The sequence below is a fragment of the Serratia sp. CY33802 genome, assembly GCF_052169095.1.
Taxonomy (GTDB): Bacteria; Pseudomonadota; Gammaproteobacteria; order Enterobacterales; family Enterobacteriaceae; genus Serratia; species Serratia bockelmannii.
Genome location: NZ_JBJNLL010000003.1, coordinates 170,799 through 228,469 on the forward strand (window position 1 = coordinate 170,799; position 57,671 = coordinate 228,469).

A 57,671-nucleotide genomic window follows, 5' to 3' on the forward strand; every position below is an offset into this window, starting at 1 on the left:
CTCCCGGGTTTCCGCTTCGGCATGTTCCATCAGGTAGTCAACCAACCGCTGGCGGTAGGCTTCGCCGGCGGCGAGCAGCGCCGGCTCGTTGCAGGTAAAGGTGTTGTGCACGGCGAAATAAGGTTGCCAGTTCATGCCGCAATAGATCGCCGTAGCCTGCAGCGGCTGCGCCAGCGTAGCGAAGTTAGGAAAGTCGCCCAGCTCGAAGTGGTGCTCGTCGCCGCCGCTGGTCACTGCCCACAGGCAGTCTTTACCCACCAGCGCATTGCCGTCGTGGCCGTAGGCCCAGCCGTGCTCCAGCACTTTGTCGATCCACAGCTTCAACAGCGGCGGGAAGCTGTACCACTGCATCGGATGCTGCAGCACCACCAGGTCGGCGCGCTCCAGCGCCTGTTGCTCGGCGTTGATATCGATATTGAAATCGGGGTACAGCTCATACAGCGAGCGCACCTCTACCTCGGGGAGATCCCTCACCGCCTGCAGCAGGCGCTGATTGGCATGCGAATGCCGGGGATACGGGTGAGCATAAATTATCAGAATCATTGTTATCGTCGTTCCTTCGTTTCTTGCCAATACACCAAGCATATACCAATCACACAGAGTGACAGTTTGCCCACTGATTGATAGCGGAAATTTTTAACACCAGCCGACAAATTCGCTGAATAAAAAAAGGCGCTGCATCTGCAGCGCCCTGGCATAACGTTCTCGCGCGGTTACTTGCCGATACGCGCGTGCATTTCCTGCACCGAAGTCACCTGCTCGGTCGGATCCGCTTTCAGCGCCATCGCGGTGGCAAAGCCGCCGTTCAGCGTGGTGTCGTAGTGCACCTTGTACTGCAGGGCGCTGCGGCGAATCAGCTTGGAGTCCTCAATCGCCTGGCGGCCTGCCGTGGTGTTGACGATGTAGGTGTACTCGCCGTTCTTGATACGGTCTTGAATGTGCGGACGCCCTTCGTGCACCTTGTTGACCAGACGCGGGTTGATGCCCGCTTCGCCCAGCACCACCGCGGTGCCGTGGGTGGCATCCAACTCGAAGCCCTGCTTCAGCAGGCTGGCGGCCAAATCGACCACGCGGGCTTTATCGCCTTCGCGCACCGACAGCAGCGCGCGGCCCTGCTTCTTCATGCCCGAGTTGCTGCCCAGCATCGCTTTGGAGAAGGCTTCCGCGAAGGTGCGGCCTACGCCCATCACTTCCCCGGTAGAGCGCATTTCCGGCCCCAGAATCGGGTCGACGCCCGGGAATTTGTTGAACGGCAGCACCACTTCTTTCACCGAGTAGTACGGCGGGATAATTTCTTCGGTCACGCCCTGCTCAACCAGCGTTTTGCCCGCCATCACGCGCGCGGCCACTTTGGCCAGCGGCACGCCGGTCGCTTTGGACACGAACGGCACGGTACGCGCGGCGCGCGGGTTGACTTCAATCAGGTAGACTTCGTTGTCTTTCACCGCGAACTGTACGTTCATCAGACCGCGCACCTGCAGCTCGAACGCCAGTTTTTCCACCTGGCGACGCATCACGTCCTGAATTTCCTGGCTCAGGGTGTACGCCGGCAGTGAGCACGCGGAGTCGCCGGAGTGCACGCCCGCCTGCTCGATGTGCTCCATGATGCCGCCAATCAGCACGCGCTCGCCGTCGCAGATAGCATCGACGTCCACTTCCACCGCGTCGTCCAGGAAGCGGTCCAGCAACACCGGCGCATCGTTGGACACGCTGACCGCGGTCTGGAAATAACGGCGCAGGTCGGTTTCGTCATAGACGATTTCCATCGCCCGGCCGCCCAGCACGTAGGAAGGACGTACTACCAGCGGATAGCCGATGCCCGCCGCCTTCTCGACCGCCTGCTCGATGGCGGTAACGGTGGCGTTGGCCGGCTGCTTCAGGCCCAGGCGGTTGACCGCCTGCTGGAAGCGTTCGCGGTCTTCGGCACGGTCGATGGCGTCCGGGCTGGTGCCGATGATCGGCACGCCTGCGGCTTCCAGCTCACGCGCCAGCTTCAGCGGGGTCTGGCCGCCGTACTGTACGATAACGCCTTTTGGTTTCTCGATGCGCACGATTTCCAGCACGTCTTCCAGGGTCACCGGCTCAAAGTACAGGCGGTCCGAGGTGTCGTAGTCGGTGGAGACGGTTTCCGGGTTACAGTTGACCATGATGGTCTCGTAACCGTCTTCGCGCAGCGCCAGAGAGGCGTGCACGCAGCAGTAGTCGAACTCGATGCCTTGGCCGATACGGTTCGGCCCGCCGCCCAACACCATCACTTTCGGCCGGTCGTTGGTCGGGTTGGACTCGCACTCTTCTTCATAGGTGGAGTACATGTAGGCGGTGTCGGTGGCGAATTCCGCCGCGCAGGTATCCACGCGCTTGTACACCGGATGCAGACCGTGGCTGTGACGCAGCTTGCGAATTTCGCTCTCGGCGACACCGGCTAGCTTGGCCAGACGCGCATCGGCGAAGCCCTTGCGCTTCAACGTGCGCAGGAAGTCTTTGTCCAGGCCATTGATGCCCGCTTCGGCTACCTGCTCTTCCAGGCGCACCAGCTCTTCAATCTGCACCAGGAACCAGCGATCGACGTTGGTCAGGTTGAAGACGCCGTCGACCGACAGACCGGCGCGGAAGGCGTCGGCGATGTACCAGATGCGGTCGGAACCGGCGTCTTTCAGCTCGCGGCGGATTTTGGTCAGCGCTTCCGGATCGTCCAGGCTCACTTTCGGATCGAAGCCGGTGGCGCCCACTTCCAGACCGCGCAGCGCTTTCTGCAGCGACTCCTGCTGAGTGCGGCCGATGGCCATCACTTCGCCGACCGACTTCATCTGGGTAGTCAGGCGATCGTTGGCGCCGGCGAACTTCTCGAAGTTGAAGCGCGGGATCTTGGTCACGACGTAGTCGATGGACGGCTCGAACGACGCCGGAGTGCGGCCGCCGGTGATGTCGTTCATCAGCTCATCGAGGGTATAGCCCACCGCCAGTTTGGCGGCGATCTTGGCGATCGGGAAGCCGGTGGCTTTCGACGCCAGCGCCGAAGAGCGCGACACGCGCGGGTTCATCTCGATGACGATCAGGCGGCCGGTTTTCGGGTTAACCGAGAACTGCACGTTGGAGCCGCCGGTTTCAACGCCGATCTCACGCAGCACCGCCATCGAGGCGTTGCGCATGATTTGGTATTCCTTGTCGGTCAGGGTCTGGGCCGGCGCAACGGTGATCGAGTCGCCGGTGTGGATGCCCATGGCGTCGAAGTTTTCGATGGAGCAAACGATGATGCAGTTGTCGTTCTTATCACGCACCACTTCCATCTCGTACTCTTTCCAACCGATCAGCGATTCGTCGATCAGCAGCTCGTTGGTCGGCGACAGGTCCAGACCGCGTTCGCAGATCTCTTCAAACTCTTCGCGGTTGTAAGCGATGCCGCCGCCGGTGCCGCCCATGGTAAAGGAAGGACGGATAATGCACGGGAAGCCGACGTCAGCGGCTACCGCCAGCGCTTCTTCCATGGTGTGCGCGATGCCGGAACGCGCGGTATCCAAACCGATTTTCTTCATCGCCACGTCGAAACGGCGGCGGTCTTCGGCCTTGTCGATGGCATCGGCGGTCGCGCCGATCATGGTGACGCCGAACTCGGCCAGCACGCCCTGACGCTCCAGCTCCAGCGCGCAGTTCAGCGCCGTCTGGCCGCCCATGGTCGGCAGCACCGCATCCGGGCGCTCTTTTTCGATGATCTTGCGCACCACTTCCCAGTGGATCGGCTCAATGTAGGTCGCGTCGGCCATCTCCGGGTCGGTCATGATGGTCGCCGGGTTGGAGTTGACCAGAATGACGCGGTAGCCCTCTTCGCGCAGCGCTTTACACGCCTGGGCGCCCGAGTAGTCGAACTCACACGCCTGGCCGATAACGATCGGACCCGCGCCGAGGATCAGGATGCTTTTTATGTCTGTACGTTTTGGCATTTTTTACTGCTCCTGATTATTTGGCGTTAGAACGGTAAGTCTCAATCAGTTCGATAAAGTGATCGAACAGCGGCGCGGCGTCGTGCGGGCCTGGGCTGGCTTCCGGGTGCCCCTGGAAGCTGAACGCCGCCTTGTCGGTGCGGTGAATGCCCTGCACCGTGTGGTCGAACAGCGATTTGTGCGTCACGCGCAGATTCGCCGGCAGGTTGTTTTCATCTACCGCAAAGCCGTGGTTCTGCGCGGTGATCATCACGGTGTTGTTGTCCAGATCCTTCACCGGGTGGTTGCCGCCGTGGTGGCCGAGCTTCATCTTCATGGTTTTCGCCCCGCTGGCCAGCGCCAGCAGCTGGTGACCCAGACAGATGCCGAACACCGGAATGTCGGTTTCCAGGAACTGTTTGATGGCGGCGATGGCGTAGTCGCACGGCTCCGGGTCGCCCGGGCCGTTGGACAGGAAGATGCCGTCCGGATTCATTTTCAGCACTTCGTCGGCTGGGGTCTGCGCCGGCACCACGGTCAGGCGGCAGCCGCGATCCACCAGCATGCGCAAGATGTTGCGCTTGGCGCCGTAGTCGTAAGCCACCACGTGGAACGGCAGTTCCGCGGCGGTTTTGGCTTCCGGCAGATCGCCTTCAAGCGTCCAGCTGCCTTGCTGCCAGCTGTAGGCCTCTTGAGTGGTGACCTCTTTCGCCAAATCCATGCCCTTCAACCCCGGGAAGCCTTGCGCCTTGGCCAGGGCCAGCGCGGCGTCCGGCGAATCGGCGGCAACGATGCAGCCGTTCTGGGCGCCTTTTTCGCGCAGCAGGCGGGTCAATTTACGGGTATCGATATCGGCGATCGCCACGATGTTGTGACGCTTGAGGTAGTCGGACAGGCTTTCTTCACTGCGGTAGTTGCTGGCGATCAGCGGGAGGTCACGAATGACGAGGCCTTGGGCGTGTACTGCGGAGGATTCTTCGTCGGAAGCATTGGTGCCGACATTGCCGATATGAGGATAAGTAAGAGTAACGATCTGGCGGGAATAGGAAGGATCAGTGAGGATTTCTTGATAACCGGTCATCGACGTATTGAAGACCACTTCCCCCACTGCCGTTCCCTCTGCCCCGATGGCCCGACCGTGGAATTGGGTTCCGTCTTCCAGAACCAATAGCGCTGACTTTATCAAAACATCCTCCGAGGAATAATCAATCACAATATTTGCATATTAATTCAGATATCGCGATCTAAATCAATGCAAAAACCGTCCGCGAGGCCAATTTTTGGCAAATTGGGCGCATTTTAATGATGAGTGCCTGGCTTGTCTACCCAAACTGCCATTTTTTGTTTTATTTTTGCAGTTCTCGGCGCTCATGCGGCGTGAGCGGCGATAAAAACACAGAAAACCGGGGCTAGGAAACGGTTGCGGGGAAGAATGACGGAAAACGCGGCCAGAATGGGACGAAAAAGACGCTAAAAAAGCTGTAAGCGGAAAAAACGGAGGTAATCAGCAGGATAAACACACAAAAACAACCACTTCAATGACAAAGTAAACAAAACATAATATTTATCATGTTAAAAAAAAGGACAATAAAATTATTGCCCTATTATCATAGCATTATGATCAACACAACCACATCACGATGGTATTCAATTTAGTTATATCTGGTCCAAACTTAGCACATCGCGCATATCAAACAGGCCTTTATCCCGGTTATGCAACCAGGAAGCCGCGCGCACCGCGCCGCTGGCAAAAGTCATACGGCTGGAGGCCTTATGGGTGATTTCCACCCGTTCACCGATGTCGGCGAACATCGCGGTGTGCTCGCCGACGATGTCGCCGGCGCGAATGGTGGCAAAGCCGATGCTTTTCGGATCGCGTTCGCCGGTATGGCCTTCGCGCGCATAGACCGCACAGCTTTTCAGATCGCGCCCCAGCGCGCCGGCGATCGCTTCGCCCATGGCCAACGCCGTGCCCGACGGCGCATCCACTTTGTGGCGATGGTGCGCCTCAACGATTTCGATATCGGTATAGTCGCCCATCACCTGCGCGGCCTTCTCAAGCAGTTTCAGCACCAGGTTGACGCCGACGCTGAAGTTGGCGGCGAACACGATGCCGATATGTTGCGCCGCATCGCGGATCGCCTGCTTGCCGGCGTCATCAAAGCCGGTGGTACCAATCACCATCGCCTTATGGTGCGCCACGCAAAATTCCAGGTAGCCCAGGGTGCTTTCAGGGCGGGTGAAGTCGATCAGAATGTCGAACTCGCTCGCCACGTTATCCAGACTGTCGCTCACCTTGACGCCCAGCGCGCCGATGCCCGCCAGCTCGCCGGCGTCGACGCCGATCAGGCTTGAACCCGGGCGCGACAGCGCCGCTCCCAACACCACGCCTTCCGCCTGCTGCACCGCCTGGATCAACTGACGGCCCATCCGGCCGCCGGCGCCCGCAATCGCAATGCGGATTTGTGAATCACTCATGCTTGCTCTCTTCTTGTTTTGACGCCTATCCCATTAGGCTATCGATTCAGGGTAACCGTCCCACTTCAGCGTCGCCAGAGGATTCATTTCATAATTAGAAAATTATGATATTCCCCCGCTTTCATCAGCGGCGCTGTCGTGAGATTAACATTCAACCGATTTGGCGGCCTGCGACGATTGTACATAATCATGCAGTTTCCATGGCAAGAAAATGCAGAAAAAAGGCGCCGAAAACGGCGCCTGGGGAAAGGAACACTGCGAGGTCAGGCGGTAATGGCGGCCACTTCGTTGGCGATCGCCGTGAGCGCATCGTGGCGGGCATAGTCCTCACGCACCAGCGCTGCGCGTTGCCGATAGATCGGCTGCTGCAGAATACGCGACGCCGCCGCCAGGATCTGTTCTGCGCTCGGCGTGCTGGTGTGCAGACTGATGCCGCAGCCGGCGGCCACCACGCGCGCGGCCGCCTCCAGCTTGTCCTCGCCGGTGCCGGCGACAATCAGCGGCACGCCGCTGTCCAGCGCATAGTTGATCGAGCCGTAACCGCCGTTGGTGATCAGCAGCGCCGCCTGCGGTAACCAGTGTTCGAAGGAGATGAACGCCCGCACTCGGGCGTTGTCCGGCAACGCGTCCATCAGCCCTTCGGTCGCTCGCCCGCCGGTGGTGGCCAACACCCGCACCGGCAGATGCGCCAGCGCCTGCAGCGTCGGCACGATCAGCTGATGCAGATCGACATTGGCCAGCGTGCCCTGAGACACGATCACCAGCGGCCGACGATCGTCCTCCTCCCACAACGCCTCTTCCGCGGCCGGTTGACCACCGCTGCGCAGCGGCCCGACGAAGCGCACACCGCTCGGCAGGTCGTCGCGCTCATATTCCAGCGCCGTGGTGGCCAACTGCAGGAAACGCTCGCAGCCGCCGATCAGCGCATCGGTAAACGGGCGATTCAGCGGCCGCCCGCCCGCTTGCACCAGCGCGGCATCAAAGCTTTGCTGCACCTCATCAAGCAACACCCGCGTCGCTTCATCCACCAATTGCTCGCGGGTCAGCGCCCGCGGCAGCAGCGCCGGCGGGATGCGCGGGCCATAGAAAATGGCGTCGCGCGAAGAATACGACAGCGGCGTGACGCCGATCCCGAAGACCGGCGGCCGTTCGGCGGACTGCAGCAGCGGCAGCACGCCGTAGAAGCAGTTCTCCACCATCAGCAGATCGGTCTTTTCGGCGGCGATGGCCGCACGCAGCTGACGATCCAACAGCGGGATCGGCGCGGCGAAGAAATCTTTCAGCGCCAGCGCCATCTGCGCATTGCCCGGCGGCAGCGCGGCGCGCTCGGGGAAATGCTCCTCCAGGTGGCGATAGTCGAAATCCACCTGCGCGTCGAACGGCACGAAGCTCGCCCCAGCCGCTTCGGCGCGTTCGCGGAACAGCGCGCCGGTCATCACCCGCACCTGATGCCCTTGGGCAACCAGGTGGCGAGCGATGGCCAACATCGGGTAGACGTGCCCCGGAGTGGCGACCGCCGCCATCAGTATCCTTGCCATAATGCTCCTTTACGCTTCTGCGTTGGCCGGCTTCAGCGCCAGATTGGCGCACACCGGGTTGCTCTGAATATGCACGCGCTGCAAATGACGCGCGGAACGGGCGGTAAAGCCCTCACGGCCGTGCAGCAGCGAGAAATTGTCCGCCACCACCACGTCGCCCTGTTGCCACTGATGGGCATAATAGTGACGCGGATCGTACAGGTGCTGCTGCAGAGTGTGATGGAACTGTTCCTGCTGTTGTTCCGGCACGCCGTGATATTCCAGCGCATGCTGGTTGAGGAATTTTTTCCCCTCCGTCGGCGGTTCATTGTAGCGCATGATCAAGCCCCTGCCGTTCGGGTGCTGCACCACCAACGGCGAACAGACTTCTCCGCCGTAATGCACCACCTGCTTGATGCGGTAGGTGATCGACACCGACAGCCACTGATCCAACAACGCTTCGTCCGCATTGGCCAGCAGCCGCGTGGTATCGACGAAGGTAGTGCACCCGCCTTCGTCCTGCGACGGCGCCGCCACGCAGTGGAACAGCTGGAACTCGGGGATGGTCGGCTTATACATACCATCCCAATGCAGCGGGACGTAGCTGCTGTCGAAAATATGATCCTTGGCGTCAGGATGTTCCTTCACGTCCAGCACCGCGCCGAACGGCCACATCATGATCTCGCCCCACTGCTCGGCGTAGCGCGTCAGAACCTCCCCATCGCTGAAACCGGAGTCGAATCCGCGCAGCACCAGCAAGTGGTGCTCCTGCGCCAGCGCTCGCAGCGCCGCCACCGGTAGCTCGCCGATCTTTTGCCCCGGATGCTGCGGCGTCAGGATCGCGCCGAACGGGGTATTCGGTTGGATATGGCAATTAAGCGGTTGGTTGTTCATCGGTATTCTCCTTGCATCGAATGTGCTGCTCACACGGCAACGTGCCGTCAAAAACGCGCCCGTCAGGATTTCGGGCGCAAAAGCATGCAGCGGCCTCAGGCCATCTGCGGTTGTTCGATCAGGTAATGGCTCGGCGTGCCGCGGATCTCTACCAGCTCGCCGTCCAGGCTCTGCGCGTCTTTACGTTTCATCAGCACGAACTGGCCGTTCACGTTGGCTGCCACGCCGTGCCACGGCGTCAGCCAGTCGTCTTTGGTCGGCATCATGTGGATACCCATTTTCAGACTGTCGACCGGCTGCGGGTGAATCGACAGACGGATCGCCGCCGGGAAGTGCTGCGCCAGCAGATTGCCCCAGGCCCAGCTGCGCTGGATCACGCCGCAAGCGCGCTGTTTGGCGTCTTTCTGCAGCGCGGCGTTGGAACCGCTGTAGCCCGGCAGTTGGCTGTCTTCATACAGGAAGCGCGTGATGGCGCGGTACAGCAAGAGGCCCTGTTCGTCCTGCATCAGTTGCTGTTTGATCGCCTCTTCCGATTCGGCATAGCCCTCCACCAACAATCGGCGCAGCAGATCATAATCATCGGTATGCTCCGCCAGGCCTTTGACATCGCCGAGGTTGAACACGCTCAGGTATGTCGCGCCCACTTCATGCAGCAGGCTTTCAATCTCGCGCTGATAGTGGTTGATCGCGTCGTCGCTGACGCGGATCAGATCGCCGAACACGTGACCGTCGGAGCAGATAACGATATGCGCCCCCGGCGGGTAATAGAGCTGAATGCGCTGGCACAGCGAGTTGAGGAAGATCAGCGACAGCCGCTCCGCCATGTCCGGCACCGCACCGATCACCTTGTTGGTGTTGGGCGACTTGGTCGGGAAGGCCGGCAGCACGAATTCGATACGTTGCTCGTTTTCGATGAATGCCCGAATACGCGGCAATTGCACCTGAGTGACCCGCCGTTCTTCTTCGGCGATCGAGGTGTCGTCGCCGGGGAAACGGCGGCGGTATTGCAATAATTCACGTAGGATCTTTAACGATATTTCTTCTTTCTGAGCGCTGTCCACAATGAGCTCCTGTTGCGATGTGGCGCGGGTGTATTATTGATAAGCGCAATAAGATTTATCAAAAAGAGAAAAAATCTCTGCAAAATAATAATCAGCCCGGCGTTTATATGCTTCAGGCAATATAGAAGAGATGGTGCTATATTATTAGCCCGTATAATTCACAATCTTGGTTAAGTTGTGCTTAACAAACTATGAGCAATATTTTAAAACGCATGGCCATTTTCTCAAAAGTGGTCGATTGCGGCGCATTCAGCATGGCGGCAAAAGAATTGGGCATGACGACCTCCGCCGTCAGCCAACATATTCGCCAGCTGGAGGAACATCTGGGCATTCAATTACTGTTGCGATCGACGCGTTCATTGAGTCTGACCGAAGCAGGATTGTGTTTTTATGAAGATTGCCTGCTGATGATCCACGCAGCCGAACGTGGCCAACAACGGATCGCCGCGCTGCGTGGCGAGCTGGTCGGCGAACTGCGTGTCGCCACCTCCACTGAATTCGCCACCCACTATCTGGTGCCGGCGCTGCAAAGCTTCCTCGATGAACACCCGCAGCTTACGCTGCGACTGGAAATCCACGATGAGAAGATAGACCTCATCACGCAACGCATCGATCTGGCGATACGTGGCGGCGTGCTGGCCGACTCCAGCTACGTTTCCACGCGGCTGGCGCGCTGCCGTGAAGTGTTATGCGCCTCACCGGCCTACCTGGCACACCACGGCGTGCCGGATTCACCGCAGGCGCTGAGCCATCACCACTGGGTCACCTTTACACCGCTCGGCAACCCGCAGTTTGTCCGTCTTATCCATCGCGACGGCGGCGAACACCGCATGCGTATGACGGGGCGTTTGTTCACCAACAGCGGTATGGCGATGAAAGAGTTGGCGCTGACCGGCAAGGGGATCATTCGCAATTTCTTCGCCAACGTTGAACGTGAATTGCGCAGCGGTGAGCTGATTGAAATATTGCCTGATTGGCGGTTACCGGAAATTAATTGCTATGCCATTATGCCGCGCAGGGAGATCCAGCCATTAAAAGTCAGACGGTTGCTGGAACATATGAAACTCTATTTGCAGGAGAAGGGATTAACGGCCGTAGAACATATTCGACAGGAATAAAATAAGAAACATCTGCAACGTCCATTATTGTAATTATTGTAATCACTTTGCCAACACCGGGCCTCATTTAGATTGCAGCCTAATGATATTCTGATTAATGACTTTTCGCCAGCCTTTATAATTAATTACATCGACGTTATTTCAAATACTCAGAATAAATTTGACTTTAGTTAGCAGAAAATTTGAATATGCATGGCATGTTATTTTTAACGCGGCACGATTCCAAAAAAAACGGGAAGCCTAAGCTCCCCGCTGTCATCCGCCGGCGCATGTCAGTCAATCTGACGAACGTCCACCCGCAGCTCTTTAGGCACTTCAAACACGATGTTCTCTTCACGCCCGCTGATTTCATGCACGTCCAGGCCGCCCAGCGCTTTCAGGCGAGAGATCACCTCCTGCACCAGCACGTCCGGTGCCGAGGCGCCGGCGGTAACGCCGATATTGCGCGCTTCGCTCAGCCAGCTCTCCTGAATATCCGCCGCCGAATCGATCAGATAAGCCGGTTTGCCCACGCGCTGCGCCAGTTCAGCCAGACGGTTAGAGTTGGAAGAGTTCTTTGACCCCACCACCAGCACCACATCCGCATCGCCGGCCAGGTTACGCACCGCTTCCTGACGGTTGGTGGTGGCGTAGCAAATGTCATCCTTACGCGGACCGATAATGCTCGGGAAGCGCTGACGCAGCGCGTCAATCACGTCCGAGGTATCATCAACCGACAGCGTGGTCTGCGTCATGAAGCACAGATTGCTTTCGTCTTTCACCTGCAGCTTCCACACGTCTTCCGGCGATTCGACCAGGTACATGCCGCCCTTCGGGTTGCTGTACTGGCCCATGGTGCCTTCCACCTCCGGATGACCGGCATGGCCAATCAGAATCGCTTCGGTGCCGCGGCGGCTGGCGCGCGCCACTTCCATATGCACCTTGGTCACCAATGGGCAAGTGGCGTCGAACAACATGGTCAGATCGCGCGCCTTGGCTTCGGCGCGTACCGCCTGAGACACGCCGTGCGCCGAGAAGATCAGGATAGAACCGTCCGGCACTTCGGCGATCTCTTCGATAAACACGGCGCCCCGCTCACGCAGGCTGTCAACCACGTAGCGGTTGTGCACCACTTCATGCCGTACGTAGATCGGCGCGCCATACAGCTCCAGCGCACGTTCCACGATGCTGATCGCACGATCAACCCCGGCGCAGAAGCCACGCGGGTTAGCCAGCAATATTTGCATGCGTCTCCTCCTGCTGCGGATCGATCTCCAGCACTTCAATGTCGAAGGTCACCGGATGGCCCGCCAGCGGATGGTTGAAATCGACGGTGATTGAATCCTCCGCCACCGCGCGCACCACGCCCGGCATTTCGCTGCCGTCGATGGCGGTAAACAGCATGATGGTACCCACGTCCGGCACGCCGGTTTCCGCGAAGTCGCGGCGCGAGAAGAACTGGACCAGATCCGGGTTCTCCGCGCCGAACGCCGCTTCCGGCTGCAGGGTAAAGGCGCATTTGTCGCCCGCGCGCAGGCCGAGCAGCTGCGCCTCCAGCGGCGCCGACAGGCTACCGTCACCCAGACGGAACAGCGCCGGTTTGCCGCTGCTGCGGGTAGATTCGGCGGTCGAACCGTCTTCCAGTTTCAGCGTAAAGTGAACCAGCACCGCGCTGTCACTGATAATCTGAGCCGTCATGTTACTCACCTTTACTCTTTGCGCCTTTGTTCGCCGGCGACAGGAAACCTTCCAGCACGATCATCGCCGCACCCACGCAGATAAAGCTGTCCGCCAGATTGAAGGTCGGGTAGTGCCAGTCACCGACGTAGAAGTCGATGAAATCGACTACGAAACCGTGCCACAGGCGATCGAACAGGTTGCCCAACGCCCCGCCGATGATGAAGGCGTAGGCGATGTTGTTCAACTTCTGCTGCGCCGCACTGCGGTACATCATCACCAGCAGCACCGCGACGATGGCGATGGCGATGCCGGCGAAGAACCAGCGCTGCCAACCGCCGTGATCGGCCAGGAAGCTGAACGCAGCGCCGTAATTGCGCGCGTAAAACAGGTTGAACGACGGGATCAACGGCTGGGACTGGCCCAGCGTAAAGTTAGCGAGGATCCACTGCTTGCTGCCGAAATCCAGCGCCAGCACCGCCACCACAACCCACAGCCAACGCAGGCCGGTCGAACAAATTGGTTTACTCATCAGGCGCGAATTCTCAGGCAAAGTTACGCTTCTCGCCGTCACCGGCGACGTTGCTTACACAGCGGCCGCAGATGTCTGCATGCTCCGCCACCAGGCCGATATCGGTGGTGTAATGCCAGCAGCGCGGGCACTTCTCACCCGGCGCCGTGCTGAAGGCGATCTTCAGCCCTTTCAGCAGCTCGGAAGCCTGCGCGTCGGCCGGCGCATCCGCCAATGGCGCAACGCTTGCCGCAGAGGTCAGCAGCACGAAGCGCAGCTCATCCTGCAGGCTGTTCAGGCGAGCCGCTAGCTCGCTGTCGGCATACAGCGTCACCGCCGCTTCCAGCGAACCGCCGAGGCGTTTGTCGGCACGCGCCTGCTCCAGCACCTTGTTCACTTCGCCGCGCACTTTCAGCAGCTCAGCCCAGAAAGCGTCGTTCATCGGCTCGCCTTCCGCCAACCCGAACAGGCCGTCGTACCACTCTTCGGTGAACACGTACTGCGCGCGTTTGCCCGGCATGAAGCCCCAGATCTCGTCTGCGGTGAACGACATGATCGGCGCCATCCAGCGCACCAGCGCTTCCACGATGTGATACAGCGCGGTCTGGCAGCTGCGGCGGGCGACGCTGTCGCTCTTGGCGGTGTACTGACGATCCTTGATGATATCCAAGTAGAAGGAGCCCATCTCGACCGAACAGAACTGCATCAGGCGCTGCACCACTTCGTGGAAATCGTAGTTGGCATAAGCCTGCTCGATATCCTGCTGCGCCGCCAGCGCGCGGCCGACCGCCCAGCGATCCAGCACCACCATGTCTTCAGGCGCCACGCAGTCGGTGCTCGGCTCGAACCCGTTCAGGTTGGCCAGCAGGAAGCGCGCGGTGTTGCGGATGCGGCGGTAAGAGTCGGCGGAACGCTTGAGGATCTCGTCGGATACCGCGATCTCGCCGGTGTAATCGGTCGACGCCACCCACAGACGCAGAATGTCGCCGCCGAGCTTGTTCATCACGTCCTGCGGGCTGACGGTGTTGCCGATCGACTTGGACATCTTGCGGCCCTGGCCGTCGACGGTGAAGCCGTGAGTCAGCACTTCCTTGTAAGGCGCCTTGCCCTTCATCGCGGTGGAGATCATCAGCGATGACATGAACCAGCCGCGGTGTTGGTCGGAGCCTTCCAGATACATGTCGGCGCCGTGGCCGTTGAATTCAGGGCGCACATCGACAACAGAGGCGTGGGTAGAACCGGAATCGAACCACACGTCCAGCGTATCCGGCACTTTCACGTAGTCGGCGGCTTCCGCGCCGAGGATGTCGGCCGCGTCCAGATCCCACCAGGCCTGAATGCCGTCTTGCTCGACGCGCTTGGCCACTTCTTCCATCAGCTCAACGGTGCGTGGGTGCAGCTGCTCGGTCTCTTTGTGCACGAACAGCGACATCGGTACGCCCCAGGTGCGCTGACGCGAGATGCACCAGTCCGGGCGGTTGGCCACCATCATTTCGATGCGCGCCTGGCCCCAATCCGGGATCCACTGCACGCCCTTGATCTCTTCCAGCGACTGCTGACGCAGGCCTTTCTGATCCATGCTGATGAACCATTGCGGCGTGGCGCGGAAGATGATTGGCGTCTTGTGGCGCCAACAGCACGGATAGCTGTGCAGGAACTTCTCGACGTGCAGCAACGCGCCTTTGTCACGCAGCAGATCGACGATCAGATCGTTAGCCTTGAAAACAAACTTGCCGTCCAGTAGCGGGTAGGTGCCGGTCAGGTAGCAGCCGTTCGGCCCTACCGGGTTGGCCACTTCCAGGCCGTATTTCTGGCCGATCACGAAGTCGTCCGGGCCGTGGCCTGGCGCGGTGTGCACCGCACCGGTACCGGCGTCCAGCGTCACGTGCTCGCCGAGGATCGCCGGCACGTCGAAGTCCATGAACGGGTGTTTGAAGCGCAGCAGCTCCAGATCGGCGCCTTTGCAGCTGCCCAGCACCGTCCACTCGGTGATGCCGGCGCGTTTCATCACGCTTTCCACCAGTTCGGCCGCCAGGATCAGGCACTGGCCGTCAACCTGCACCAGTTGATAGGTGAAGTCCGGATGCAGCGAGATCGCGCGGTTGGCTGGCAGGGTCCACGGGGTGGTGGTCCAGATAACCAGCGAGATGGCGCCGTTGAAGTGGCTCACGCCAAACTTGGCCGCCACGGCAGCCGCGTCGGCCGCATGGAAGGTCACGTCGATCGACGGCGAAGTCTTGTCGTAGTACTCCACTTCCGCTTCCGCCAGCGATGAGCCGCAGTCGGTGCACCAGTGAACCGGCTTGGCGCCTTTCAGCAGGTGGCCGTTGCTGATGATCTTGCCCAGCGCGCGGATAATGTTGGCTTCGGTTTTGAAATCCATGGTCAGGTAGGGACGAGCCCAGTCGCCCAGCACGCCCAGGCGGATGAAGTCCTTCTTCTGACCTTCAACCTGCTCGGCCGCGTACTCGCGGCACTTCTGGCGGAACTCGGCCGCCGTCAGCTTCTCGCCCGGTTTGCCGTACAGCTGTTCCACCTTCAGTTCGATCGGCAGGCCGTGGCAATCCCAACCCGGCACATAAGGCGAGTCGAAGCCGGCCATCCCTTTCGACTTGATGATAATGTCTTTGAGAATCTTGTTAACCGAGTGACCAATGTGAATGCTGCCGTTCGCATACGGAGGGCCGTCATGCAAAATGAAGGTTTTTTTGCCCTTTTTGGCAGTACGAATAATCCCGTACAGATCCTGTTCATACCAACGTTGCAGCATGCCAGGTTCGCGCTTGGCGAGATCGCCGCGCATCGGGAACCCTGTTTCCGGCAAGTTCAGGGTATTCTTGTAGTCACTCATTAGATTCTCGGTTCCGTTTTCGGCTATAGAGATTAAACCGGTGTCTGTAGCCCGAAGAACTTCCGGGCCGTCACCACATCATTGGCGATTTGCTGCTTCAGGGCATCGAGCGAAGCAAACCGTTGTTCATTGCGCAATTTTGCGCGGAGCACCACCTCAATATGGCGCCCGTAAAGATCCATTGTGACATCCAGCAGATGCACTTCCAGCTGCTGGCGCACGCCGGCGACGGTCGGACGCGTGCCGATGTTGGCCACGCCCGGCAGCGGCTGCGGCCCCAGGCCGTACACCTCCACCGCATACACCCCTTTCACCGGCGCCACCAGGCGCTTGAGCGGCAGGTTGGCGGTCGGGAAGCCGATGGTGCGGCCCAGCTCATCGCCGTGCACCACGCGCCCGGAGATGCTGTACGGGTGGCCCAGCAGGGTCTCTGCCAGCGGCAGATCGTCCTCGCTCAGCGCGGTGCGGATCGCGGTGCTGCTGATGCGCCGCTCGCCTTCGCGGAAGGTCGGGGTACTGACCACGTCGAAGCCGTACTCTTTTCCGGCCTGCTGCAATAGCGGAAAATCGCCCTGACGCCCGGCGCCAAAGCGAAAATCATCCCCCACCATCAGGAATTTGACGCCCAGTTTTTCCACCAGCAGCTCGGCGACGAACGCCTGCGCGGTGTTGGCGGCGAAACGCGGATCGAACTTGACGCACAGCAGGTAATCGACGCCCGCCTGCGCCAGATAGTTGGCCTTGTCGCGCAGGCGCGTCAAACGGGCCGGCGCCTTGTCTGCGGCGAACATCTCCAGCGGCTGCGGCTCAAAGATCATGACCATCACCGGCAGCCCGAGGCGTTGCCCTTGTTGCTTCAACTGCTCCAGCAGCGCCTGATGACCGCGGTGTACGCCGTCAAAGTTGCCGATGGTGAGCACGCAACCATGGTGGCGCGCCCGGATATTGTGAATGCCGCGAATTAGCTCCATAGCTGGCTCAAAACAGTGGAAATCGGCGGATTATACCTTGTACAGCCGGTAAGGTTAACCCGCGATTGGTGCCTTTATGTAATAGACATACCATACCGGAGATAATCTGCGCGTGAAACGGCTTCACCGCAGTTTATCCCGCGCCGCCGGGCCGATTCTCGACCGCGGCCAACGGCTTGCGCCCGCCGCGGCAAATCATTGGCGAATTTTCTCGCGAAACACTGTATTCCCAAGAGCGAAGCTGGTAAAATCCTGCGCCATCACAACGTAGCGAGTGCCGCCTGTACAAACGGCGCTTATTTGCACAAATCCATTGACAAACGAAGGCTAAAAGGGCATATTCCTCGGCCTTTGAATTGTCCTCAATAGAATATATTTGGGAGTTGGACCTTGGCTAATATCAAATCAGCTAAGAAACGCGCCGTACAGTCTGAGAAACGCCGCAAGCATAACGCAAGCCGTCGCTCAATGGTGCGTACCTTCATCAAGAAGGTAGACGCAGCTATCGCAGCTGGCGACAAAGAAGCAGCACAAAATGCATTCCTGGTAATGCAGCCACTGGTGGACCGTCAGGCAGCTAAAGGCCTGATCCACAAAAACAAAGCAGCGCGTCATAAGTCAAACCTGACTGCACGCATCAACGCAATGCAATAAGCATTTCGTTATCTGCTTGATAAAAAAACCGGCTCAGGCCGGTTTTTTTACGTCCTGCGTTCAGTGAACCGCTAGCAGGAAAACAGCGCCGAGAAGTCTTTGTTGCACACGCGCTGCACCGCCGGATGCTGGATCATGCGCTCGGCGAAGATGATGTAATACTCCTCCTGCACGCTGTCTATACGTCCAATCTCCACCACGTTATCATCGTTGTAGGTATCCTGCGCATACAGCGTCGGCGCCACGAAGATCGCGTTGTGGTACATGCCGAAAGCCTTCATCAGCGCCGCATCGTCGAACTCGCCCAGAATCTCCACCTGGATGCCCTGCGTATTGAACCAGTTGAGCAGTTTGCGCCCCAGCATCGAACGGCGGCCGGGGATCAGCAACTTACGCTGCTCCAGGCAGGCCGGGAACGGCAACTCCGGCGCCGGCTGGCGACAGAAGAAGCTGATGCCGCACTCGCCCAGCTTCAGCGAGAACAGCCCTTCCTGCTGGCTGGAGTCCACCGGGCAATCCGACAGGATCATATCCAGCTTGTGCTGGCTGAGCTGCTCCAGCAGCATCTCGTGCGTCGATTCAAAACAACGCAGGTGGATCTGTTCGTTGTCCACCACCACCGCCGTTTCCAACACCTGGCTGACCAGGCGCTTCGACAGCGCGTCCGCCACGCCGACGTCGAACAGCAGATTCGACTCTTTGCGATAGTTGACGATATCCAGCATTTCCTGGCTGAGCATAAACATCTTGTCAGCATAGCGGAACACCAACTGCCCCAGCTCCGAAGGCACCAACCCGCGCCCCTGGCGTTTGAACAGCTTGCCGTCCAACCGCTCTTCCAGCGCCTTGATCTGGCCGGTGATGGTCTGCGGCGTCAGAAACAACGCTTCAGCGGCGCCGACCACGGAACCGGCCTTGCAGACCTGCCAGAAATAGTAAAGGTGATTAAAGTTGATATGCGACATCCTCACGAGCGGCTCTCCTTAACAACGTTTCGCAGCGGCAAACGGTGTGCCGTGACGAGCGACAAACTTCCTTTCCCTGCTTCAGACAACGTATAGCCCCATTAGTCCCAACGAAGAACGGCCGAAGCTGCACATATTTTATACCGTACAGCTCCGACCAGCCATTTTATTATGTGCCCTTACCGGGCACATTCAGGATTAACGTACGCGCGGCAACGCCAGACGCAGCAATCCATACCCTACCACCGCCGCAGCCGTCGAGCCCAACAGGATCCCCAGACGGGAATAGGTGCTGAGCGCCATATCCGCCTCGCCGAACGCCAGCGAGGCGATAAAAATCGACATGGTGAAACCAATACCGCAAAGCACCGAAACGGCAAATACCTGTTTGAAGCCGATGCCTTCAGGCAAACGGGCGATGCCCATTTTTACCGCCAGCAGGCTGAAGAGGAAAATCCCCAGCGGCTTACCGATAAACAAGCCAGCCGCAATCCCGACCGGCAGCAGCGACGTCAATCCTTCCAGCGATACGCCCTGCAAAGAGACCCCGGCGTTAGCGAAAGCGAACAGCGGCAGGATCATAAACGCGACCCACGGGTGCAGCTCATGCTCCAGCGTTTCCGATGGCGATGGCCCCTTCTTGACGTTCAGCGGGATCATAAAGCCGACGATCACCCCGGCCAACGTCGCGTGCACCCCGGACTTGAGGATCGCCACCCACAACACCAGGCCAACCATCATATACAGCGAGGTTTTTCCCACGCCACGCCAGTTCATCACCGCCAGCAGCACCGTCGCCGCCGCTGCCACGCCCAGCGCCACCATCGACACTTCGTGGGTGTAGAACAGCGCGATGATGATAATCACGCCCAGGTCATCGATGATCGCCAACGCCAGCAGGAATACTTTCAGGCTAGTCGGCACGCGGTTGCCCAGCAGCGCCATTACGCCCAGCGCGAAGGCGATATCGGTCGCCGCCGGGATTGCCCAACCCTGGCGAGTGACTTCATCCGCGCCGTTGAAAAGCAGGTAAATCAGCGCCGGCGCCAGCATGCCGCCCAGTGCGGCGATCGCCGGAAATACCGCCTTGTCACGCCCGGACAGCGAGCCTTGCATCAGCTCGCGCTTGACCTCGAGCCCCACCACCAGGAAGAAGATGGCCATCAGGCCGTCGTTGATCCACAGCAGCAGCGGCTTGGCGATCTCCAGCGAAGCAATTTTCACCATCACCGGCAGGTTAAGAAATGCCTGATAGATCCCCTGCGCCGGGCTGTTGGCCATGATCAGTGCGACGATCGCCGCCGCGATCAGAATGATGCCGCCCGCGGCTTCCTGACGTAAAAATTGACGAATGATGTTGGTCACAGTACGTCTCTCCAAATCTGTGCAGGACGTAGTGCCCTGCGAACCACAGTCATGAAGTGAGTATAGAGGGCGTTTTAGTTCGAAAAAATAAGTTTATAAATGCTAAATAACTCGAAAAAACCGATCAAAAGCACGAGTAAATCACATTATTCTTAGGGAATGAGCGTTATAGCACGCAAATAAAAACCCCGGGCAAATGCCCGGGGTTCTAACATAAACCAACAGAAACAGAAGGTTAGCGAGTCAGATCGTCAAAGAACTTTTTCACCCCATCGAAGAAGCTCTTCGAGCGCGGGCTGTTCTTGTCGCCGGATGGGCCGCCCAGGCTCTCTTCCAGCTCACGCAACAGTTGCTTCTGCTTGTCGTTCAGATTGACCGGTGTTTCCACCACTACGCGGCACAGCAGGTCGCCCTGGCTGCCCCCACGCACCGATTTCACACCCTTGCCGCGCATGCGGAACAGCTTGCCGGTTTGGGTCTCCGAAGGCACCTTCAGTTTCACCCGGCCATCCAGCGTCGGCACTTCAATCTCGCCGCCCAGCGCCGCCATGGCGAAGTTGATCGGCACTTCACAGTACAGGTTGTTGCCTTCACGCTCGAAGATCGGGTGCGCCTTCACCTGCACCTGAACGTACAGATCGCCCGCCGGTGCGCCGTGCTCGCCGGCTTCGCCTTCACCCGCCAGGCGGATGCGGTCGCCAGTATCGACGCCGGCCGGAATTTTCACCGACAGCGTTTTGGATTTCTCAACCCGGCCGTGGCCGTGGCACTTGTTGCACGGATCTTTGATGATCTGGCCGCGGCCATGGCAGTGTGGACACGCCTGCTGCACGGTGAAGAAGCCCTGACGCATTTGCACCTGGCCTTGACCGTGACAGGTTGGGCAGGTGACCGGTGAACTGCCCGGCTTGGCGCCGCTGCCGTGGCAGACGTCGCACTCTTCCAGCGTCGGGATGCGGATCTCTTTGGTGACGCCACGTACCGCTTCCTCGAGGGTCAGCTCCATATTATAGCGCAGATCAGAACCGCGGCTGGCGCGCTGACGGCGGCCTCCGCCGAAGATATCGCCAAACACGTCGCCAAAGATATCGCTGAAGTCGGCACCGCCGCCAAAGCCGCCGCCGCCCATGCCGCCCTGTTCAAAGGCCGCGTGGCCATACTGGTCGTAGGCCGCGCGTTTCTGGTCGTCGGTCAGGACTTCGTAAGCTTCTTTAACTTCTTTAAACTTGGTTTCGGCGTCTTGTTCCTGGTTGCGGTCAGGATGGTATTTCATCGCCAGGCGTTTATACGCCTTTTTGATCTCACGTTCATCCGCCGTCTTGCTGACGCCGAGAATCTCGTAATAGTCTTTCTTCGCCATTCTTTCGCTTACCCTTAACATGCGTGCACGGGCGCAGAGTTGCCTCGACGCCCGTGCTGGTTTCCGGTAGCGGCATCTCGGCCGCCCCGTGCCCGCTTAAGGGCGATTATTTTTTGTCTTTAACTTCTTCGAACTCAGCGTCAACCACGTCGTCGTCTTTCTGCGCCGCGTTGTCCGCGCCGGCGTCAGCACCCTGCTGAGCCTGCTGCGCCTGAGCCATTTCCAGCAGCTTGCCGGAAACCTGCACCAGCGCCTGAGTCTTCGCTTCGATCTCGGCTTTATCTTCGCCTTTCACCGCCGCTTCCAGATCTTTCAGCGCCGCTTCGATCGCCGTTTTATCTTCCGCCGGCAGTTTGTCACCCGCTTCTTCCAGCTGCTTGCGAGTACCGTGGATCAGGTGATCCGCCTGGTTACGCGTCTGTACCAGCTCTTCGAACTTGCGGTCAGCTTCAGCGTTCAGCTCGGCATCGCGCACCATTTTCTGGATTTCGTCTTCGTTCAGGCCAGAAGATGCCTTGATGGTGATCTTCTGCTCACGACCGGTGTTCTTGTCTTTGGCAGACACGTGCAGGATGCCGTCGGCATCGATATCGAAGGTCACTTCGATCTGCGCCATGCCGCGCGGTGCCGCCTGGATGCCGTCCAGGTTGAACTGGCCCAGAGATTTGTTATCGCTGGCGCGCTTACGCTCACCCTGCAGCACGTGGATGGTTACTGCAGACTGGTTGTCTTCCGCAGTAGAGAACACCTGGCTGTGCTTGGTCGGGATCGTGGTGTTTTTGGTGATCAGCGGCGTCATCACGCTGCCCATGGTTTCGATACCCAGCGACAGCGGGGTCACGTCCAGCAGCAGAACGTCCTTCACATCACCGGCCAACACGCCGCCCTGTACCGCAGCGCCTACGGCAACCGCTTCGTCCGGGTTCACGTCTTTACGCGGTTCTTTGCCGAAGAAGTCTGCGACTTTCTTCTGCACCATTGGCATACGGGTCTGGCCGCCCACCAGGATCACGTCCTGGATGTCGGAAACCGACAGGCCTGCGTCTTTCAGCGCCACTTTCAGCGGTTCGATAGAACGCGCAACCAGATCTTCAACCAGAGACTCGAGTTTGGCGCGAGTCACTTTGATGTTCATGTGTTTTGGACCGGTCGCGTCTGCAGTGATGTACGGCAGGTTAACGTCGGTCTGCTGAGCGGAAGACAGTTCAATCTTCGCTTTCTCAGCGGCTTCTTTCAGGCGCTGCATCGCCAGCGGATCGTTGCGCAGATCGATACCCTGATCTTTCTTGAACTCTTCCACCAGGTAGTTGATCAGACGGCTGTCGAAGTCTTCGCCACCCAGGTGGGTGTCACCGTTGGTCGCCAGCACTTCAAAGGTTTTTTCGCCGTCAACGTCGTCGATTTCGATGATAGAGATATCGAAAGTACCGCCGCCCAGGTCATAAACCGCGATGGTGCGGTTGCCGACTTCTTTGTCCAGGCCGTAGGCCAGGGCCGCAGCGGTCGGTTCGTTGATGATGCGTTTGACTTCCAGACCCGCGATGCGGCCGGCGTCTTTGGTCGCCTGACGCTGGGCGTCGTTGAAGTAAGCCGGTACGGTGATAACCGCTTCAGTTACCGGTTCGCCCAGGTAATCTTCCGCCGTTTTCTTCATTTTTTTCAGCACTTCCGCAGAGATCTGCGGCGGAGCCATTTTCTGGCCTTTCACTTCCAGCCAGGCGTCGCCGTTGTCGGCTTCGACGATTTTGTACGGCATGATCGCTTTGTCGCGCTGCGCTTCTTCATCCTGGAAGCGGCGACCGATCAGGCGCTTGATGGCGAACAGGGTGTTTTCAGGGTTGGTCACTGCCTGACGCTTAGCCGGCTGGCCAACCAGAGTTTCACCGTCCTGGGTATATGCGATAATAGAAGGAGTGGTGCGGTCGCCCTCGGCGTTTTCCAGCACGCGTGCCTTGGCACCATCCATAATTGCTACGCAAGAGTTGGTAGTACCCAGGTCGATACCAATAATTTTGCCCATCTAAACGTCTCCACTAAAAAATTCATAATCAGTCAGGTTGCTAACCTATATGCGGGCGATTTTTTGCTTTTCAACTGCCCGATATCTCAGTGCGACCCGCGGTTAGCAGCTGCGGTTGCAAATAAGATGGGGCCATCCCGTCCGGCATCAAGGGGCAAGGCGAAAAAAATTTCTTTTTTTATCGTCATTCAGATCATTGTTTCCGGCTGCGGGGATCATTATGATGCGCGCGCTCTGGTGGAAAACTTCGATTTTTTGGCCATTCAGACCATTTATGATTTTACTTCGCTGTTTCCGTTAATTTTCTGTTATCGCAGAGGACTTATGCACACCAACAAGTTGGCGAATCCCGGCCCTCTCGGCCTGATGGGCTTCGGGATGACCACCGTCTTGCTGAACCTGCACAACGCGGGCTTTTTCCCACTGAACTCCGCCATCATCAGCATGGGGATTTTCTTCGGTGGCCTGGCCCAGATCCTGGCCGGTCTGCTGGAGTACAAGAAGGGCAACACCTTCGGCATGACGGCGTTCACCGCCTACGGCAGCTTCTGGCTGAGCCTGGTCGGCCTGCTGCTGCTGCCGCGTCTGGGCCTGGCTGAAGCCACCGAGGCGCACGTGCTGGGCATCTACCTGGCGCTGTGGGGCGTCTTCACCCTGTTCATGTTCTTCGGCACCCTGGCCGCCAACCGCGTGCTGCAGTTCGTGTTCGCCAGCCTCACGCTGCTGTTCGCCTTGCTGGCCGTCGGCAATATCACCGGCAACCACGCACTGCTGACCTTCGCCGGTTATGAGGGCATCATCTGCGGTGCCAGCGCCATTTACCTGGCGATGGCCGAAGTGCTCAACGAGCAATACGGCCGCACCGTGCTGCCAATTGGCGAGCCGGCTCCGGCCCGCGTCGCGGCCTCGCCGGTCACGGCGTAATCGCCCTTCCCTGACGAAAAAGCCCTGCAGTGCAGGGCTTTTTTTTAGCTGTAGGAATCGGCTCGCCGCTCGCCGGCTTCGCTGTTCAGGTCGCGATGCAGGTAGACGCCGAGCAGCAGCCCGATGAGCGACAGCGCCAGCACATAGTAAGCGGGCGCTAACGGGGTCAATTTCATGATCAGCGTCACAAAAATAGGGGTTAAACCGCCAAAAATAGCGTACGAGACGTTATATGAGAACGAGATGCCGGTAAACCGCACTTCCGCCGGGAAGGCCCGCACCATCACATACGGCACGGCCCCCACCACGCCTACGCTGAAGCCCACCAGCGCATAGCAGGCGAACAACATTTCCGGGCGCACACCCACCGTTTGATAGAACAGCCAGCTGCAGCCAGCCAGCAGCACACTGCCGACCACCAGCGTTTTGCTGGCGCCGAAGCGATCGGCCGACAAACCGGCGACAATGCAGCCGGCGATCAGCATGATGGTGGCGATACTGTTGGCCTGCAGCGTCAAAGCCGGCGCAATGGCGAACTGTTTTTGCAGATAGGTTGGGGTCATCAGGATCACCACCACGATACCCGCAGAGAGCAACCAGGTCAGCAGCATCGACACCACCACTTCCCGTTTGTGATTGAGCACCACCGATTTCAGCGGCAGCTCTTCGGCCAGCGCTTTACGCGCCTGCATCTCGATAAAGATTGGCGTTTCCTGCAGCCAGCGGCGCAGGTACATCGCCACCAAGCCGAACATGCCACCCAACAGGAAAGGAATACGCCAGCCGCCACCGGCGATGCTCTGCGGGCTAAGCGTGGTGTTGATCACCGTCGCCACCACCGAACCCAGCAAGATGCCTACCGTCAACCCGGCGGTCAGCGTACCGCAGGCGAAACCGATGCGCCGGCGCGGCACGTGTTCGGCGACGAAGACCCAGGCGCCCGGCACCTCGCCGCCGATCGCCGCGCCTTGCAGCACGCGCATCAACAGCAGCAGCAGCGGCGCGGCGATGCCGATGCTGGCGTAGGTCGGCAGCAGACCCATCGCCAACGTCGGCAACGCCATCAGCAGAATGCTCAGGGTAAACATCTTTTTGCGGCCGACCAGATCGCCGAAGTGCGCCATCACGATGCCGCCCAGCGGGCGGGCAAGATAGCCGGCGGCGAAGATGCCGAAGGTTTGCACCAGCCGCAGCCACTCCGGCATGTCCGCCGGGAAGAACAGATCGCCGACCACGGCGGCGAAGAACACGAAGATGATGAAGTCGTAAAACTCCAGCGCGCCGCCCAACGCGGCCAACGTCAGCGTTTTGTAGTCTTGCCGGTTCAGCCGGCGATTATTGTCGTGAGGCATAGGGCACCGTCGGTAAAGGCTGTAAAAATAAAAGCCGCAGGCTTTCTGTAAAAGAATCCTTACTATAACGGCAAATTATTTTCACACCAGACGGGCTGAAGCCGATCTCGCAGAACGCTGAAATTTAGAGGTTTATCTCGCGACGCGCGCTCTTTGGCCGAAATGCTGCTACCACCGCGGCGTGCGTTTCGACGTAAGGCCCGTCGAGCAGTTGAATGCAATAAGGCACGCTGGCGAAGATGCCGTGCACCACCGCATTGCCCTGCTCATCCTTTACCCCTTCCAGCGTTTCTTTGATCGACTTCGGTTGGCCGGGCAAGTTGATGATCAGCGCCTGCTTGCGGATCGCTCCCACCTGGCGAGAAAGAATTGCCGTTGGCACATAGTGTAGGCTGATCTGACGCATTTGCTCGCCGAAGCCGGGCATCACGCGATCGGCGATCGCCAGCGTGGCGTCGGGGGTGACGTCGCGACGCGCCGGCCCGGTGCCGCCGGTGGTCAGCACCAGATGGCAGCCCATTTCGTCCACCAACTCACACAGCGTTTGTTCAATTTGCGTCTGCTCATCGGGGATCAGCCGGGTTTCCAGCTTGAACGGCGTCGCCAGCGCGCCGGCCAGCCACTCCTCCAGCGCCGGAATGCCTTTATCCTGGTAAACGCCGCCGGAAGCGCGGTCAGAAACGGAAACCAAACCAATACGTAAAATATCCATGCGTAACCTCTACAGCCTGATGGGGTCCGAACGGGTTCGTCTCCCGTTCTGTTGTCATTGCCGAGAGTATAAGGGCTTCCCCCGCCGGCGGGAGCGTCGGGCATAAAAAAAGGTGGCCTGAGCCACCTTTTTACTGCGCGATCTGCAGGAATTACAGCAGGTCGGCGATCATTTTTTCCAGTTTACCCTGGTCTACGGCGAACTTGCGGATGCCGTCGGTCAGTTTCTCAACCGCCATCGGATCCTGGTTGTGCTGCCAGTAGAACTCAGGTTCGGTCAGTGCGGCAGGACGCGCCTTCACTTCACCGGTGTAAGACAGTTTGCGCTCCAGCGCGCCTTCGCTCTCCGCCAGCTCTTTCAGCAGCGCAGGCGCGATGGTCAGGCGGTCGCAGCCGGCCAGTTCGATGATTTCGCCGACGTTACGGAAGCTGGCGCCCATCACCACGGTGTTGTAACCGTGCTGTTTGTAGTACTGGTAAATTTCGGTCACGGAGATCACGCCCGGATCTTCGTGCGGGGCGAACTCTTTCTTGTCGCCGTTGGCTTTGTACCAGTCGAGGATACGGCCAACGAACGGCGAGATCAGGTAAACGCCGGCTTCGGCACAGGCGCGAGCCTGAGCGAAGGAGAACAGCAGCGTCAGGTTACAGTTGATGCCTTCTTTCTCCAGCTGCTCCGCCGCGCGGATGCCCTGCCAGGTCGAGGCCAGTTTGATCAGAATGCGATCGTTGCTGATGCCGGCTTCGTTGTACAGCTTGATCAGGCGCTTGGCCTTGGCCACGCTGGCAACGGTGTCGTAAGACAGACGCGCGTCAACCTCGGTGGAGATGCGGCCCGGAACCAGTTTGAGGATCTCCAGACCGATGTTGACTGCCAGCTTGTCGGCGGCGTCGGCGATCTGCTGCTCGCGATCGCTGCTCTGGCCGCGCGCCCAGGCGATGGCTTCGTCAATCAGTTTGCGGTATTCAGGAATTTGGGCTGCATTGAGGATCAGCGAAGGGTTGGTTGTGGCGTCCTGCGGTTGATACAGCTTCATTGCCGCGATATCACCCGTATCTGCAACCACTGTAGTCAGCTGGCGCAGGGAAGTTAATTTGTCGGTCATGTTGGCATTATCTCATCGTTTGTGCATGAACTTTTGGCATTGTTCAACCATGCCCTGCCCTGATAATAACATGCGCCAAGCCCGGCGCAAGGCTGGAAAACCGCGGCGCGCAAGCATCTGTTTTATCCTTGGGCGAGCAACCGTTTACGCCGATATCTTTCGCCATAACCGAGCGGATGGAAAGGCAATAACGTGCTATCGCCCGAATAAATTATGTTAAATTCGAAAAAATTGATGCAATTCGTCCGCTAATCTGCGAAAAATCTTAATCGACTGACGCCGGACCGATTCCAGCTAAGCTCTTGTAAAAAATAGGCCAATGTTTTTCACCTGCGGTGGATGCTGCCAGGTGCGCATGACATTTCGATAAGAGGAGGGATCCCTTGACGGACCTGATGAATTTTATAAACAACATTTTGTGGGGGTCAGTGCTGATTTATCTGTTGCTCGGCACCGGCATCTACTTCACGTTGCGTACCCGCTTTATCCAGCTTCGCCACTTCAGCCACATGTTCTCGGTGTTGAAAAACAGCAATAAAAGCGACAGCGCCGGCATCTCCTCTTTTCAGGCGCTCTGTACCACGCTGGCGGCGCGCGTCGGCACCGGTAACCTGACCGGCGTCGCCATTGCCCTCACCGCCGGCGGCCCCGGCGCCATCTTCTGGATGTGGGTGGTGGCGTTTATCGGCATGGCCACCTCCTTTGTGGAAAGCTCGCTGGCTCAGCTCTACAAAACCAAAGACGATAACGGCAACTACCGCGGTGGCCCGGCCTATTACATGGAAAAAGGTCTCGGCATGCGCTGGATGGGCGTGCTGTTCTCCATCTTCCTGATCATCGCGTTCGGCCTGGTATTCAACGCCGTGCAGGCCAACTCCATCGCCCAGGCCTCCGCCGTCGCCTTCCATTTGCAGCCGCTGCACGTCGGCATCGGCCTGGTGTTGCTGAGCGGCGTGGTGATCTTCGGCGGCATCCGTTCCATCGCCAAAGTGGCCGAACTGGTGGTGCCGCTGATGGCCGGCGCCTACCTGCTGTTGGCTCTCTGGGTGATTGGCCATAACATCGAACACATGCCGGCGATCCTGGCGCTGATCTTCAAAAGCGCCTTCGGCCTGCAGGAAGCCGCGGCCGGCGCCGTCGGTTACGGTATTTCCCAGGCGATGACTCAGGGCGTGCAGCGTGGCCTGTTCTCCAACGAAGCCGGCATGGGCTCGGCGCCCAACGCGGCGGCGTCCGCCTCGCCTTATCCGCCGCATCCGGCTTCGCAAGGTTATGTGCAAATGCTCGGGGTGTTTATCGATACCATCGTCATCTGCAGCGCCACCGCGGCGATCATCCTCTCTTCCGGCATACTCGATCAGCCGACCGACAGCATCAGCGGCATCGATCTGACCCAGCGCGCGCTGTCAACCGCCGTCGGCAGTTGGGGGGCACCGTTCGTCGCCATCGCCATCTTCTTCTTCGCCTTCACCTCGATCATCGCCAACTATGCCTATGCCGAGAGCAACCTGGTGTTCCTCGAGCACAACCACCCGGGCGGCCTGCTGATTTTCCGCTGCGTGGCGCTGGGCATGGTGATGTTCGGCGCGCTGGCGGAGCTGCCGCTGGTGTGGAAAATGGCAGATACCTCCATGGCCCTGATGGCGATCACCAACCTGACGGCGATCCTGCTGCTGTCGCGGGTGGCGCTGAAACTGGCCGACGACTACCATCGCCAACGCCGCCTGGGCAAGCTGCCAACCTTCGACGCCACCCGTTATCCGGAGCTGAAGTCGCAGCTGGAGCCGGGCGTGTGGGACGACCAAAAGCCGCCGCGCTGAGTTTTCCGGGGCGCCTGCGATACGCGCCCCGGCCTATTGGACCGATTGCCCCTTTTTCCCGCGCTTTTTGCTACAGTATCCGCACTTGGATAAACAGGATCTGGCCATGCTCGTTATTATTTCCCCTGCAAAAACGCTCGATTACGAAAGCCCGCTGGCGACAGAACGCTTCACGCAGCCCGAACTGCTGGACAAGTCGAAACAGCTGATCAAAATTTGCCGCGAGCTGACGCCGGCGCAAATCGCCAGCCTGATGAGCATCAGCGACAAGCTGGCCGGGCTGAACGCCGCGCGCTTTAGCGAGTGGCAGCCGACATTTACCCCGGACAATGCCCGTCAGGCGCTGCTGGCGTTCAAGGGAGACGTTTACACCGGCCTGCAGGCGCAGGATTTCAACGAAGCCGATTTCGACTTCGCCCAGCAGCATCTGCGCATGCTGTCCGGCCTGTATGGCGTGCTGCGCCCGCTCGATCTGATGATGCCGTACCGGCTGGAGATGGGCATCAAGCTGGAAAACCCGAAGGGCAAAGACCTGTACAGCTTCTGGGGCGATCAGATCACCAAAAAGCTCAACGAAGCGCTGGAGCAACAGGGCGATGACGTGGTGGTCAATCTGGCGTCCGACGAGTATTTCAAGGCGGTGAAGCCGGCCAAACTGCACGGCGCGCTGATCAAACCGGTGTTCCTCGACGAGAAGAACGGCAAGTACAAGGTCATCAGTTTCTACGCCAAGAAAGCGCGCGGGTTGATGAGCCGCTTTATCATCAAAAATCGCCTGACGCGTAGCGAACAGCTGGTGGACTTCAACCTGGAAGGCTACGCCTTCGACGAAGCCGCCTCGCAGGGTAATGAACTGGTGTTCAAACGCCCGGAGCAGGCATAAAAAAAGCCGTCGCAAGACGGCTTTTCGCATTTTAGCCTGCTGAACTTCAGGCCGGCAGTCCCATCAGGAACTTGCGCAGCTCGCCGAAATTGGCCGGCAGCGAGTGCGACAGCAGCGGCAGATCGGCCCGCAGCGCCAGCGCTTTCGGCAACGGCAGTTCCTGGCCGAGGATCGCTTCTACGCTCTCTTTAAACTTGGCCGGATGCGCGGTACCGAGGAACAGGCCAAACTCTCCTTCCTGCAGCTGATCGCGCAGCGCGCGATAGGCAATGGCCGCGTGTGGTTCTGAGATATAGCCCAGCTCGGCCAGTTCACGCATCGTTTCCCTGGTGGTCTCATCGCTGACCGCCGCCTGACCCAGCTCTTTCAGTTGCCAGACCTTACGACGGAACAGCTCTTCCACGCGCGGCCAGTTGTTTGGCTGGCTGACGTCCATGGCGTTGGACAGCGTCGCGACCGTAGCGTGCGGCTGCCACTGGCCGCTGGTCAGGAAGCGCGGCACGGTGTCGTTGGCGTTGGTGGCGGCGATGAAGCGCTTCACCGGCAGACCCAGCGACTTGGCCAGCAGCCCGGCGGTCAGATCGCCGAAGTTGCCGCTCGGCACCGAAATGACCAGCTGATTGCGCGCTTCCTGCGGCAGCTGCGCCACCGCTTCGAAGTAGTAACAGATCTGCGCCAGCAAGCGGCTGATGTTGATCGAGTTGGCCGAGTTCAGGTGTAGCGCATCTTTCAACTCCTGATCGTCGAACGCCTGCTTCACCAGCGCCTGACAAGAATCGAAGTCGCCGTCGATCGCCACGGTGTGAATGTTGCCACCCAGGGTGCAGAACAGCTTTTCCTGCAGCGGGCTGATTTTGCCCTGCGGATACAGGATCACCACCCGCACGTTTTTCAAGCCGTAGAAGGCGTGCGCCACGGCGGCGCCGGTGTCGCCGGAGGTGGCGGTCAGAATGGTCACCGGCTGCTCACCGGCCACTTCCGCCAGCATCTGCGCCATAAAGCGGCCGCCGAAGTCTTTGAACGCCAGCGTCGGGCCGTGGAACAGCTCCAGGCAGGAGACGTCTTCCGTCACTTTCGCCACCGGCGCCGGGAACTCAAAGGCGGCCTGTACGCGTTTCTTCAGCGCCGCTTCCGGCACCTCTTCGCCGATAAAGGCCGACAGAATGCGGCTGCTGCGGGTGACAAAATCCTGCTCCAGCAGCTGGTCAATCTCGGTCAGTTCGAACGCCGGCAGCTCCAGCGGGAAGAACAGCCCCTGCTGCTTGCCCAGACCTTGTTTGATCGCCTGCGCGAAGCTGACCTGCTCGTTGTGATCCTTAAGGTTGTACAGTTTCATGCGTTATCCCAGTAGTCGAGCGCCTGCGGTATCCAGACGGCAAATATGAACAAAACCTTCGTCGTTTTGCAGATAGTGTTGTTGCAGCCAGGCGGCCATGCGCTGCGCGGTAGCGCCGTCGTTGCAGACGGCGAACAGCGTCGGGCCGGAGCCGGAGATGCCGCAGGCCAGCGCGCCGATGTCCTGCGCCGCCTTGCGCGCTTCGGCAAAGCCCGGCAACAGCCGGGTGCGGTACGGTTCAGCGATCACGTCCTGCATCAATTTGGCGGCCAGCTGCGGCTGCCGGGTGTGGCAGGCGTGAATAAAGCCGGCCAGGTAGCGGCCGTGGCTGATGCAATCCTGACGACGGTATTGCGCGGGTAAAATGGCGCGCGCTTCGGCGGTGGACACCTTGATGCCGGGATAGGCCATGACCCACAGCCAATCGTCGAAGCACGGCACCTCCTGGCTGATGATGCCTTCTTCTTCCAGCATCAGCTGCAGGCCGCCCAAATAGCATGGCGCCACGTTGTCGTAATGCACGCTGCCGGAAATGCGGCCTTCCAGCTCGCCCATCAGGCCAAGCAGCGTCGTCTTATCCAGCGGCCGATCGCAGAATTCGTTCATCGCCATCAGCCCAGCCACCACCGAACAGGCGCTGGAACCCAGCCCCGATCCGATCGGCATGTTCTTTTCCAAGCGCATCGCCACCGGCACTTCGCGGCCGATCTCCTGGCAGAAACGCTCCCAGCATTGATAAACGATGTTCTCTTTCGGCTCGGCCGGCAGCTTGCTGACGAAGCGCCCGGCATTCTGCAAACTGAACGTTTCGGCGGCTTCGACGCTGACGCAGTCGCCCAGCAGCGTGCCGTCGATCGGCGAAACCGCCGCGCCCAGCACATCGAAACCGACGCTGACGTTACCGATCGAGGCCGGTGCATACACCTTAACCATATTAAACTCCCAACTTCCATGACAGTGTGCGCAGCAGATCGGCAAACACGCCCGCTGCGGTCACATCGTTACCGGCGCCGTAGCCGCGCAGCACCAGCGGCAGCGGCTGATAATAGCGGCTGTAGAAGGCCAGCGCGTTCTCGCCGTTCTTCACTTTATACAACGGATCGTTGCCGTCCACCGCCTCGATGCACACCTTGCAGCGCCCTTCGTCGATCAGGCCGACATAGCGCAGCACCTTGCCTTGCTCAGCGGCGTTGGCCACGTTGCGCGCGAATTCTTTATCCAGCTCCGGCAGCCGCGCCAGGAACTGATCCACATCGCCCGACGCGTCGAAGGACGGCGGCAGCACCGCCTCAACCTCGATATCGCTCAGTTCCAGTTTGTAACCGGCCTCGCGCGCCAGGATCAGCAGCTTGCGCGCCACGTCCATACCGGACAGGTCGTCGCGCGGATCCGGTTCGGTGTAGCCGTTGGCCCTGGCCTGCAGGGTCGCGGCCGACAGCGACATCCCTTCGTCCAGCTTGCCGAAGATAAAGGACAGCGACCCGGACAGAATGCCGGAGAAGCGCACCAGCTCATCGCCGGCGTTCAGCAGGTTTTGCAGGTTCTCAATCACCGGCAGACCGGCGCCAACGTTGGTGTCGTAGAGAAACTTGCGGTGCGAACCGGCAGCGGCCGCGCGCAGTTGCTGATAATAGTTCATCGACGAGGTGTTGGCCTTTTTGTTCGGCGTCACCACGTGGAAACCGTCCGCCAGGAAGTCCACGTATTGATCGGCCACCGCCTGGCTGGAGGTACAGTCGACGATCACCGGGTTCAGCAGGTGATACTCCTTCACCAGCCGGATCAGGCGGCCGAGATTGAACGGCTCCTGCGCGCCGGCCAGCTCGTCGCGCCAGCTGTCCAGCGCGATGCCGTGCACGTTGGTCAGCATCACGCGCGAGTTGGCGATGCCGCACACCCGCAGGTCGATATGTTTTTGCTTCAGCCACGGCTGCTGGCGGTAGACTTGCTCGATCAGCGCCCCGCCGACGCCGCCGACGCCGATGACGAACACTTCGATCACCTGATCGGTGTTGAACAGCATCTGATGGCTGACGCGCACGCCGGTGGTGGCGGAATCATTGCTGACCACCACCGAAATTGAACGCTCGGAAGAGCCCTGGGCGATAGCGACGATATTGATGTTGGCGCGCGCCAGCGCGGAGAAGAAGCGCGCGGAGATGCCACGCAGGGTGCGCATGCCGTCACCGACCACCGAGATGATCGCCAGGCGTTCCATGACGTCCAGCGGATCCAGCACGCCGTCTTTCAACTCCAGATAGAACTCCTCTTCCAGCGCCCGGCGGGCGCGCTGCAGTTCACCCTGCGGCACGCAGAAGCTGATGCTGTATTCGGAAGAGGATTGGGTGATCAGCACCACCGAAATGCCGGCGCGCGACATCACGGCGAACACCCGTGCGGCCATGCCGACCATGCCTTTCATGCCCGGGCCGGAGACGTTGATCATCGCCATGTTGTTCAGGTTGGTGATGCCTTTGACCGGCATCGCGTCATCGGTGCTGTCTTTACCGATCAGCGTGCCGGGGGCTTGCGGGTTAGAGGTGTTTTTAATCAGGCAAGGGATTTGGAACTGGGCAATCGGTGTGATGGTGCGAGGGTGCAGCACTTTGGCGCCGAAGTAGGAGAGCTCCATCGCCTCCTGGTACGACATCGATTTCAGCAGCCTGGCGTCCGGTACGGTGCGTGGATCGCAGGTATACACACCATCGACGTCGGTCCAGATTTCGCAACAGTCGGCGCGCAGGCAGGCGGCCAGCACCGCGGCGGAATAGTCGGAGCCGTTGCGGCCCAACACCACCAGCTCGCCCTTGTCGTTACCGGCGGTGAAACCGGCCATCAGCACGATGTGGTCGGCCGGGATCGCCGCGGCGGCGATGCGTAGCGTGGACTCGGCGATGTCCACGGTAGACTCCAGGTAGTGGCCCTGCGCCAGCAGCTTCTCCACCGGGTTGATCACCGTGACCGGATAGCCCTTGGCGCGGAACACCCCCTCCATGATGGCGATGGAGAGTTTTTCGCCGCGACAGATGATCGCCGCGTTCACGCTGTCCGGGCACTGCCCCAGCAGCGAGACGCCGTGCAACACCTGCTTGAGTTGCGCGAACTCCTGATCGACCACGCCTTTCAGGCGATCGTATTCAAAGCCCGGCAGCGCCTGCGCCAGGCCGCTCAGCAGATCGGCAAAGATCCGCTCGGCGTCGCTGATATTCGGCAGAATGTCCTGACCCGCCACCGTCTTGTCGATCATCGCCACCAGATGGTTGGTGATCTTTGCGGGGGCGGACAAGACCGTGGCTACCTGTCCCTGACGCGCGTTACTCTCCATGATGTCGGCGACGCGCAGAAAACGTTCCGCATTCGCTACCGAGGTTCCGCCAAATTTCAGCACTCGCATGTGTCATCTCTCCGAATTTAAGCCGAAAAAAAAGCCCGCACTGATTAGGTGCGGGCTTTTTTCTGTGTTTCCTGTGCGCGTCAGCCCGCCCCGTTACCTGTGGTATCGGTGGTGGTAATAATTGTGGTTTTCAGGCTGATGTTGCGCATGTTGTCTGTCTGTCTCATGAAATACTCTGTCCCCTCTATTGGTTAAAGCAATCGCTATCCCAAGTCAAACTATTTCTTTTTTTTGCTTATTTTCCGTTCAGCGGCGACATTGCGCGATATCGGAGGTGAAAAGCAAAACGACAGAACAAAAAAACAACTTAAAGCCGATTTACTAGTGGATCACGCTGGGTAACCGTCTGATGGAGCCGCTATCACTTGGCGAGTTTTTTTTCGATGTCGTGCAGCAGCGTATGCAACATCGCCGTGTCTCGCTGTTGCAACGCCCCGAGGCGCTGATGCAGCCAATCGCGCAATTTTTGGTCATCGCCGACATCCAAAGCGTTCAACAAGGCATCGGCGCGGTGGCGCAGCGCTTTGAGTGGCCCTTCCGACGCCACCTTTTCCTGCGGCGTGCTGACGCCCATCAGGCTCGCCAACTGGTAGCAGTACACCATCACCGCCTGGCCCAGGTTAAGCGACGGGTAGTCCGCCTGCATCGGCACGCCGGTCAGCAAATCCGCCAGCGCCAGCTCTTCGTTGGTCAGGCCGGAATCTTCGCGGCCGAACACCAGCGCGGCCTGGCCGACCCACTGCTTACGCTCACTCAGCTGTTCCAGCAGCTCAGGCGGCGTGCAGTAGTAGTGAAAACGCGCGCGACTGCGGGCGGTGGTGGCGACCGTGAAGTCTACATCCGCCAGCGCCTGTTCCAACGTGGCGAACGTTTGCACGCCGTCGAGGATCTCGCCGGCCCCGTGTGCCACCCAGCGTGCAGCCGGCTGCAGGTGCGCCTCGCTGTCGACGATGCGCAACGAAGCGAAGCCCATGGTTTTCATCGCGCGCGCCGCCGCGCCGACGTTTTCCGGCCGCGCCGGAGCCACTAAAACAATATGAAGCTGCATCACTCTTCCACCGAAGGCGGGCCTGCGCTTTTGACGGTATCGCAGCGCCCGCTTATATTTACAATTGCGTAACAATAAACGCGTTAATAGCAACAAACAAGATTAAACGGCTCGTTGAGCTAATAAATCCGCCGTAATAGTCATTATTCATGCTTATGTTTTACTGTATTTATTTATCAATGAGTTAAAACAAGACGATGATCAATAAGCGAATAATTGTATCCTATCGGGCCCGATAATGCTGAATCGTTCACAGAATTTGAGGTTCTGTGACTTAAACTGGCATTTCTGTAAGTGTTTTTCACAAATCTGTTAACGTGCTACAATTGAATTTGATATATGTCAACAAAGCGTAGTTTTGTTGGGTGATGAATTCGGCACGCGCTGTTATATTGCTGTTAATGGGGTTAGGATATGCGCCGATTTGGCACCCCAGGGGTTGTAGGGAACAGCATCCCCACCAGGCTAGCGATCTTGTTGACATGAGATGGAAAGTGCATCAAGAACGAGTTTACGTACTTTAGTCATTTGCTGAGAGGGAACGTGGCGCTATCTCTGCCCTCCTCTAAGAAAACAGAGACTTCTGTACTTCCTATTTTCTATTTTGTTGGCAATTTTAGGTAGCAAATATGCAGACCCCGCACATTCTGATTGTCGAAGACGAGTTAGTCACTCGTAACACCCTGAAGAGCATTTTCGAGGCGGAAGGCTACATTGTTCATGAAGCCAATGATGGTGCAGAGATGCACAATACCCTGTCTGAAAATGATATCAATCTGGTCATCATGGACATCAACCTGCCAGGCAAAAACGGCCTGCTGTTGGCGCGCGAACTGCGTGAACAGGCCAGCGTCGCCTTGATGTTCCTGACCGGCCGCGATAACGAAGTGGATAAGATCCTCGGCCTGGAAATCGGCGCCGACGATTACATCACCAAGCCGTTCAACCCGCGTGAGCTGACTATCCGCGCACGTAACCTGCTGTCGCGCACCATGAATCTGGGCAGCCTGGGCGAAGAGCGCCGCCTGGTCGAGAGCTACAAGTTCAACGGGTGGGAACTGGACATCAACAGCCGCTCGCTGATCAGCCCGGCCGGCGAACAGTACAAACTGCCGCGCAGTGAATTCCGCGCCATGCTGCACTTCTGCGAAAACCCGGGCAAGATCCAATCCCGCGGCGAACTGCTGAAGAAGATGACCGGTCGCGAACTGAAGCCACATGACCGCACCGTGGACGTCACCATCCGTCGCATTCGCAAACACTTCGAATCGACGCCGGACACGCCGGAAATCATCGCCACCATTCACGGCGAAGGCTACCGCTTCTGCGGCGAGCTGGAAGAGTAACTCCCGCCTGCCGTCATGAAAACGGGGTTCAGCATGCTGAACCCCGTTTTTTTTATTTCGTCTCAGCCCACGGCATGATCGGCACCGCGCTCAGCGCATTTTTCGGCGAGCCATCGATCACCTTGTCGGAATAGCTCAGGTAGATCAGTGAATTGCGCTTGGCGTCGTAGAAGCGCACCACCTGCAGCTTCTTGAACACCAGCGAAGTGCGTTTCTGGAACACCACATCGCCTTCCGCCTTGCCGTTTTTGATCTTGTCGCTCAGCTCTATAGGCCCGACCTGCTGGCAGGAAATGGCCGCGTCGGCGGTGTCTTCCGCCAGCCCCAGGCCGCCTTTGATGCCGCCGGTTTTGGCGCGGCTGATATAACAAGTTACATTTTTAACATCCGGATCGTCGAACGCTTCGACCACGATTTTGTGGTCCGGCCCCAACAATTTAAACACCGTATCAACGGAACCCACTTGCTCCGCCTGTGCGCTTCCCACGGTTGCGCAAACCAAACCGAATAAAAATATCCAGCTTTTTTTCATTTACTTAACTCCGATATAACCTTGCCGCAAAAATAGGTTCGGCGATCGCCATTATTTATGTCTAAGCTCACGGAATCGGTTTTATACGGGTCCGCACCGTCCGTTTTAGCACAGAGCGTGACAAAAATCTTTGAGAGTCGCGGAGTAAAAAAGTTGCTATGATGCGGCGTCGTTATTTCTTTGCGCCCACTACGGTGTACCCCAATCCAACTCTGGCGCGGCATGCGCAGCAGAGGCAAAGAGTGCAACGCATAATGGCTCATGGATCGGTCTGATAGCGCAGCACCAGCGTGACGAATCAACAGTTCGGGTTCCTACCCCCAAGCTTTACGAGGAAGATCTATGGATCAAGCCGGTATCATTCGTGATCTGCTTAGCTGGCTGGAAAGCCATTTGGACCAACCCTTGTCGCTGGATAACGTGGCGGCCAAGGCCGGCTACTCCAAATGGCATCTGCAACGGATGTTCAAAGATATTACCGGTAATGCCATCGGTGCTTACATCCGGGCAAGGAGACTGTCCAAAGCCGCCGTCGCGCTGCGTCTGACCAGCCGGCCGATTTTGGATATCGCCCTGCAATATCGTTTCGACTCGCAGCAGACCTTCACCCGCGCCTTCAAAAAACAGTTTGCGCAAACGCCGGCGCTGTACCGCCGCGCCGAGGACTGGAATGCGTTCGGCATCTGTCCGCCGATCCGTCTGGGGGCCTTCACTCTGCCGCAGCCGGAATTCGTCTCGCTGCCAGACAAACACCTGGTCGGCCTGACCCAAAGCTACTCCTGTACGCTGGAACAGATCACCACCGTGCGCACTGAACTGCGCTCGCAGTTCTGGCGTCAGTTCCTCGGTGACGTCGAAACCCTGCCGCCAGTGCTGTACGGGCTGCACCACTCGCGCCCAAGCCAGGAGAAGGACGACGAACAGGAAGTGCTGTATACCACGGCGCTGGAGCCGGATCAGGTGCCTGACAAGGTACAGGAAGGCCAGCCGCTGGTGTTGCCGGGCGGTGAGTTTGCGATGTTCAGCTACGAAGGGCCAACCGAGAACCTGCAAGACTTTATTCTGACGGTGTACGGCACCTGCCTGCCGGCGCTCCAGCTGACGCGCCGCAAAGGGCACGACATCGAACGCTTCTACCCGAAAGGCGAGCGCCGTCCGCATCAGGCGCCTATCGAGATCAAGTGCGATTACCTGATCCCGATTCGGCGTTAACGCTGCAGTTCGTCCAACGCGGGCATGTCCAGGTGCGTGACATCGCCCGCCGTTTCCACGATCCAGCCGGAAGCCAGCCACGGGCTCTGCTGATGATCGACGCGCGACAGTGAGCAGTTGCGCAAGCGCAAGCGGCGTTCCGCATAGGCCGGCAGCCCCAGCACCGTACTGATCAAACACCCCAACGCGATGCCATGACTGACGAGCAGCGGCTTGCTGCCTTCCGGCAGCATCAGGCAGCTCTCCAGCGCGGCGCGCATGCGCTCGCCGAGTTCCTCCATGGATTCGCCTTGAGGGATACGGCCGTCAGGAGTACCATCGACCATCTGTTTGCGCCACTGCTCTTCCTGCGGCGTCAAACTGTCGATCAGGCGTTCTTCCAGAACCCCCATGTGCAGCTCACGCAAACGCGGATCGCCAATCACTTCGCAGCCACAGGCTTCGGCGATGATTTGCGCGGTGCGGCGCGTGCGCCCCAGATCGCTGGTAATGATGTGCGTAATGCCTTCTTTGCTGACCCGCCTGGCGACCAGACGGGCCTGGTGTTCACCCATGGCGGTTAACGGGCTGTCGGACTGACCCTGGATGCGGCGAGCCGCGTTCCATTCCGTTTCGCCATGGCGAACGAGGTATACCTGTAACATTTTTGTTTTCCGTTATACTGCGTGAAATTTGCGTTTATCCCCGGCCCGGCGGCGCTTTTGCCGCTGCCCGGCGTATCGGCCAGAAGGATATCAAACCCGTTATGTACCATGTTGTCGCTGCAACTACCAACCCGGCAAAGATCAAGGCTATTCAACTCGCCTTCGATGACGTCTTTGGCGCGGGCCAATACCGCATTGAATCCGTTGACGTCGCCAGCGGCGTCTCGCTGCAGCCGATAGGCAACCACGAAACCCGCACCGGTTCGCGTCAACGCGTGATGGAAGCGCGCCAGGTCAGGCCCGAGGCCGATTTTTGGGTCGGCGTGGAAGCCGGGATTGAAGAGAATATGACCTTCGCCTGGATGACCATCGAGAACCCGCACATCCGTGGCGAATCCCGCTCGGCGAGCCTGATGCTGCCGGAAGTCATCTTACAAGGTATTCGCGCCGGTCGCGAATTGGGCAGCGAAATGGCGGCGATCACCGGCAACGCCGAGGTGAAACGTCAGGGCGGCGCCATCGGCGTCTTCACTGACGGCCGGCTGAGCCGCACCAGCGTTTACCACCAGGCGCTGCTGCTGGCGCTGGTGCCGTTCCACAACGCCATCTATCAGCAATAACGCTGAGTCTACTAGGGCGCGTCGTGCAGCAACTGCTGCTCAAGCCACTGTTTCAGCGTGGGTGAAGCCGCTTTCAAGCTGTTAGAACCGCGGGTGATGGTGGCGATCCCCGCGCCCAGTTCATTTTTCAGCTCGCGCTGGCTCATCTCGCCACGCATCAATTCCTGAATGATCCGCACCCGGGTGCCCAGCGCGGTGCGCTCGTCCGGCGTCAACATCAGCTGCAACAGCGGTTGATGAAGTTCTTGCGCAAACGAATTCTGCAGCAGCGCGACGAAGCGCAGCCAATCCTCATTGCCTTGTTCTGAAAGAGCGGGGTCGTTTAACGATAATTGCGTCATGGCAGCCACCATACTATTTAACTAGTACAGCAGCATACCATAGGGCCGTCAAAATCAATAACGTCTCTGCCACTCGGCGTCGGTCAGCACCTTGGCCGGCCGGTGCGTCAGATAACGGTAAAACGCATCATAAGCCAGCACGTTCTTGACGTAGCCGCGGGTTTCAGAGAACGGAATGCTTTCGATGAACGCCACCGGATCGATCCGCCCCGCGCTGTTGCCCAGCCAGGTATTCACCCGCGACGGGCCGGCATTATAGGCGGCGCTCGACAGAATGCGGTTGCGGCCGAACTGCTGATAGACCGACTCCAGATAGCTGGTGCCGATGGTGATATTGGTCTGCGGATCGAACAGTTGGCTCGGGCCGACATAGCCGGGAATATTGAACATCTGCACCGTATGCTGCGCGGTGCGCGGCATCACCTGCATCAGGCCGGCGGCACCGACCGGCGACTGCGCCTTCGGATTCCAGGCGCTCTCCTGGCGCGCGATCGCCATCGCATAGCTGCTGGTGATCCCCTTGTCATCGGTGGCGCGGCGGAACTCCTGTGGCCAAGCGACCGGGAAGCGTTCCTCCAGATGATCCCACAGCTTGCCGACGATGGTCGCCTGCACGCTCAGATCGGCCCATTTTTGCTCAAAGGCGTAGCGCGCCAGTGCCTCTTGTTCCGGCCGGCTGCGGCTGGCGACGTAGGAGCCCCATTCGCTGCGGGCCAGGTTGTCCATATTCCAGTACATCAGCTCGCGTACCCGGGCGACCTCCGGCCCGTCGACCAGCGACGTGCGCGGCTTGGCCGCCACCGCCACCATCACCGGATAAGTGGCGTTCAGCTTCTGCGCCGCCACCATCGGATAGAAACCGCGTTCGGTCATCAGATTGCGCAACATCTCCTCACCTTCGGCGCGTTTGCCTTCGTCCATCAGCTGACTGGCGCGCCAGTAGCGCCACTCATCCTTGTTGCGCGACGCTTCCGGCAGACGGGCCAGCCAGGTCGCGACGCCCTGCCGATCGCCGTTACCCAGCGCCATGCGCACCCGGCGCTCCAGCAGCGAAGGCGAACGGCTACGCAGAATCACCTGATCGCGCCACTGCGCCTGTTCATAGGTAGCGTCGCTGCCCATCAGGCGCCAGGCCACCGACTCTTCCAGCCCCAGCCGCTCGTCGTCGCTCATTTTCTGCAGCCGCGCGAGCGTCGGGATCATCGCCCGCGCGTTTTCCACATCCTGCCGCGCCAGGCGTTCAAAGGCGATGCCGGTGGCGGCACGGGTAAAGTCGGTCGGCCCTACGCTGCGGGCGAAGGCTTCCACGGTGGTCGGATCGTTTTGCAAGCGCACCAGGGCGTTGCCCATGGTTTGATAGTCGGCCGGCAGTTGGCTGTAAAGGTTGCTGACCAGCGAGCTGTTGCCCTCTTTCAGCGCCAGCTTCATACGCGCCAGAATATCCAGCGGCGTTTGCTTGCCTGCGCCGCGCCAGACGCTGAACAGCCGATCGCAGGCGCTCGGCAACGTTTTGCCGTTCAACCACAGTTCATCGGCGCCGCTCCAGGCCGCCTGCTGGTCGCCGGTAGCCCATTTGGCGTAGTAATAGTTGCAGCGCGCCGCCACCGGTTTGGGCGGCTGTGGGCTGAAGGCCAGCAGGGTGCGCCAGTCTTCGCGCCGCGCCAGCTCATTGACGAAGCGCGGCGCCAGCGATTTCGCCGGCGGCAGCGTCGGGTTGCGCTTGATAAAGTCGTTCACCTCGGAGAACCCCGCCTGGCTAAGATCCTGTGTCAGCTCGCGGTATTCCAGGTAAGGATAAAGCGGATAATCACGCAGCGTCGGCATCAGCTGCGCCACCACGTCCATCTGATTGCCGTCCCACGCCTGTTTGATCTGCTGGTAGCGCTGACGTTGCGCATCCAGAGAATCCGCCAGCGCCGCGCCTGAAAACGCCGTCAGGCACAGCCCCATTGCCAACAGCCGTCGCTTGTCCACCTTGACCATCCTCGCTCTTTCCTCACTGGTTGTACCGAGGGAGCCGCCCAGCCCCCCGGTGACCGCCGCGCACGGCGCCGCGGGACAAAATAAAGCCGGGCGCACGGCCCGGACGCAGATATCTACCATAGACAGCGCAATCGCTTATCCATTCAATACTGTAGAAGAAGAAGTGTATCGCCATGACGGGAGCCAGGTAAAAAACGTTTACTTTGACTGACAAATCAGGTCGCCGGGATATTTCCAGTCACCGGATTTTTATTAACCGGCCCGGTGTTTATGAAAGAAGTAAAATGCTTTTTAATTATTAGCTATCACATTATTTCATTTGAGATATGAGCCCGCCGTTGCGCAAATCGCCTGACAGCTGGCCAAACGCGCCAACTTTGCAGAAAAGCGGTGGCAAACCCGGGTAGGCATTTTTATACTATCAAAAATAAGTAGGATAATTCCGAGAAAACAGCACATAAAGCGCCCAACGAAGACATCTTATAATACAATCCGCGCCAATTATGGGTTAGATAGTGTTCATTAGGCAGTGCGACTGACAGCTTTCAGCAAAACGATAGTCCCTTCAAGCGGGCCGGATTTTTCCTTGTCAGGCCACGGCCTGCGGGCGGTGGATCAGGCCGGAATGGCGGGTGAAGATGGCGAATAAGACCGCGATAGCAATGCGTTGCGCAAAAAGCCCCGAGCCGGGCTTCCTTGGCGCACGCCTGAATATCGGTCGCCTGCTGCTGATCGTTTTGTTAGCGCTGCTGACGTTGTCCGGGCCTGCGCACGCCGCCGATGATCCCTATCAAAAGCGCACGCACGCCGTGACGACCGTGGTGGTAGGCATCATCAGCTACGCCCGCTGGTCGCGTGAACCCAATCCGATCCGCTTGTGCGTGACCGCGCCCACCCAGTATGCCGAAGGGCTGTTCGATCCGATCCTGCTGAGCGCGCCGCGCCCGATTAAAGCCGAGCGCGTGCCGTTCGACAGCCCAACGCTGAGTACCGGCTGCGATGTCATCTACTTAGGGAACATCACCGCCGCGCAGAGACAAAATTTCATGCAGCGCATTTCCGGCAACTCCATTCTCAGCATCAGCGAAAACGATAGCGAATGCTCCGCCGGCAGCGCTTTTTGCCTGCAGATCGATGGGGACCAGGCCAGTTTCAAGGTCAACCTGGACGCTCTGGCGCGCAGCGGCGTGCGCGTTCACCCCAACGTGCTGCAGCTGGCACGCAAACAGGCGCCGCCGCTATGAGGCTGTTGCGTAGAAACCGCTCCGGCAATGCGCGCCCGACGCTGGGCCGAGTGCTGCAGCGGGTGCATCTTGGGCTGGCGCTGATCGCCGTCGGCACCGCCGGCATCTTTTTGACGCTGGTGGCGCTGTTTGCACTGCGCGCCTATGCCAATCACAACCTGCACCTGATCGCGCGCTCCATCAGCTATACCGTCGAAGCCGCCGTAGTGTTTGAAGATCGCACTGCCGCGCGCGAGGCGCTGATGCTGATCGCCTCCAACGAAGAGGTATCGGACGTGCGGATCCTCGACAACAACGGCAAGATGCTAGCCAACTGGCGCCATCCCACCGATGGGCCGCTGCATGGCCTTGAGCAGATCGTCGCGCACTGGGCGCTGCCCGAGCCGGTCATTCTGCCTATCACCCACGAGGGCAAGCAGGTCGGTCAGGTCTGGCTGAGCGGTAACGGCGGCAGCCTGCTGCGTTTCCTGTTGCGCGGCATGGTCGGTATGATCGCCTGCCTGGTGCTCAGCACCCTGTGCGCCCTGGTGTTGTCGCGCCGTATGCTGGTCGGCATCGTCAGTTCGCTGGACGACATCGCCAATGTGGCGCATGCGGTGCGCCGCGATCGCACCTTCGGCCTGCGGGTGCCGTCGGCGCCTATCGCCGAGTTGCATGAGCTCAGCAACGATTTCAACGGCTTGCTCGACGAGCTGGAGGCCTGGCAGGCCCATCTGAAGCAGGAGAACGACTCGCTGGCGCACCGGGCAACGCACGACAGCCTGACCGGTTTGCCGAACCGCGCCTTCTTCGAAGGGCGACTGAGCCGGGCGCTGGGCGATATCGAATCGCCGGCGAAATTGGCGGTGCTGTTTATCGACGGCGATCGTTTCAAGGAGGTGAACGACAGTTACGGCCACGCCGCAGGCGATGCGGTGCTGACCACCATTGCCGGGCGCATTCGCGCGCAGCTGCGCGAAACCGATCTGGTCGCACGCCTGGGAGGGGATGAATTCGCCGTGCTGCTGGCGCCGGTACACGGCACGGAAGATGTCTTGCAGATCGCTGACAACATCATCGACTGCATGACGCAACCGGTCATTTTGCCGAACGACGAGACGGTCATTACCTCTCTGAGTATCGGTATTGCGCTGTACCCTGATCACGCGTCAACGCCTCAGGGTCTTTTGCACGAGGCTGACGATGCGATGTATCAGGCAAAGCATCGTTATAACGGAGGCTGGCGGCTGGCTATACATAAATAAGAGCCCCGGCTATAACACTTGAACTAGGGATTTTGACTATGATACAGCAACTGTTTAAAGGTCGTTTTTCACTGCTGGCGATGGCGTTCGTCGCCCTGCTGGCGCTCGCCGGCTGCCAGAGCAAACCGCAGGGCCTGACGCCCGAGCAGGTTGCACTGCTGCAATCGCAGGGCTTCAAACTGACCGATAACGGCTGGGAGTTCGGCCTGTCGGATAAAGTGCTGTTCGGCAACAATATCGGCAAGCTGAACCCGGAAAGCACCGAGACGGTGCAGAAGATGGGCCGTGCGCTGCTGAGCGTCGGCATCACCAAGTTCCGCCTGGACGGCCATACCGACAACTACGGTGAAGACAGCTACAACGACCAGCTATCCCTGCGCCGCGCCGATGCGGTGGCCGATCTGCTGGCCAGCGTCGGCATTCCGCGCGCCAATATCGAAACTCGCGGCATGGGCAAACGCGACCCCGTTGCCGATAACCGCACCTCCAGCGGCCGCGCGGAAAACCGCCGCGTCGCGATCGTCGTCACGCCATAAGCCACCAATATGCGCCTTTATCGGCGCATAAACGGTTATACTTAGCGATCGCTGAGCGATGTCTGGGATCCGAGATCGAAACGGGCTACACTCATGCCGCCAGACATCCTATAAATACTGATATAGAGAGGCTTAGAGCAAAGTGGCTCAATACGTCTATACCATGCACCGCGTCGGCAAGGTAGTACCGCCGAAGCGTCATATTTTGAAAAACATCTCCCTGAGCTTCTTCCCTGGGGCAAAAATCGGCGTACTGGGCCTGAACGGCGCCGGTAAGTCCACCCTGCTGCGCATCATGGCCGGCATCGATACCGATATCGAAGGGGAAGCGCGCCCGCAGCCGGGCATCAAGATCGGTTATCTGCCGCAGGAGCCGCAGCTTAACCTCGAACACACCGTGCGTGAATCGGTGGAAGAAGCGCTGGCGGAAGTGGTCGGCGCGCTGAAACGCCTGGACGAAGTGTACGCGCTGTACGCGGAAGAAAGCGCAGACTTCGACAAGCTGGCCGCCGAACAGGGCCGCCTGGAAGAGATCATTCAGGCGCACGACGGTCACAACCTCAACGCCCAACTGGAACGCGCCGCCGATGCGCTGCGCCTGCCGGACTGGGACGCCAAAATCGCCCACCTGTCCGGGGGTGAACGCCGCCGCGTCGCGCTGTGCCGCCTGCTGCTGGAAAAACCGGACATGCTGCTGCTGGACGAACCGACCAACCACCTGGACGCCGAGTCCGTGGCCTGGCTGGAACGCTTCCTGCACGACTTCGAAGGCACCGTGGTGGCGATCACCCACGACCGTTACTTCCTGGATAACGTGGCCGGCTGGATCCTCGAACTGGACCGCGGCGAAGGCATCCCGTGGGAAGGCAACTACTCGTCCTGGCTGGAGCAGAAAGACGCGCGTCTGGCGCAGGAAGCGTCCGCCGAAGCCGCTCGTCGCAAGTCGATCGAGAAAGAGCTGGAGTGGGTGCGTCAGGGTGCCAAAGGCCGTCAGTCCAAAGGCAAGGCCCGTTTGGCCCGCTTCGAAGAGCTGAACAACACCGAATACCAGAAACGTAACGAAACCAACGAACTGTTCATCCCACCTGGCGCTCGCCTGGGCGATAAAGTGGTCGAAGTCAGCAACCTGCGCAAGTCCTACGGCGACCGCCTGCTGATCGATGACCTGTCGTTCTCGGTGCCGAAAGGGGCAATCGTCGGCATCATCGGCCCGAACGGCGCGGGTAAATCTACGCTGTTCCGCATGATGTCCGGTCAGGAGCAGCCTGATTCCGGCAGCATCGTGTTGGGCGATACCGTCAAGCTGGCGTCCGTCGATCAGTTCCGCGACAGCATGGACGGTTCGAAAACCGTGTGGGAAGAAGTCTCCGGCGGGCAGGACATCATGCGCATCGGCAACACCGAGATGCCGAGCCGCGCCTATGTCGGCCGCTTCAACTTCAAGGGCGTCGATCAGGGCAAACGCGTGGGCGAGCTGTCCGGCGGTGAGCGTGGCCGTCTGCACCTGGCCAAGCTGCTGCAGGTTGGCGGCAACGTGCTGCTGCTCGATGAACCGACCAACGACCTGGATATCGAAACCTTGCGCGCACTGGAAAACGCCCTGCTGGAATTCCCTGGCTGCGCCATGGTGATCTCGCACGACCGTTGGTTCCTCGACCGTATCGCCACCCACATCCTGGACTACCAGGACGAGGGCAAGGTGGAATTCTTCGAAGGCAACTTCACCGAGTACGAAGAGTACAAGAAGCGTACGCTGGGCGCCGACGCGCTCGAGCCGCACCGCATCAAGTACAAGAAGATCGCCAAGTAATACCCAAGGCGCCGCATGCGGCGCCTTTTTTTACTCGCGCGCCAACTCGCGCGCGTAGTCGTCGAACGCCGGATGCTGCAGCACCACATCGATGAAACAGGCCAGCGCCGGGGAATTCAGCTTGCGGCTCGGGTAGACCAGATACAGCTCGTTCCCTTCCGCACGCCACGCCGGCAACACCTCCACCAACAGCTTCTGCGCCACCACCTCGCGGCTGAGAAACGCCGGCAGCAGCGTGATGCCGGCACCGGCAATGGCACATTCGCGTGCATACAGCAGGTTGTCGGTGGTGTGCGCCAGCGGCAGCTGCCAGCGGTAATAATCGTCGCCGCAGCGCAGGTTCCAGGCCGTCCAAGCCCGATGGGCGATGCAACGATGCTGCTGCAGTTGCTGCGGGTGTTCGATCGGCGGATGCTGCGCCAGATAGGACGGCGCAGCCAACAGATAGCGCGGCGCGTACCCGAGGCGGCGGCCGATCAGTGAAGAATCCTGCGGCTTGCCGGTACGCAGTGCGGCGTCGTAACCTTCCTGCACCAGATCCACCATGGCGTCGGACACCGACACCTCCAGCGAAACGTCCGGGTACTGGCGCTGAAAATCCGCCGCCAGCCGCGCCACCAGGGTTGCCCCTAGCCCGGCAGGCGTCGAGATGCGCAGGCGGCCGCTCGGGTTATCGCGCAGCCGCTGCAGCGCCAGATCGGCGCGTTCGGCGGCGGACATCATCGCCTGACAATGCTCCAGATAACGCTCACCGGCGAAGGTCAAGTTCAGCTGGCGCGTGGTGCGATTGAGCAATCGCAGCCCCAGCGTTTGTTCGAGCTGGCTGATACGCTGGCTGACGCTGGACTTCGGCAGCCCGACGCGCTGCGCGGCGGCGGTAAAACTGCCGCACTCCGCCACCAGCGCGAACAGCGCCATGTCCTGCAGCTGTTTGAATTCCATTGTTCACCTTAAACGAACACTCCGTTAGATATTGTCCATCTTATCACTCCACTGCTGCGGGTCTACACTGGGGGCATCATTTGAAAGGAGTACAATCATGTCGATAAAAGCCATTGCCGTAGACCCGCAGAACCCCGCCGGTTTCATCGAAATCTCACCGGAGATGCCGGTACCCGGTCAGTACGATCTGCTGGTGGAAGTGAAAGCGGCGTCGGTCAATCCGGTGGACACCAAAGTGCACGCCGGTCTGCAGAAAAGCGGCCTGCAGCAGCCGCGCGTCCTTGGCTGGGACGCCAGCGGCATCGTGGTGGGCGTGGGCAGCAGCGTCAGCGGCTTCAAGCCCGGCGATGAAGTGTGGTACGCCGGAGACATCACCCGGCCCGGCAGCAACAGCAGCCACCAGTTGATCGACTCACGCATCGCCGCTCACAAACCGCGCAGCCTGAACTGGGCCGAGTCCGCCGCCATGCCGCTCACCGCCCTCACCGCCTGGGAAGCGCTGTTCGAACACCTGAACATTCAGGACGCGCCGGAGCACAAGACGCTGCTGATCATCGGCGGCGCCGGCGGTGTCGGCTCGCTGGCCATTCCGCTGGCCGCATTGCGCAGCAAGGTGAAAGTAATCGCTACCGCATCAAGACCGGAATCCGCCGCCTGGTGCCGTGAGCGCGGCGCCGATCTGGTGGTGGATTACCGCGATCTGAAGGGCAACCTGGCGCAGCAGGGCATCGAGCAGGTGGATTACATCCTGTGTCTGAACGACACCGACGGCCACTGGCCGGCGATGGCCGAGCTGGTCGCGCCGCTCGGCCATATCTGCACCATCGTCGAGAACGCGCAGCCGTTGGATCAAAACGCGCTGAAGCTGAAAAGCGCCGCACTGCACTGGGAATTCATGTTCACCCGCAGCATGTTCACCACCCCGGACATCGCGCAACAGGGCAAGATCCTGCAGCAAGTGGCGCAGCTGCTGGACGAGGGCAAGCTGAGCACCACGCTGAGCGAAACCCTGCACGGGCTGTCGGTAGACACGCTGACCGCCGCACATCAACAGCTACTCGGCGGCCACATGCAAGGCAAGCTGGTTATCGCTTACTAAGTTCGCATCGCGGCGGCGTTCTGCGCCGCCGTTATTGCGGACGAACGAAACCGACGCACAGCGTTTGCTCATCGGCCTGCGGATCGGCGCGGAAGGTCAGCGTCTGCTGCCAGTCGAGGCGCAGTTTCGGCCAGTGGGCCAGCTCCCCGCCGAAATCGCTATGCGCGCAGTCTTCACCCAACCGCCCGAACAGGGCGACGCCGTGCTGCGCAATCTGCGGATAGCTGATGTTGACGTTGTAGATATTCGGCCGCGTATGATTGGACCAGCGCGTAATGGTCTGCGGCCGGGAACCGGCGTACACCGTCATCCACTGCGACAGGTATTCGCCGCCGACGTAGCGTAGGTCGACGCCATACCGCTCCCGCCACAGCCGCTCCACCCCGGCGCTGAACGCCTTGATACCCACCATCTTCTGGCCGGCGTTGCGCACGTTGCCCAGCATCACCGCGGCATACCCCAGATAGACCGCCAGCGCTGCGCACATCAGCCCGAGGGTCGCCGCGCGCAGCGAACGCACCGGCGGCTGACGCACGCAACCGACCAGCAGCGCGGGCGCCAGCATGAAGAACGGCTGCAGCCATTCGGTCAGCCGGCCGCCGACGTTGAAAGAGAACCAGAAGGTAATGATGCCGAGCGGCAACAGGTAGACCCACAGCAACACCCGCATCGGCAAGGCCGATGGCCAGGCCAGCACCGCCCCGCTGCGCCGCAGGATCCCCCACAGCACCAGCGACGGATAAAACACCAGCAGCAGCGACTGCAGCATGTCGAGATTGAGCTGCATCTTGATCTGCGAATCCACCCACTTAAAGGCGGCAAAGTCGTGGTTCCACAACCAGAACACGTTCGGCAGCACCAGCGCCAACCAGATCGCCACCGCTAGATAGAACTGCGGCTGGCGGTAGCAGCGGCGGATCTGCGGTACGAACAGCGTCGACAGCGCCGCGAAATAGACGAAGGCGAAGGTCGAGTACTTCGCCATCATCGCCAGCCCGGCGGCCAATGCGAAGGCCGGCCACCAGTTGGCCGAACGCGAGATCGCCAGGTGGAAGAACAGCGCCATCCACGGCCACAGCATCACCAACAGGTAGTTGTCGTTGTAGGGAATGATGTCGAAATTGATGATGCCGGACAGGTTGAGCGTCAGCAGCGCCATCCAGGCCAGCGAGGTGCTGCCGCTCAGGCGGCGCGCCAATAGCCAGACGCCCAACATGCCGATGGCGATGGCGATGAAGTGGCCGCCGTACCAGTAAACGTTCAGCGGCAGCCACGAGAGCCCGATCGCCGGCTGCATCGCCGCACCGACCAACCAAGGATTTTTCGGTGAGCCCCACTCGCCGTTGAGGCCCCAGTTGAGCGCCTCAACGGCGTCGTAAGGCAGGGTAGGATCGAGATGAACGGTCAGCAGCGTCCAGGCTGCGGCATAGCAGACCAACCAGAGAGCGAGTAAGCGATAAGACATGACTTCTTCTGAGCGTTATTGTAAAGAAAATCTTAACTTAGTCGCTGTCGAATGAACCATGTTTAAACAAGCCGTTAAATGTGCGCCCGGGCGGCCGTTTCTGCCGCCGCGATCGCACATTACGCTAATTTCCCTCAGCCTGCGGCGTGGCGATGGGCGGGCGCATTCGCCAGCCGGCCGGCGTCCGCCGCCAGCAGTTGTTGCACCAGCTCGACGCAGCGCAGGAAGCGCTCTTCGTAATCGCTGGACTCAACGTGCACGTACTCGATGTTGTTGGCGCGCAGCATCTCCTCCAGCAGGCGCTGGAACGCCAGGCGATCGGCGCTGCTGCCGAGGCTGCGCAGGCCGTCCGCCACCCACGGCGTGTTGTTTTCCAGCAGGATCACCAGATCGAAACGGTATTCGTCGATCAGCGCCTGCACGAAGGGGTGTTCACGCCCTTCGTACTTTTTGCAAAACGCCTGCGTAGTCACGAAATCGGTATCGATAAACGCCACCTTGTTGGCATATTTGACTGCGAAGTCCACGTATTGCGCCTGCCCGAGGGCAATTTTGTCGTAGTCGGAGTACTGCAGCGCCATCTCGTCGCCGCCCAGGTGCGAAAACACGTAATCGCGGCCATATTCCCAGGCGCTGGTGGTATTGAAGATGTTGGCCAGCTTGTTGACCAGCGTCGACTTGCCGCTCGACTCACCGCCGAGGATCGCCACGGTGCGCACGAAGAACGGCTTCACCTCGGTCGGGATGTAATCCCAATAGCGGAACGGATCCTGGCGGATCTGATTGCCGCTGATGTTCATGAACGACCGTTCGGGATCGACCAAAATGGTTTCGATGCCCAGATGCTCGCGGTAGCGCGGCGCATCCTGCGCTTCGCTGGAATAGATAAAGCTCGGCACGATGCCCTTCTGTTCCATAAAGGCCTTCATGCCGTCGCTCCACACGTTCCAGCCGTGCGGATAGGGTTCGATACCCTGCTCGTCGAACGAGTGGATATGGATGTTTTTCTGGTACTTGAAGGTCTGCAGCAGCCAGCGCAGGCGATCGCTGACCGTCGGCTGTTGCGACATCGAACTGTTCTCGAACAGCTCGCGGTCGCGCGGTTCGTCGTGGCACAAAATAACGTGCAACTCGTCCACCTGGCTGCAGGCGCGCTGAATCAGATAGATGTGGCCGGTGTGCAGCGGGTAAAATTTACCAAACACTACGCCGACTTTAACCTCTTTGCGCGGGAACTCCAGCCCGAGAAAACGGTGCAGCGCCTCGAGCTTTTGCGCGCTCGGGCTTTTGATTTTGTCGTTCAACAGCTGGCTCAGATAGCCCTTGGTCATGCCGCTGGCATCCGCCACCTGCTGCAGAGTACAACCCTTTTGCTTGATGGACGTCTTCAGGTAATCAAATTGCGGCATGGCCACCTCCGTTTAATATGCTAAACAAAATAGCATATCTTGCTCGCCGTCAGCGACATTAATAAAACTCTTCCAGCACGTCCAGCGCGTCCGCCAGCTTCTTGACCCCGAACACCTGCATGTTGGCCGGCGGCTTCTTCGGCATATTGCCGTGCGGCACGATGGCGCGCTTGAAGCCGTGCTTGGCCGCTTCGGAGATGCGCTCCTGGCCGCTCGGCACCGGGCGGATCTCCCCCGCCAGCCCCACTTCGCCGAACACCACCAGATCGTTCGGCAGCGGCCGATCGCGCAGGCTCGAGACCAGCGACATCAGCAGCGCCAGATCGGCGCTGGTCTCGCTGACCTTCACCCCGCCGACCACGTTGACGAACACGTCCTGATCCGACATCTGCAGCCCGCCGTGCCGGTGCAGCACCGCCAGCAGGATCGCCAACCGGTTCTGCTCCAGGCCCACCGCCACGCGGCGCGGGTTGGACATCATCGAGTGATCCACCAGCGCCTGGATCTCCACCAGCAGCGGCCGGGTGCCTTCCCACACCACCATCACCGAGCTGCCGGAAGTGACTTCATCGCCGCGGCTAAGGAAGATCGCCGAAGGGTTGCTGACTTCGCGCAGCCCCTGTTCGGTCATGGCGAACACGCCCAGCTCGTTGACCGCGCCGAAGCGGTTCTTGTGGCTGCGCAGGGTACGGAAGCGGGAATCGGCGTCGCCGTCCAGCAGCACCGAACAGTCAATGCAGTGTTCCAGCACTTTTGGCCCGGCCAGCGAGCCATCTTTGGTGACGTGCCCGACCATCACGATCGCCACGCCGCGCGTCTTGGCGAAGCGCGTCAGATAGGCGGCGGTTTCCCGCACCTGCGCCACGCTGCCCGGCGAAGACTGAATGTCCGCCATGTGCATCACCTGAATCGAGTCGATCACCATCAGCTTCGGCTGCTCCTGCTCAGCGATCAGGCAGATCTGCTCGATGCTGGTTTCCGACAGCATGTTCAGGCCGCCGGTCGGCAGCCCCAGACGGTGAGCACGCATCGCCACCTGCTGCAGCGATTCCTCGCCGGTGACGTACAGGGTTTTCATCTGTTCGGACAGTTTGCACAACACCTGCAGCAACAGGGTACTTTTGCCGGCGCCGGGGTTGCCGCCGATCAGAATGGCGCTGCCGGGCACCACGCCGCCGCCCAGCACGCGGTCGAACTCGAGAAAGCCGGTAGTGAAGCGAGGCAGCGCCTCCAGGCTGATTTCCGACAGCTTCTGCACCTTGCTGACGCCGGCGTCGCCGGCATAGCCGCTGAGGCGATCGTTGCGCGCCGCTGCGGGCGACGCGGCCAAACGCACTTCCGTGATGGTGTTCCAGGCATGGCAGGCGCTGCACTGCCCCTGCCAACGCGGATAGTCCGCCCCGCACTCATTGCACACAAATGCCCGTTTTGCCGCTTTTGCCACGTCTTACCTCAATCTTTCGTTATCGCACTTCGTGTTTCAGGCTGCCGGTGAGAATACACAGCACGCCCATCAGATCCGCATGCCGGATCGCCACCTGCGCTTTTTCATACACTTTCGGCTTGGCGTGGTAGGCGATGCCCAACCCCGCCGCCTGCATCATTTTCAAATCGTTGGCGCCGTCGCCGATGGCCACGGTCTGCGTCAGCGGGATCTCCAGCTTTTCCGCCAGCCGCAGCAGCGTATCGGCTTTGAACTGTGCGTCCACCACCGGCCCCAGCACTTCGCCGGTCAGCTTGCCGTCGCGGATCTCCAGCTCGTTGGCCGCCGCCGCCACCAGCCGCAGCCGGTTGCGCAGGTATTCGGCGTAGTAGGTGAAACCGCCGGAGGCGATCGCCACATGCCAGCCCATCGCCTGCAGCTTACCCACCAGGCTGGTCAGCCCCGGCATCAACGGCAGTTCGTCGCGCACCTGCTTGAGGATATTGGCGTCAGCCCCTTTCAGCGTGCCGACGCGCTGGCGCAGGCTGGCGGTAAAATCCAGTTCGCCGCGCATCGCACGTTCGGTGACTTCCGCCACCTGCTCGCCGACGCCCGCCAGCTTGGCGATCTCATCGATGCACTCGATCTCGATCGCCGTCGAATCCATATCCATCACCAGCAGCCCCGGCGTGCGCAGGTGCGGGATTTTGCCGAGCGGCGCCACATCCAGCCCGCTCTCCGCCGCCAGCAGCTTGGCGCGCGGCGTCAAGGTTCCCGCCAGCCGCACCACCTGATAATCGTCCACGCCCCAGGCGGTGACGATCACCATCGCCGCGCCCAGCTTGCGTTGGAATTGGGTAATGCGCGCCTTGTCCAGCTTTCTGCCATATAACAGCCACCCGGTATTACCCGCCCGGTAGTCCAGCGGCATCACTTCGTCGCCGCTGAGCGAAAGGGGAAGACCCGGCCATTGAGAGATCTCCGCCGGAAGATCGCAATAGGTCAGACTGTTTGACATCATTGACTCCTGAATGGACAAAAACGCTGCATGATAAAACGACGCATCAAGCTATCCTATCGCCAGCGGTTCTGGCAACATAAAGTGTCCCCGATGCCCAAGGAACCTGCATGGCTCGCGCTAAACTGAAATTTCGCCTGCACCGCACCGCTATTATCCTGATTTGCCTGGCTTTGCTGGTGCTGCTGATGCAGGGCGCCTCTTATTTTAGCCTGAGTCACCAAATGGCGCGATCCGAGCAGGTGGAAGAGCTGGCGCAGACGCTGACCAAACAGGTCGCCTACAGCCTGGCGCCGCTGCTGGACGACGACGGCAACACCCCGCGCATCGACGCCATCCTCAAGCAGCTCACCGATCACAGCCGCATTCTCGACGTCAGCGTGTATCAGCAGGATGGCACGCTGGTCTCCCACGCCGGGGAACAGATAAGTATACGCGATCGCCTGTCGCTCGACGGCAAGCGCGCCGGCAGCTATTTCAACCACCAGTTGGTCGAATCCATTCAGGGCAAAGACGGCCCGATCGGCTTTATCCGCATCACCCTCGACACCCACGTGCTGGCGACCGAATCCAAGCAGGTGGACAACACCACCAACCTGCTGCGCCTGATGATCCTGCTGGCGCTGGCGATCGGCATCATTCTGGCGCGCACCCTGCTGCAACACCGCCGCAGCCGCTGGCAGCAGTCGCCGTACCTGTTGACCGCCAACACGCCGTTGGCAGAAGGCAATACGGTGGAAGACGACGAAGAGGATGCGCCGGAGACAAAGCAGGAAGCGCCGAAGAAGGAATAACTCAGGCCAGGCGTTGAATGCGCTCGTGCCGTTTTCTTGTCCTTTCGGTGAATAGATTGTCCGTAACAACGGGATCCACAACCAATTGAAAGGTAAAGCGTTAGCCAAAAATGGCCGTGCGGAATGAATAGATTGACAGGCGGGCGCCATGACGACGCCCGCCGCGGTATTACGCTTTGTCGCCCAGCAGCACGGATTCCAGCGCGATAACGATCATTTCGTTAAAGGTGGTCTGGCGTTCCGCCGCCGTGGTCGCTTCGTGACGCAGGATGTGGTCGGACACGGTGCAGATGGTCAGTGCCTTACAGCCGAACTCTTCGTACAGCTCCGCCGCCACGCCGTAGATGCCGGCCGCTTCCATTTCCACGCCCAGGATGCCGTACTTCTTCATCACCTGGAACATGTCCGGATCCGGGGTGTAGAACAGGTCGGCGGAGAAGATGTTGCCCACGCGCGCCGGGATGCCCTGCGCCGCCGCCGCGTCGACCGCGTTGCGCACCATGTCGAAGTCGGCGATCGCCGCGTAGTCGTTGTCCTTGAAGCGCAGACGGTTCACCTTGGAGTCGGTGCACGCGCCCATGCCGATCACCACGTCGCGCAGTTTGATATCGTCACGCACCGCGCCGCAGGAACCGACGCGAATGATCTTCTTCACGCCGAATTCGGCAATCAGCTCGCGCGCATAGATGGAGCAGGACGGGATGCCCATACCGTGGCCCATTACGGAGATGCGGCGGCCTTTGTAGGTGCCGGTGAAGCCCAACATGCCGCGCACGTTGTTCACTTCCACCGCGCCTTCCAGGAAGGTTTCGGCGATGTATTTTGCGCGCAGCGGGTCGCCCGGCATCAGTACTACGTCAGCGAAATCACCCATCTCAGCATTAATGTGCGGCGTAGCCATAATTTTCTTCCTTTAGAAATCTTATTTAATAAAAACGTCAAACATCTAAGCCTTGAATGTCGAGTTGCAGCCAGGCAGCTAGCGGGTGAATCCCCAGTCGCTTACTTGAGTAAGCGACTGGGGTTCACGCGTGAAGCTAACAACGCTACGGCTTGAAAGACAGAGCTTAGAACAGGGTCTTACCGTAATCCATCGGCGACAGGCCAAAGTAATTGGCGACGGTCTGGCCGATGTCGGCGAAGGTCTCGCGGTGGCCCAGCGAGCCCGGTTTCACTTTCGGGCCGTAAACCAGCACCGGGATGTGCTCGCGGGTGTGGTCGGTGCCCGGCCAGGTTGGGTCGCAGCCGTGGTCGGCGGTGAAGATGATGATGTCTTCGTCTTTCACCAGCTTCAGCAGCTCCGGCAGGCGGCGGTCGAACAGCTCCAGCGCGGCGGCGTAGCCCGCCACGTCGCGGCGGTGCCCGTAAGAGGAGTCGAAGTCCACGAAGTTGGTGAACACAATGGTGTTATCGCCGGCCTTTTCCATTTCAATCAGGGTCGCGTCAAACAGCGCATCGATGCCGGTCGCCTTCACCTTCTTGGTGATGCCAACGTTGGCGTAGATGTCGGCGATTTTACCGATCGACACCACTTCGCCGCCCTTCTCGTCCACCAGCTTTTTCAGCACGGTCGGCGCCGGCGGCTCTACCGCCAGATCGTGACGGTTGCCGGTGCGCTGGAAGTGGCCCGGCTTATCGCCGACGAACGGACGCGCGATCACGCGACCGATGTTGTAACCGCCTTCGGTCAGCTCTTCACGCGCAATTTCGCACAGCTCATACAGACGATCCAGGCCGAAGGTTTCTTCATGGCAGGCGATCTGGAACACCGAGTCAGCGGAGGTGTAGAAAATCGGCTTGCCGGTTTTCATGTGCTCTTCGCCCAGCTGATCGAGGATCACGGTGCCGGATGAGTGGCAGTTGCCCAGGTAGCCCGGCAGCTTGGCGCGTTCGACCAGTTTGTCCAGCAGCGCCTGCGGGAAGCTGTTGTGCTCGTCCTTGAAGTAACCCCAGTCGAACAGCACCGGCACGCCGGCGATTTCCCAGTGGCCCGACGGCGTGTCTTTACCGGAAGAGAGTTCGCTGGCGTAAGCGTAAGCACCGATGATATCGGCGTTGCGATCCAGCCCCTGCGGGAAGTTGCCGGTGGACTCTTCC

The 57,671-nt window shown here is 59.7% G+C and carries 49 protein-coding genes and 1 other annotated feature (2 of these 50 cut by a window edge); of the genes, 14 read left to right on the forward strand and 35 right to left on the reverse strand.

Annotated features, from left to right (window positions below):
* From kefF to pvcA, 7 genes are all read right to left on the reverse strand, one after another.
* A protein-coding gene (kefF, locus tag ACJ8HA_RS14100; RefSeq protein WP_025301534.1) for a glutathione-regulated potassium-efflux system oxidoreductase KefF crosses the window boundary here: on the reverse strand, positions 1–543 show its 5' portion. The gene continues 15 nt to the left of window position 1, outside the view; only the first 543 of its 558 coding nucleotides appear in the window; it begins with the start codon at positions 541–543; its stop codon lies off the left edge, out of view.
* Positions 544–713: 170 nt separating this feature from the next.
* Entirely contained in the window at positions 714–3,938 is a 3,225-nt protein-coding gene (carB, locus tag ACJ8HA_RS14105) for a carbamoyl-phosphate synthase large subunit (RefSeq protein ID WP_025301533.1), read from the reverse strand.
* Between the two features lie 16 nt (positions 3,939–3,954).
* Positions 3,955–5,103 (reverse strand): glutamine-hydrolyzing carbamoyl-phosphate synthase small subunit, encoded by a 1,149-nt coding sequence (gene carA, locus ACJ8HA_RS14110; protein WP_071826157.1) that lies wholly within the window; start codon positions 5,101–5,103, stop codon positions 3,955–3,957.
* A 470-nt stretch (positions 5,104–5,573) separates the two neighbouring features.
* Positions 5,574–6,395: a 4-hydroxy-tetrahydrodipicolinate reductase gene (gene dapB / locus ACJ8HA_RS14115; protein WP_025301531.1), complete on the reverse strand. Its 822-nt coding sequence runs from the start codon at positions 6,393–6,395 to the stop codon at positions 5,574–5,576.
* Between the two features lie 263 nt (positions 6,396–6,658).
* Positions 6,659–7,918: a glycosyltransferase gene (locus ACJ8HA_RS14120; RefSeq protein WP_025301530.1), complete on the reverse strand. Its 1,260-nt coding sequence runs from the start codon at positions 7,916–7,918 to the stop codon at positions 6,659–6,661.
* Between the two features lie 24 nt (positions 7,919–7,942).
* On the reverse strand, positions 7,943–8,806 hold the full coding sequence (locus ACJ8HA_RS14125; RefSeq protein WP_049207249.1) for a TauD/TfdA dioxygenase family protein: 864 nt from the start codon (positions 8,804–8,806) through the stop codon (positions 7,943–7,945).
* Positions 8,807–8,901: 95 nt separating this feature from the next.
* The gene (pvcA, locus tag ACJ8HA_RS14130; protein WP_025301528.1) at positions 8,902–9,867 is read right to left on the reverse strand and encodes an L-tyrosine isonitrile synthase; all 966 of its coding nucleotides are present in this window, start codon (positions 9,865–9,867) and stop codon (positions 8,902–8,904) included.
* Positions 9,868–10,079: 212 nt separating this feature from the next.
* On the opposite strand from pvcA, the gene ACJ8HA_RS14135 reads away from it, so the two are divergent.
* Positions 10,080–10,985 carry a LysR family transcriptional regulator gene (locus ACJ8HA_RS14135; protein WP_225735560.1) on the forward strand — a complete coding sequence of 302 codons (906 nt, stop codon included), beginning with the start codon at positions 10,080–10,082 and terminating at the stop codon, positions 10,983–10,985.
* A gap of 272 nt (positions 10,986–11,257) precedes the next feature.
* On the opposite strand, the gene ispH is transcribed toward ACJ8HA_RS14135, so the two are convergent.
* Genes ispH through ribF form a run of 5 tightly spaced genes read right to left on the reverse strand, consistent with a single transcriptional unit; the run spans position 11,258 to position 16,974 of the window.
* Positions 11,258–12,211, reverse strand: coding sequence for a 4-hydroxy-3-methylbut-2-enyl diphosphate reductase (ispH, locus tag ACJ8HA_RS14140; RefSeq protein ID WP_025301526.1), 954 nt, complete (start codon positions 12,209–12,211; stop codon positions 11,258–11,260).
* Positions 12,192–12,662 (reverse strand): FKBP-type peptidyl-prolyl cis-trans isomerase, encoded by a 471-nt coding sequence (gene fkpB / locus ACJ8HA_RS14145; protein ID WP_038628869.1) that lies wholly within the window; start codon positions 12,660–12,662, stop codon positions 12,192–12,194. Before fkpB ends, ispH begins: the two co-directional genes overlap by 20 nt.
* A 1-nt stretch (position 12,663) precedes the next feature.
* Complete coding sequence (lspA, locus tag ACJ8HA_RS14150) at positions 12,664–13,173, reverse strand: signal peptidase II (protein WP_025301524.1); 510 nt, start codon at positions 13,171–13,173, stop codon at positions 12,664–12,666.
* A 13-nt stretch (positions 13,174–13,186) separates the two neighbouring features.
* A complete protein-coding gene (gene ileS, locus ACJ8HA_RS14155) occupies positions 13,187–16,003 on the reverse strand; it encodes an isoleucine--tRNA ligase (RefSeq protein WP_442515379.1) in 2,817 nt (938 codons plus the stop codon).
* A gap of 32 nt (positions 16,004–16,035) precedes the next feature.
* A complete protein-coding gene (gene ribF, locus ACJ8HA_RS14160) occupies positions 16,036–16,974 on the reverse strand; it encodes a bifunctional riboflavin kinase/FAD synthetase (RefSeq protein WP_025301522.1) in 939 nt (312 codons plus the stop codon).
* Between the two features lie 390 nt (positions 16,975–17,364).
* Here ribF and rpsT point away from each other — a divergent pair, with 390 nt between their 5' ends.
* Positions 17,365–17,628 (forward strand): 30S ribosomal protein S20, encoded by a 264-nt coding sequence (gene rpsT, locus ACJ8HA_RS14165; RefSeq protein ID WP_004932960.1) that lies wholly within the window; start codon positions 17,365–17,367, stop codon positions 17,626–17,628.
* Between the two features lie 71 nt (positions 17,629–17,699).
* Here the strand turns inward: rpsT and nhaR are convergent, their stop codons facing one another.
* From nhaR to dnaK, 4 genes are all read right to left on the reverse strand, one after another.
* The gene (gene nhaR, locus ACJ8HA_RS14170) at positions 17,700–18,599 is read right to left on the reverse strand and encodes a transcriptional activator NhaR (RefSeq protein WP_004932962.1); all 900 of its coding nucleotides are present in this window, start codon (positions 18,597–18,599) and stop codon (positions 17,700–17,702) included.
* A 192-nt stretch (positions 18,600–18,791) separates the two neighbouring features.
* Positions 18,792–19,958 carry a Na+/H+ antiporter NhaA gene (gene nhaA / locus ACJ8HA_RS14175; RefSeq protein WP_025301521.1) on the reverse strand — a complete coding sequence of 389 codons (1,167 nt, stop codon included), beginning with the start codon at positions 19,956–19,958 and terminating at the stop codon, positions 18,792–18,794.
* Between the two features lie 235 nt (positions 19,959–20,193).
* Positions 20,194–21,318 carry a molecular chaperone DnaJ gene (gene dnaJ, locus ACJ8HA_RS14180; RefSeq protein ID WP_004932969.1) on the reverse strand — a complete coding sequence of 375 codons (1,125 nt, stop codon included), beginning with the start codon at positions 21,316–21,318 and terminating at the stop codon, positions 20,194–20,196.
* Positions 21,319–21,424: 106 nt separating this feature from the next.
* The gene (gene dnaK, locus ACJ8HA_RS14185; RefSeq protein ID WP_004932972.1) at positions 21,425–23,338 is read right to left on the reverse strand and encodes a molecular chaperone DnaK; all 1,914 of its coding nucleotides are present in this window, start codon (positions 23,336–23,338) and stop codon (positions 21,425–21,427) included.
* Positions 23,339–23,662: 324 nt separating this feature from the next.
* On the opposite strand from dnaK, the gene satP reads away from it, so the two are divergent.
* Positions 23,663–24,262, forward strand: a complete 600-nt coding sequence (gene satP / locus ACJ8HA_RS14190) for an acetate uptake transporter (RefSeq protein ID WP_025301520.1) — start codon at positions 23,663–23,665, stop codon at positions 24,260–24,262.
* A gap of 44 nt (positions 24,263–24,306) precedes the next feature.
* Here the strand turns inward: satP and ACJ8HA_RS14195 are convergent, their stop codons facing one another.
* From ACJ8HA_RS14195 to tal, 3 genes are all read right to left on the reverse strand, one after another.
* Complete coding sequence (locus ACJ8HA_RS14195) at positions 24,307–25,614, reverse strand: MFS transporter (protein ID WP_049205425.1); 1,308 nt, start codon at positions 25,612–25,614, stop codon at positions 24,307–24,309.
* 124 nt (positions 25,615–25,738) lie between these two features.
* Positions 25,739–26,326: a molybdopterin adenylyltransferase gene (mog, locus tag ACJ8HA_RS14200; protein WP_015376607.1), complete on the reverse strand. Its 588-nt coding sequence runs from the start codon at positions 26,324–26,326 to the stop codon at positions 25,739–25,741.
* Between the two features lie 151 nt (positions 26,327–26,477).
* Positions 26,478–27,431, reverse strand: a complete 954-nt coding sequence (gene tal, locus ACJ8HA_RS14205) for a transaldolase (RefSeq protein ID WP_004932982.1) — start codon at positions 27,429–27,431, stop codon at positions 26,478–26,480.
* Positions 27,432–27,814: 383 nt separating this feature from the next.
* On the opposite strand from tal, the gene ACJ8HA_RS14210 reads away from it, so the two are divergent.
* On the forward strand, positions 27,815–29,251 hold the full coding sequence (locus ACJ8HA_RS14210) for an alanine/glycine:cation symporter family protein (protein WP_025301518.1): 1,437 nt from the start codon (positions 27,815–27,817) through the stop codon (positions 29,249–29,251).
* A gap of 106 nt (positions 29,252–29,357) precedes the next feature.
* Positions 29,358–30,134 (forward strand): peroxide stress protein YaaA, encoded by a 777-nt coding sequence (gene yaaA, locus ACJ8HA_RS14215; RefSeq protein ID WP_043136008.1) that lies wholly within the window; start codon positions 29,358–29,360, stop codon positions 30,132–30,134.
* A 46-nt stretch (positions 30,135–30,180) separates the two neighbouring features.
* Here yaaA and thrC read toward each other — a convergent pair whose 3' ends face one another.
* The 5 genes from thrC to ACJ8HA_RS14240 form a co-directional block, all read right to left on the reverse strand.
* Positions 30,181–31,470 carry a threonine synthase gene (gene thrC, locus ACJ8HA_RS14220; RefSeq protein ID WP_442515380.1) on the reverse strand — a complete coding sequence of 430 codons (1,290 nt, stop codon included), beginning with the start codon at positions 31,468–31,470 and terminating at the stop codon, positions 30,181–30,183.
* 3 nt (positions 31,471–31,473) lie between these two features.
* The gene (gene thrB / locus ACJ8HA_RS14225) at positions 31,474–32,403 is read right to left on the reverse strand and encodes a homoserine kinase (protein ID WP_016929148.1); all 930 of its coding nucleotides are present in this window, start codon (positions 32,401–32,403) and stop codon (positions 31,474–31,476) included.
* 1 nt (position 32,404) lies between these two features.
* Positions 32,405–34,864: a bifunctional aspartate kinase/homoserine dehydrogenase I gene (gene thrA / locus ACJ8HA_RS14230; RefSeq protein WP_049205431.1), complete on the reverse strand. Its 2,460-nt coding sequence runs from the start codon at positions 34,862–34,864 to the stop codon at positions 32,405–32,407.
* 24 nt (positions 34,865–34,888) lie between these two features.
* Positions 34,889–35,006: a sequence feature (Thr leader region), on the reverse strand.
* Positions 34,945–35,031 (reverse strand): thr operon leader peptide, encoded by an 87-nt coding sequence (gene thrL / locus ACJ8HA_RS14235; protein ID WP_071525951.1) that lies wholly within the window; start codon positions 35,029–35,031, stop codon positions 34,945–34,947. Its footprint overlaps the feature before it by 62 nt.
* A 194-nt stretch (positions 35,032–35,225) precedes the next feature.
* On the reverse strand, positions 35,226–35,912 hold the full coding sequence (locus ACJ8HA_RS14240) for a tRNA/rRNA methyltransferase (protein WP_043136020.1): 687 nt from the start codon (positions 35,910–35,912) through the stop codon (positions 35,226–35,228).
* 629 nt (positions 35,913–36,541) lie between these two features.
* Between ACJ8HA_RS14240 and arcA the strand changes: the two genes are divergently transcribed.
* Entirely contained in the window at positions 36,542–37,258 is a 717-nt protein-coding gene (arcA, locus tag ACJ8HA_RS14245; RefSeq protein WP_442515381.1) for a two-component system response regulator ArcA, read from the forward strand.
* 52 nt (positions 37,259–37,310) lie between these two features.
* Here arcA and creA read toward each other — a convergent pair whose 3' ends face one another.
* Positions 37,311–37,790, reverse strand: a complete 480-nt coding sequence (gene creA, locus ACJ8HA_RS14250; protein ID WP_004933005.1) for a protein CreA — start codon at positions 37,788–37,790, stop codon at positions 37,311–37,313.
* 342 nt (positions 37,791–38,132) lie between these two features.
* Here creA and robA point away from each other — a divergent pair, with 342 nt between their 5' ends.
* A complete protein-coding gene (gene robA / locus ACJ8HA_RS14255; RefSeq protein ID WP_025305228.1) occupies positions 38,133–39,002 on the forward strand; it encodes an MDR efflux pump AcrAB transcriptional activator RobA in 870 nt (289 codons plus the stop codon).
* Here robA and gpmB read toward each other — a convergent pair.
* The gene (gene gpmB, locus ACJ8HA_RS14260; RefSeq protein ID WP_025305227.1) at positions 38,999–39,646 is read right to left on the reverse strand and encodes a 2,3-diphosphoglycerate-dependent phosphoglycerate mutase GpmB; all 648 of its coding nucleotides are present in this window, start codon (positions 39,644–39,646) and stop codon (positions 38,999–39,001) included. The two genes, robA and gpmB, sit on opposite strands and share 4 nt — an antisense overlap.
* Before the next feature lie 101 nt (positions 39,647–39,747).
* Here gpmB and yjjX point away from each other — a divergent pair, with 101 nt between their 5' ends.
* Positions 39,748–40,266, forward strand: a complete 519-nt coding sequence (gene yjjX, locus ACJ8HA_RS14265; RefSeq protein WP_004933015.1) for an inosine/xanthosine triphosphatase — start codon at positions 39,748–39,750, stop codon at positions 40,264–40,266.
* A gap of 11 nt (positions 40,267–40,277) precedes the next feature.
* Here the strand turns inward: yjjX and trpR are convergent, their stop codons facing one another.
* Entirely contained in the window at positions 40,278–40,607 is a 330-nt protein-coding gene (trpR, locus tag ACJ8HA_RS14270; RefSeq protein ID WP_049207238.1) for a trp operon repressor, read from the reverse strand.
* A gap of 54 nt (positions 40,608–40,661) precedes the next feature.
* The gene (gene sltY, locus ACJ8HA_RS14275) at positions 40,662–42,590 is read right to left on the reverse strand and encodes a murein transglycosylase (protein WP_038630194.1); all 1,929 of its coding nucleotides are present in this window, start codon (positions 42,588–42,590) and stop codon (positions 40,662–40,664) included.
* 632 nt (positions 42,591–43,222) lie between these two features.
* Here sltY and ACJ8HA_RS14280 point away from each other — a divergent pair.
* The 4 genes from ACJ8HA_RS14280 to ettA all read left to right on the forward strand — a co-directional run bounded on the left by ACJ8HA_RS14280 (position 43,223) and on the right by ettA (position 47,424).
* Complete coding sequence (locus ACJ8HA_RS14280) at positions 43,223–43,834, forward strand: YfiR family protein (RefSeq protein ID WP_025305224.1); 612 nt, start codon at positions 43,223–43,225, stop codon at positions 43,832–43,834.
* Positions 43,831–45,078 carry a diguanylate cyclase domain-containing protein gene (locus ACJ8HA_RS14285; protein WP_025305223.1) on the forward strand — a complete coding sequence of 416 codons (1,248 nt, stop codon included), beginning with the start codon at positions 43,831–43,833 and terminating at the stop codon, positions 45,076–45,078. The genes ACJ8HA_RS14280 and ACJ8HA_RS14285 overlap by 4 nt, the downstream gene beginning before the upstream one ends.
* 38 nt (positions 45,079–45,116) lie before the next feature.
* Entirely contained in the window at positions 45,117–45,614 is a 498-nt protein-coding gene (locus ACJ8HA_RS14290; RefSeq protein ID WP_016929155.1) for an OmpA family protein, read from the forward strand.
* A 142-nt stretch (positions 45,615–45,756) separates the two neighbouring features.
* Positions 45,757–47,424, forward strand: a complete 1,668-nt coding sequence (gene ettA, locus ACJ8HA_RS14295) for an energy-dependent translational throttle protein EttA (protein ID WP_442515382.1) — start codon at positions 45,757–45,759, stop codon at positions 47,422–47,424.
* A 30-nt stretch (positions 47,425–47,454) separates the two neighbouring features.
* On the opposite strand, the gene ACJ8HA_RS14300 is transcribed toward ettA, so the two are convergent.
* The gene (locus ACJ8HA_RS14300) at positions 47,455–48,366 is read right to left on the reverse strand and encodes a LysR family transcriptional regulator (protein WP_025305222.1); all 912 of its coding nucleotides are present in this window, start codon (positions 48,364–48,366) and stop codon (positions 47,455–47,457) included.
* Positions 48,367–48,463: 97 nt separating this feature from the next.
* Between ACJ8HA_RS14300 and ACJ8HA_RS14305 the strand changes: the two genes are divergently transcribed.
* Positions 48,464–49,465 (forward strand): zinc-binding alcohol dehydrogenase family protein, encoded by a 1,002-nt coding sequence (locus ACJ8HA_RS14305; RefSeq protein ID WP_049205434.1) that lies wholly within the window; start codon positions 48,464–48,466, stop codon positions 49,463–49,465.
* A gap of 31 nt (positions 49,466–49,496) precedes the next feature.
* On the opposite strand, the gene ACJ8HA_RS14310 is transcribed toward ACJ8HA_RS14305, so the two are convergent.
* The 4 genes from ACJ8HA_RS14310 to serB form a co-directional block, all read right to left on the reverse strand.
* Positions 49,497–50,930, reverse strand: a complete 1,434-nt coding sequence (locus tag ACJ8HA_RS14310) for a glycosyltransferase family 39 protein (protein WP_164099408.1) — start codon at positions 50,928–50,930, stop codon at positions 49,497–49,499.
* Between the two features lie 134 nt (positions 50,931–51,064).
* Complete coding sequence (nadR, locus tag ACJ8HA_RS14315) at positions 51,065–52,339, reverse strand: multifunctional transcriptional regulator/nicotinamide-nucleotide adenylyltransferase/ribosylnicotinamide kinase NadR (RefSeq protein WP_025305219.1); 1,275 nt, start codon at positions 52,337–52,339, stop codon at positions 51,065–51,067.
* A 58-nt stretch (positions 52,340–52,397) separates the two neighbouring features.
* Positions 52,398–53,783 carry a DNA repair protein RadA gene (gene radA, locus ACJ8HA_RS14320; protein WP_025159617.1) on the reverse strand — a complete coding sequence of 462 codons (1,386 nt, stop codon included), beginning with the start codon at positions 53,781–53,783 and terminating at the stop codon, positions 52,398–52,400.
* A 19-nt stretch (positions 53,784–53,802) separates the two neighbouring features.
* A complete protein-coding gene (gene serB / locus ACJ8HA_RS14325; RefSeq protein ID WP_025305218.1) occupies positions 53,803–54,780 on the reverse strand; it encodes a phosphoserine phosphatase in 978 nt (325 codons plus the stop codon).
* 110 nt (positions 54,781–54,890) lie between these two features.
* On the opposite strand from serB, the gene ACJ8HA_RS14330 reads away from it, so the two are divergent.
* On the forward strand, positions 54,891–55,574 hold the full coding sequence (locus ACJ8HA_RS14330) for a YtjB family periplasmic protein (protein WP_025305217.1): 684 nt from the start codon (positions 54,891–54,893) through the stop codon (positions 55,572–55,574).
* Between the two features lie 169 nt (positions 55,575–55,743).
* Here ACJ8HA_RS14330 and deoD read toward each other — a convergent pair whose 3' ends face one another.
* Both deoD and deoB read right to left on the reverse strand, forming a co-directional pair.
* Positions 55,744–56,475: a purine-nucleoside phosphorylase gene (gene deoD, locus ACJ8HA_RS14335; RefSeq protein ID WP_004933059.1), complete on the reverse strand. Its 732-nt coding sequence runs from the start codon at positions 56,473–56,475 to the stop codon at positions 55,744–55,746.
* Between the two features lie 166 nt (positions 56,476–56,641).
* Positions 56,642–57,671 carry the 3' portion of a phosphopentomutase gene (gene deoB / locus ACJ8HA_RS14340; protein ID WP_043136044.1) on the reverse strand. Its footprint extends 194 nt past the window's final position, so the window shows 1,030 of its 1,224 coding nt (coding positions 195–1,224); the start codon falls outside the window, past its right edge — the gene reads right to left on this strand; its stop codon occupies positions 56,642–56,644.

Bases quoted from the DNA above. Each gene is read 5' to 3' on its own strand.
- carB (WP_025301533.1), bottom strand. From the start codon at position 3,938: ATGCCAAAACGTACAGACATAAAAAGCATCCTGATCCTCGGCGCGGGT.
- dapB (WP_025301531.1), bottom strand. From the start codon at position 6,395: ATGAGTGATTCACAAATCCGCATTGCGATTGCGGGCGCCGGCGGCCGG.
- ACJ8HA_RS14120 (WP_025301530.1), bottom strand. From the start codon at position 7,918: ATGGCGGCGGTCGCCACTCCGGGGCACGTCTACCCGATGTTGGCCATC.
- ACJ8HA_RS14125 (WP_049207249.1), bottom strand. From the start codon at position 8,806: ATGAACAACCAACCGCTTAATTGCCATATCCAACCGAATACCCCGTTC.
- ACJ8HA_RS14135 (WP_225735560.1), top strand. From the start codon at position 10,080: ATGGCCATTTTCTCAAAAGTGGTCGATTGCGGCGCATTCAGCATGGCG.
- ispH (WP_025301526.1), bottom strand. From the start codon at position 12,211: ATGCAAATATTGCTGGCTAACCCGCGTGGCTTCTGCGCCGGGGTTGAT.
- fkpB (WP_038628869.1), bottom strand. From the start codon at position 12,662: ATGACGGCTCAGATTATCAGTGACAGCGCGGTGCTGGTTCACTTTACG.
- lspA (WP_025301524.1), bottom strand. From the start codon at position 13,173: ATGAGTAAACCAATTTGTTCGACCGGCCTGCGTTGGCTGTGGGTTGTG.
- ileS (WP_442515379.1), bottom strand. From the start codon at position 16,003: ATGAGTGACTACAAGAATACCCTGAACTTGCCGGAAACAGGGTTCCCG.
- ribF (WP_025301522.1), bottom strand. From the start codon at position 16,974: ATGGAGCTAATTCGCGGCATTCACAATATCCGGGCGCGCCACCATGGT.
- dnaJ (WP_004932969.1), bottom strand. From the start codon at position 21,318: ATGGCGAAGAAAGACTATTACGAGATTCTCGGCGTCAGCAAGACGGCG.
- dnaK (WP_004932972.1), bottom strand. From the start codon at position 23,338: ATGGGCAAAATTATTGGTATCGACCTGGGTACTACCAACTCTTGCGTA.
- satP (WP_025301520.1), top strand. From the start codon at position 23,663: ATGCACACCAACAAGTTGGCGAATCCCGGCCCTCTCGGCCTGATGGGC.
- ACJ8HA_RS14195 (WP_049205425.1), bottom strand. From the start codon at position 25,614: ATGCCTCACGACAATAATCGCCGGCTGAACCGGCAAGACTACAAAACG.
- mog (WP_015376607.1), bottom strand. From the start codon at position 26,326: ATGGATATTTTACGTATTGGTTTGGTTTCCGTTTCTGACCGCGCTTCC.
- tal (WP_004932982.1), bottom strand. From the start codon at position 27,431: ATGACCGACAAATTAACTTCCCTGCGCCAGCTGACTACAGTGGTTGCA.
- yaaA (WP_043136008.1), top strand. From the start codon at position 29,358: ATGCTCGTTATTATTTCCCCTGCAAAAACGCTCGATTACGAAAGCCCG.
- thrC (WP_442515380.1), bottom strand. From the start codon at position 31,470: ATGAAACTGTACAACCTTAAGGATCACAACGAGCAGGTCAGCTTCGCG.
- thrB (WP_016929148.1), bottom strand. From the start codon at position 32,403: ATGGTTAAGGTGTATGCACCGGCCTCGATCGGTAACGTCAGCGTCGGT.
- thrA (WP_049205431.1), bottom strand. From the start codon at position 34,864: ATGCGAGTGCTGAAATTTGGCGGAACCTCGGTAGCGAATGCGGAACGT.
- thrL (WP_071525951.1), bottom strand. From the start codon at position 35,031: ATGAGACAGACAGACAACATGCGCAACATCAGCCTGAAAACCACAATT.
- ACJ8HA_RS14240 (WP_043136020.1), bottom strand. From the start codon at position 35,912: ATGCAGCTTCATATTGTTTTAGTGGCTCCGGCGCGGCCGGAAAACGTC.
- arcA (WP_442515381.1), top strand. From the start codon at position 36,542: ATGCAGACCCCGCACATTCTGATTGTCGAAGACGAGTTAGTCACTCGT.
- creA (WP_004933005.1), bottom strand. From the start codon at position 37,790: ATGAAAAAAAGCTGGATATTTTTATTCGGTTTGGTTTGCGCAACCGTG.
- robA (WP_025305228.1), top strand. From the start codon at position 38,133: ATGGATCAAGCCGGTATCATTCGTGATCTGCTTAGCTGGCTGGAAAGC.
- gpmB (WP_025305227.1), bottom strand. From the start codon at position 39,646: ATGTTACAGGTATACCTCGTTCGCCATGGCGAAACGGAATGGAACGCG.
- yjjX (WP_004933015.1), top strand. From the start codon at position 39,748: ATGTACCATGTTGTCGCTGCAACTACCAACCCGGCAAAGATCAAGGCT.
- trpR (WP_049207238.1), bottom strand. From the start codon at position 40,607: ATGACGCAATTATCGTTAAACGACCCCGCTCTTTCAGAACAAGGCAAT.
- sltY (WP_038630194.1), bottom strand. From the start codon at position 42,590: ATGGTCAAGGTGGACAAGCGACGGCTGTTGGCAATGGGGCTGTGCCTG.
- ACJ8HA_RS14285 (WP_025305223.1), top strand. From the start codon at position 43,831: ATGAGGCTGTTGCGTAGAAACCGCTCCGGCAATGCGCGCCCGACGCTG.
- ACJ8HA_RS14290 (WP_016929155.1), top strand. From the start codon at position 45,117: ATGATACAGCAACTGTTTAAAGGTCGTTTTTCACTGCTGGCGATGGCG.
- ACJ8HA_RS14300 (WP_025305222.1), bottom strand. From the start codon at position 48,366: ATGGAATTCAAACAGCTGCAGGACATGGCGCTGTTCGCGCTGGTGGCG.
- ACJ8HA_RS14305 (WP_049205434.1), top strand. From the start codon at position 48,464: ATGTCGATAAAAGCCATTGCCGTAGACCCGCAGAACCCCGCCGGTTTC.
- ACJ8HA_RS14310 (WP_164099408.1), bottom strand. From the start codon at position 50,930: ATGTCTTATCGCTTACTCGCTCTCTGGTTGGTCTGCTATGCCGCAGCC.
- nadR (WP_025305219.1), bottom strand. From the start codon at position 52,339: ATGCCGCAATTTGATTACCTGAAGACGTCCATCAAGCAAAAGGGTTGT.
- serB (WP_025305218.1), bottom strand. From the start codon at position 54,780: ATGTCAAACAGTCTGACCTATTGCGATCTTCCGGCGGAGATCTCTCAA.
- ACJ8HA_RS14330 (WP_025305217.1), top strand. From the start codon at position 54,891: ATGGCTCGCGCTAAACTGAAATTTCGCCTGCACCGCACCGCTATTATC.
- deoD (WP_004933059.1), bottom strand. From the start codon at position 56,475: ATGGCTACGCCGCACATTAATGCTGAGATGGGTGATTTCGCTGACGTA.